This window comes from Azomonas agilis, from assembly GCF_007830255.1.
Classification (GTDB): Bacteria; Pseudomonadota; Gammaproteobacteria; order Pseudomonadales; family Pseudomonadaceae; genus Azomonas; species Azomonas agilis.
The window spans coordinates 1-57,671 of the sequence record NZ_VLKG01000011.1 but is presented as its reverse complement, the minus strand read 5'-3'; the positions used below and the strand labels follow the sequence as shown (position 1 = coordinate 57,671).

The 57,671-nt window shown below is 51.0% G+C and carries 46 protein-coding genes (1 of these 46 running past the window's edge); 28 read left to right on the top strand and 18 right to left on the bottom strand.

From position 1 onward, the window contains the following. A protein-coding gene (gene ssuB, locus LX59_RS13135; RefSeq protein ID WP_144572545.1) for an aliphatic sulfonates ABC transporter ATP-binding protein crosses the window boundary here: on the top strand, positions 1 to 432 show its 3' portion. The gene continues 375 nt to the left of window position 1, outside the view; 432 of the gene's 807 nt are visible here — the last part of the coding sequence; its start codon lies off the left edge, out of view; its stop codon occupies positions 430 to 432. Here ssuB and mdtD read toward each other — a convergent pair. The 5 genes from mdtD to LX59_RS13110 all read right to left on the bottom strand — a co-directional run bounded on the left by mdtD (position 429) and on the right by LX59_RS13110 (position 6,389). Beyond that, entirely contained in the window at positions 429 to 1,850 is a 1,422-nt protein-coding gene (mdtD, locus tag LX59_RS13130; RefSeq protein WP_144572543.1) for a multidrug transporter subunit MdtD, read from the bottom strand. The two genes, ssuB and mdtD, sit on opposite strands and share 4 nt — an antisense overlap. A 146-nt stretch (positions 1,851 to 1,996) precedes the next feature. Beyond that, entirely contained in the window at positions 1,997 to 2,818 is an 822-nt protein-coding gene (pssA, locus tag LX59_RS13125; RefSeq protein WP_144572541.1) for a CDP-diacylglycerol--serine O-phosphatidyltransferase, read from the bottom strand. Positions 2,819 to 2,962: 144 nt separating this feature from the next. Beyond that, positions 2,963 to 3,979 (bottom strand): ketol-acid reductoisomerase, encoded by a 1,017-nt coding sequence (gene ilvC / locus LX59_RS13120; RefSeq protein WP_144572539.1) that lies wholly within the window; start codon positions 3,977 to 3,979, stop codon positions 2,963 to 2,965. A gap of 194 nt (positions 3,980 to 4,173) precedes the next feature. Beyond that, positions 4,174 to 4,665, bottom strand: coding sequence for an acetolactate synthase small subunit (gene ilvN / locus LX59_RS13115; RefSeq protein WP_144572537.1), 492 nt, complete (start codon positions 4,663 to 4,665; stop codon positions 4,174 to 4,176). Between the two features lie 2 nt (positions 4,666 to 4,667). After that, positions 4,668 to 6,389, bottom strand: coding sequence for an acetolactate synthase 3 large subunit (locus LX59_RS13110; RefSeq protein ID WP_144572535.1), 1,722 nt, complete (start codon positions 6,387 to 6,389; stop codon positions 4,668 to 4,670). 380 nt (positions 6,390 to 6,769) lie between these two features. Between LX59_RS13110 and LX59_RS13105 the strand changes: the two genes are divergently transcribed. The 4 genes from LX59_RS13105 to ilvD all read left to right on the top strand — a co-directional run bounded on the left by LX59_RS13105 (position 6,770) and on the right by ilvD (position 12,571). Continuing rightward, positions 6,770 to 7,231 carry a DUF4124 domain-containing protein gene (locus LX59_RS13105; RefSeq protein WP_144572533.1) on the top strand — a complete coding sequence of 154 codons (462 nt, stop codon included), beginning with the start codon at positions 6,770 to 6,772 and terminating at the stop codon, positions 7,229 to 7,231. Between the two features lie 90 nt (positions 7,232 to 7,321). Further along, positions 7,322 to 8,518, top strand: a complete 1,197-nt coding sequence (locus LX59_RS13100) for a class I SAM-dependent rRNA methyltransferase (RefSeq protein WP_144572532.1) — start codon at positions 7,322 to 7,324, stop codon at positions 8,516 to 8,518. Positions 8,519 to 8,572: 54 nt separating this feature from the next. Continuing rightward, positions 8,573 to 10,573 (top strand): hemopexin repeat-containing protein, encoded by a 2,001-nt coding sequence (locus tag LX59_RS13095; protein WP_144572530.1) that lies wholly within the window; start codon positions 8,573 to 8,575, stop codon positions 10,571 to 10,573. A 159-nt stretch (positions 10,574 to 10,732) separates the two neighbouring features. Continuing rightward, positions 10,733 to 12,571, top strand: coding sequence for a dihydroxy-acid dehydratase (ilvD, locus tag LX59_RS13090; RefSeq protein WP_144572528.1), 1,839 nt, complete (start codon positions 10,733 to 10,735; stop codon positions 12,569 to 12,571). 50 nt (positions 12,572 to 12,621) lie between these two features. On the opposite strand, the gene LX59_RS13085 is transcribed toward ilvD, so the two are convergent. Further along, positions 12,622 to 13,158 (bottom strand): dihydrofolate reductase, encoded by a 537-nt coding sequence (locus tag LX59_RS13085; protein WP_144572526.1) that lies wholly within the window; start codon positions 13,156 to 13,158, stop codon positions 12,622 to 12,624. Positions 13,159 to 13,297: 139 nt separating this feature from the next. Between LX59_RS13085 and LX59_RS13080 the strand changes: the two genes are divergently transcribed. Further along, positions 13,298 to 14,704: a DUF2868 domain-containing protein gene (locus tag LX59_RS13080; protein ID WP_144572524.1), complete on the top strand. Its 1,407-nt coding sequence runs from the start codon at positions 13,298 to 13,300 to the stop codon at positions 14,702 to 14,704. Beyond that, positions 14,691 to 16,067 carry a GTPase/DUF3482 domain-containing protein gene (locus LX59_RS13075; RefSeq protein WP_144572522.1) on the top strand — a complete coding sequence of 459 codons (1,377 nt, stop codon included), beginning with the start codon at positions 14,691 to 14,693 and terminating at the stop codon, positions 16,065 to 16,067. Before LX59_RS13080 ends, LX59_RS13075 begins: the two co-directional genes overlap by 14 nt. Positions 16,068 to 16,085: 18 nt before the next feature. On the opposite strand, the gene erpA is transcribed toward LX59_RS13075, so the two are convergent. Continuing rightward, positions 16,086 to 16,436: an iron-sulfur cluster insertion protein ErpA gene (gene erpA / locus LX59_RS13070; RefSeq protein ID WP_144572520.1), complete on the bottom strand. Its 351-nt coding sequence runs from the start codon at positions 16,434 to 16,436 to the stop codon at positions 16,086 to 16,088. 185 nt (positions 16,437 to 16,621) lie between these two features. Between erpA and coaD the strand changes: the two genes are divergently transcribed. Further along, positions 16,622 to 17,101 (top strand): pantetheine-phosphate adenylyltransferase, encoded by a 480-nt coding sequence (coaD, locus tag LX59_RS13065; RefSeq protein WP_144572518.1) that lies wholly within the window; start codon positions 16,622 to 16,624, stop codon positions 17,099 to 17,101. 92 nt (positions 17,102 to 17,193) lie between these two features. Beyond that, complete coding sequence (locus LX59_RS13060; protein WP_144572516.1) at positions 17,194 to 17,448, top strand: YfhL family 4Fe-4S dicluster ferredoxin; 255 nt, start codon at positions 17,194 to 17,196, stop codon at positions 17,446 to 17,448. Between the two features lie 52 nt (positions 17,449 to 17,500). On the opposite strand, the gene LX59_RS13055 is transcribed toward LX59_RS13060, so the two are convergent. The 3 genes from LX59_RS13055 to mutM form a co-directional block, all read right to left on the bottom strand. Beyond that, positions 17,501 to 19,345 (bottom strand): Na/Pi cotransporter family protein, encoded by a 1,845-nt coding sequence (locus LX59_RS13055; protein WP_170234378.1) that lies wholly within the window; start codon positions 19,343 to 19,345, stop codon positions 17,501 to 17,503. Positions 19,346 to 19,374: 29 nt separating this feature from the next. Further along, a complete protein-coding gene (locus tag LX59_RS13050; RefSeq protein ID WP_144572514.1) occupies positions 19,375 to 19,704 on the bottom strand; it encodes a multidrug transporter in 330 nt (109 codons plus the stop codon). 66 nt (positions 19,705 to 19,770) lie between these two features. Continuing rightward, entirely contained in the window at positions 19,771 to 20,583 is an 813-nt protein-coding gene (gene mutM / locus LX59_RS13045) for a bifunctional DNA-formamidopyrimidine glycosylase/DNA-(apurinic or apyrimidinic site) lyase (protein ID WP_144572509.1), read from the bottom strand. Positions 20,584 to 20,685: 102 nt separating this feature from the next. Between mutM and LX59_RS13040 the strand changes: the two genes are divergently transcribed. Beyond that, positions 20,686 to 21,810, top strand: coding sequence for a glycosyltransferase family 4 protein (locus LX59_RS13040; RefSeq protein ID WP_144572500.1), 1,125 nt, complete (start codon positions 20,686 to 20,688; stop codon positions 21,808 to 21,810). Here the strand turns inward: LX59_RS13040 and LX59_RS13035 are convergent. Next, the gene (locus LX59_RS13035) at positions 21,807 to 23,036 is read right to left on the bottom strand and encodes a glycosyltransferase (protein ID WP_144572498.1); all 1,230 of its coding nucleotides are present in this window, start codon (positions 23,034 to 23,036) and stop codon (positions 21,807 to 21,809) included. The two genes, LX59_RS13040 and LX59_RS13035, sit on opposite strands and share 4 nt — an antisense overlap. 253 nt (positions 23,037 to 23,289) lie before the next feature. Here LX59_RS13035 and LX59_RS13030 point away from each other — a divergent pair, with 253 nt between their 5' ends. The 6 genes from LX59_RS13030 (at position 23,290) to LX59_RS13005 (ending at position 32,053) form a co-directional block, all read left to right on the top strand. Next, positions 23,290 to 24,234, top strand: coding sequence for a hypothetical protein (locus tag LX59_RS13030; RefSeq protein ID WP_144572496.1), 945 nt, complete (start codon positions 23,290 to 23,292; stop codon positions 24,232 to 24,234). A gap of 37 nt (positions 24,235 to 24,271) precedes the next feature. After that, positions 24,272 to 25,414 (top strand): DUF4214 domain-containing protein, encoded by a 1,143-nt coding sequence (locus tag LX59_RS13025; RefSeq protein ID WP_144572495.1) that lies wholly within the window; start codon positions 24,272 to 24,274, stop codon positions 25,412 to 25,414. Between the two features lie 122 nt (positions 25,415 to 25,536). Next, positions 25,537 to 27,615 carry a glycosyltransferase family 2 protein gene (locus tag LX59_RS13020; RefSeq protein WP_144572493.1) on the top strand — a complete coding sequence of 693 codons (2,079 nt, stop codon included), beginning with the start codon at positions 25,537 to 25,539 and terminating at the stop codon, positions 27,613 to 27,615. Then, positions 27,597 to 29,990 carry a glycosyltransferase family 2 protein gene (locus LX59_RS13015; RefSeq protein ID WP_246118757.1) on the top strand — a complete coding sequence of 798 codons (2,394 nt, stop codon included), beginning with the start codon at positions 27,597 to 27,599 and terminating at the stop codon, positions 29,988 to 29,990. The genes LX59_RS13020 and LX59_RS13015 overlap by 19 nt, the downstream gene beginning before the upstream one ends. Further along, positions 29,987 to 30,589, top strand: coding sequence for a class I SAM-dependent methyltransferase (locus tag LX59_RS13010; protein ID WP_144572491.1), 603 nt, complete (start codon positions 29,987 to 29,989; stop codon positions 30,587 to 30,589). Before LX59_RS13015 ends, LX59_RS13010 begins: the two co-directional genes overlap by 4 nt. Positions 30,590 to 30,613: 24 nt before the next feature. Then, positions 30,614 to 32,053: a mannose-1-phosphate guanylyltransferase/mannose-6-phosphate isomerase gene (locus LX59_RS13005; RefSeq protein ID WP_144572489.1), complete on the top strand. Its 1,440-nt coding sequence runs from the start codon at positions 30,614 to 30,616 to the stop codon at positions 32,051 to 32,053. 19 nt (positions 32,054 to 32,072) lie between these two features. Here LX59_RS13005 and LX59_RS13000 read toward each other — a convergent pair whose 3' ends face one another. After that, the gene (locus LX59_RS13000; protein ID WP_144572487.1) at positions 32,073 to 33,479 is read right to left on the bottom strand and encodes an adenosylmethionine--8-amino-7-oxononanoate transaminase; all 1,407 of its coding nucleotides are present in this window, start codon (positions 33,477 to 33,479) and stop codon (positions 32,073 to 32,075) included. 213 nt (positions 33,480 to 33,692) lie between these two features. Here LX59_RS13000 and LX59_RS12995 point away from each other — a divergent pair, with 213 nt between their 5' ends. From LX59_RS12995 to tfpB, 4 genes are all read left to right on the top strand, one after another. Continuing rightward, positions 33,693 to 34,898: an efflux RND transporter periplasmic adaptor subunit gene (locus tag LX59_RS12995; protein WP_144572485.1), complete on the top strand. Its 1,206-nt coding sequence runs from the start codon at positions 33,693 to 33,695 to the stop codon at positions 34,896 to 34,898. Between the two features lie 9 nt (positions 34,899 to 34,907). Then, a complete protein-coding gene (locus LX59_RS12990; protein ID WP_144572483.1) occupies positions 34,908 to 38,033 on the top strand; it encodes an efflux RND transporter permease subunit in 3,126 nt (1,041 codons plus the stop codon). Continuing rightward, entirely contained in the window at positions 38,030 to 39,562 is a 1,533-nt protein-coding gene (locus LX59_RS12985; RefSeq protein WP_144572481.1) for an efflux transporter outer membrane subunit, read from the top strand. The genes LX59_RS12990 and LX59_RS12985 overlap by 4 nt, the downstream gene beginning before the upstream one ends. A 109-nt stretch (positions 39,563 to 39,671) precedes the next feature. Then, on the top strand, positions 39,672 to 41,456 hold the full coding sequence (gene tfpB, locus LX59_RS12980) for a type IV pilus assembly ATPase TfpB (RefSeq protein WP_144572479.1): 1,785 nt from the start codon (positions 39,672 to 39,674) through the stop codon (positions 41,454 to 41,456). A 7-nt stretch (positions 41,457 to 41,463) separates the two neighbouring features. Here tfpB and LX59_RS12975 read toward each other — a convergent pair whose 3' ends face one another. From LX59_RS12975 to glyQ, 5 genes are read right to left on the bottom strand one after another with little or no spacing between them, the layout of a single operon-like run. Then, positions 41,464 to 42,831 (bottom strand): diguanylate cyclase, encoded by a 1,368-nt coding sequence (locus tag LX59_RS12975; protein ID WP_144572477.1) that lies wholly within the window; start codon positions 42,829 to 42,831, stop codon positions 41,464 to 41,466. A 58-nt stretch (positions 42,832 to 42,889) separates the two neighbouring features. Continuing rightward, the gene (locus tag LX59_RS12970; RefSeq protein WP_144572475.1) at positions 42,890 to 43,648 is read right to left on the bottom strand and encodes a lysophospholipid acyltransferase family protein; all 759 of its coding nucleotides are present in this window, start codon (positions 43,646 to 43,648) and stop codon (positions 42,890 to 42,892) included. Next, complete coding sequence (gene gmhB / locus LX59_RS12965; RefSeq protein ID WP_144572473.1) at positions 43,645 to 44,190, bottom strand: D-glycero-beta-D-manno-heptose 1,7-bisphosphate 7-phosphatase; 546 nt, start codon at positions 44,188 to 44,190, stop codon at positions 43,645 to 43,647. The genes LX59_RS12970 and gmhB overlap by 4 nt, the downstream gene beginning before the upstream one ends. A 7-nt stretch (positions 44,191 to 44,197) precedes the next feature. After that, entirely contained in the window at positions 44,198 to 46,255 is a 2,058-nt protein-coding gene (gene glyS, locus LX59_RS12960) for a glycine--tRNA ligase subunit beta (protein ID WP_144572471.1), read from the bottom strand. Then, positions 46,252 to 47,199 carry a glycine--tRNA ligase subunit alpha gene (gene glyQ, locus LX59_RS12955; protein WP_144572469.1) on the bottom strand — a complete coding sequence of 316 codons (948 nt, stop codon included), beginning with the start codon at positions 47,197 to 47,199 and terminating at the stop codon, positions 46,252 to 46,254. The genes glyS and glyQ overlap by 4 nt, the downstream gene beginning before the upstream one ends. A gap of 176 nt (positions 47,200 to 47,375) precedes the next feature. Between glyQ and LX59_RS12950 the strand changes: the two genes are divergently transcribed. The 8 genes from LX59_RS12950 to tyrS all read left to right on the top strand — a co-directional run bounded on the left by LX59_RS12950 (position 47,376) and on the right by tyrS (position 57,325). Beyond that, positions 47,376 to 48,338: a PstS family phosphate ABC transporter substrate-binding protein gene (locus LX59_RS12950; RefSeq protein WP_144572467.1), complete on the top strand. Its 963-nt coding sequence runs from the start codon at positions 47,376 to 47,378 to the stop codon at positions 48,336 to 48,338. 194 nt (positions 48,339 to 48,532) lie between these two features. Beyond that, entirely contained in the window at positions 48,533 to 50,821 is a 2,289-nt protein-coding gene (locus LX59_RS12945; RefSeq protein ID WP_144572466.1) for an ABC transporter permease subunit, read from the top strand. A 10-nt stretch (positions 50,822 to 50,831) separates the two neighbouring features. After that, positions 50,832 to 52,508 (top strand): phosphate ABC transporter permease PstA, encoded by a 1,677-nt coding sequence (gene pstA, locus LX59_RS12940; protein WP_144572464.1) that lies wholly within the window; start codon positions 50,832 to 50,834, stop codon positions 52,506 to 52,508. Between the two features lie 92 nt (positions 52,509 to 52,600). Next, positions 52,601 to 53,440 (top strand): phosphate ABC transporter ATP-binding protein PstB, encoded by an 840-nt coding sequence (pstB, locus tag LX59_RS12935; RefSeq protein ID WP_144572462.1) that lies wholly within the window; start codon positions 52,601 to 52,603, stop codon positions 53,438 to 53,440. A gap of 52 nt (positions 53,441 to 53,492) precedes the next feature. Next, complete coding sequence (gene phoU, locus LX59_RS12930; protein ID WP_144572460.1) at positions 53,493 to 54,248, top strand: phosphate signaling complex protein PhoU; 756 nt, start codon at positions 53,493 to 53,495, stop codon at positions 54,246 to 54,248. A gap of 101 nt (positions 54,249 to 54,349) precedes the next feature. Next, positions 54,350 to 55,150 carry a response regulator gene (locus LX59_RS12925; protein ID WP_144572458.1) on the top strand — a complete coding sequence of 267 codons (801 nt, stop codon included), beginning with the start codon at positions 54,350 to 54,352 and terminating at the stop codon, positions 55,148 to 55,150. A 12-nt stretch (positions 55,151 to 55,162) separates the two neighbouring features. After that, entirely contained in the window at positions 55,163 to 56,059 is an 897-nt protein-coding gene (locus tag LX59_RS12920) for a peptidoglycan DD-metalloendopeptidase family protein (RefSeq protein ID WP_144572456.1), read from the top strand. A 66-nt stretch (positions 56,060 to 56,125) separates the two neighbouring features. Further along, entirely contained in the window at positions 56,126 to 57,325 is a 1,200-nt protein-coding gene (gene tyrS / locus LX59_RS12915) for a tyrosine--tRNA ligase (RefSeq protein WP_144572454.1), read from the top strand. A gap of 164 nt (positions 57,326 to 57,489) precedes the next feature. Here tyrS and LX59_RS15750 read toward each other — a convergent pair. Beyond that, positions 57,490 to 57,671, bottom strand: a 182-nt coding sequence (locus tag LX59_RS15750) for a hypothetical protein (RefSeq protein ID WP_211354858.1), incomplete at its 5' end; no start/stop codon positions are given.

Here is a 57,671-nt window from a genome sequence, read left to right as displayed (position 1 = left end):
GCACAGGAGTGGCCAGCGGCGCTGTCCGGCGGTCAAAAGCAGCGCGTAGCTTTAGCGCGGGCGCTAATCCATGAGCCGCGTTTGTTGCTGCTGGATGAACCCCTCGGTGCCTTGGATGCCCTCACCCGCATCGAAATGCAGCAACTGATTGAAAACCTGTGGCAGAAGCACGGCTTTACCGTGTTGTTAGTGACCCATGACGTCAGCGAAGCAGTGGCGGTGGCGGATCGGGTGATTCTGATTGAGGATGGCCAAGTGGGCTTGGATTTGGCCGTGGACTTACCTCGCCCTCGGCATCGAGGATCGGCTCAGTTGGCGGCTTTGGAGGCTAAGGTCTTGGATCGGGTGCTGGGCTTGCAGCCTGAGCCCGCACCGGAGCCAAAGTGGGAAGAAGTTTTGGCTCCGGTTCGTGAACGGCGCACAGCAACCTAATCTTCGGCGAGTTTGTCCTCGTGGGGCGCTGTGCCTGCGGTATCGGTGTTATCCAACTGTAGAAACAGCGCCGTAGCCAATACCGCCAAGCTGCCCACGCAGAGAAAGGTTAGGTGGAAGGCACGCAAAATGGCTTCTTGATCAGCATCAGGCAACATGAAGCCGCTGAGCAAAGCGGCGGCGCTGGCTACCCCAAGGCTCATGGACAATTGCACTACTACCGATAGCAGGCTGTTGCCGCTGCTGGCTTGGTCGTCCGGTAGACCGATCAGGGTCACGGTATTCATGGCGGTGAATTGCAGGGAGTTGACTGTACCGATCAAAAACAGATGGATAGCCAGTTGCAGGGTAGACGTGTGGTTATCAATCAAGGACAAACTAGCTAACAATCCTCCCAACAACAGGGTATTGCCCGTGAGCGTCCAGCGGTAACCAAAGCGGTCAATCAAGGGTTTAGCCAAAGGTTTGATGATCATAGCGCCAATGGCTAAGGGCACCATCGCTAAACCCGCCTGAGCCGGTGAATAGCCCAAGGCCACCTGAAGCAGTAAAGGCACTAAAAAAGGTAAAGCACCGCTGCCAAGGCGTGCAAATAGGTTGCCCAAAATACCTACCGCAAAACTGCGCATATGAAACAGACTAGGACTGAATAGAGGCTGTTCGATGTGTCCTGCGCGTAACCAGTAGGCAGCCAAACAGGCTAGGCCCGCGAATAACAGCAGCATCACCCGCGCATGGGGCATGTTCAGATCACCTAAGCCTTCTAAAGCAAAGGTAATCAATACCATCGCTGCGCCAAACAGAATAAAGCCCAGTGTATCAAAAGCCTGACGTGGGCCTTTAATTACCGGCATAAAGTGTAGCGCGGCAACGCAGCCCAAGATGCCCACCGGCAAGTTGATTAAAAAAATCCAGTGCCACGAGGCATATTCCACCAACCACCCACCCATGAGAGGCCCAAGCAAAGGCCCAATCAATCCCGGCAAGGTCATTAGGGTCATTTTGTTGACGAACTCATGGCGCGGATAAGCCCGTAACACAGCCAGCCGCCCGACGGGTAACATCAAAGCCCCACCCATGCCTTGCACCACTCGTGAAATAACCAGTTGGTTCAGACTGGTGGATATGGAGCACAGCAAAGACCCTAGGGTGAACAGCAAAATGGCCCCAAAGAAAATCCGCCGCGTGCCGTAACGATCAGCCAGCCAACCCGAGGCGGGAATTAGTAAGGCCACCGTTAGTAGGTAAGAAATAACCACGGCCTGCATGCGCAAGGGATCTTCAGCCAGATCGCGGGCCATGCTAGGCAATGCAGTATTAAGGATGGTGCCATCTAGGGTTTGCATAAAAAATGCGATGGCCACTAACCACGGCAAAATACGAGCAGTACGAGGGTCCAGAACAACGGGCCGTTGCATGAGGGTTCCTGGGGCGGAGAAAAAGGTGCGGGAGGCTAAGCCAATATAGGGTACTGAAAGCGTGGGCAGCGTCCAGTACCCATAGGTACAGTGTTCCTCAGCCTAAGCTCAGTGGGAGCACTGAACCTAAAACCTCGAATACGCGGTTAGAGCTCGCGTTGGCGGCGGCGCAGCAGCAGATAAACGGGGCCAGAAGCGGTGTAAATCAGCAGGGCCAGCAACAGAACACGGGGGGTATCGATGAACAATATGGAGATAATCAACACCACGATCAGTAGGGTGACAAAGGGAACGCGTCCTTTTAAGTCCAAATCTTTAAAACTGTAATAGCGGATGTTACTGACCATCAGTAAACCAACAGCGGCGACCAATAAGGCAAATAAGATGATGGAAAACACAGGCAAGGTATTACCTCGAATACCAAAATCCTCCATCACCCATACAGAAGCAGCTACCACACCGGCGGCGGCTGGACTGGCTAAGCCCACAAACCAGCGCTTATCCACCTTGCCGATCTGAGTATTAAAGCGTGCCAAACGTAAGGCAGCGCAGGCGGCGTAGATAAAGGCGATGGTCAGTCCGGTTTTATCCAGCAGTGATAAGCCCCATTGATAAGCCAAAATGGCGGGCGCGAGTCCAAAGGCCACCATGTCAGACAGCGAATCGTATTCCGCACCAAAGGCACTTTGGGTGTTGGTCAAACGAGCAACGCGGCCATCTAGGCTATCCAAAATCATGGCCACAAACACGATGGTGGAGGCCGCGATAAAGTTGCCGTTAATAGCGCTGATAATGCAGTAAAAACCGGCGAATAGATTGGCAGTGGTGAATAAATTGGGTAGTAAATAGATGCCCCGATGACGCACTTTCCGCCCTTCAGAGTCATGGGATTCCTCGACATGCTCATCAATGGGCAACAGATTGTCGACTCCGACCGGCTTGTTCGGGTCTTCCGGAAGCGTGCTCATGCTCAGTACCTTGATGCTGAAAAGGAAAAGATTTTGCCCATATTAACGGACAGGTGGGGGCTCTGTGTTGCGGCATGTCGTTGTATAAACGAAAAACGCGGCCTGAGCCGCGTCTTCCAGACTAGCTGCTGATGCCTAAGGCAATCAGTTTTTGCTCTTGTCCACGATTTTGTTGGAAGCAATCCAAGGCATCATGGCGCGCAGACGCTCACCCACTTGCTCGATGGGGTGAGCCGCGTTGTTACGGCGGTAAGCGGTCATGGAAGCGTAGTTAGACGCGCCTTCGGTGATGAACATCTTGGCGTATTCGCCGTCTTGGATGCGCTTCAGAGCGTTGCGCATGGCTTGACGGGATTCAGCGTTGATGACTTCAGGGCCAGTCACGTACTCGCCATACTCCGCGTTGTTGGAGATGGAGTAGTTCATGTTGGCAATGCCGCCTTCGTACATCAGGTCGACGATCAGTTTCAGCTCATGCAGGCACTCGAAGTAGGCCATTTCAGGCGCATAACCGGCTTCAACCAGGGTTTCGAAACCGGCTTTCACCAGCTCAACGCAACCGCCGCACAGAACGGCTTGTTCGCCGAACAGGTCAGTTTCAGTTTCGTCTTTGAAGGTGGTTTCGATGATGCCGGTACGGCCACCGCCCACGCCACAGGCGTAGGACAGCGCGACGTTTTTGGCATTGCCAGAAGCGTCTTGATAGATGGCTACCAGATCGGGAATACCGCCGCCTTTGACGAACTCAGAGCGCACCGTGTGGCCCGGAGCTTTAGGCGCAATCATGATGACATCTAAGTCAGCACGAGGCACGACTTGGTTGTAGTGGATGGCAAAGCCGTGAGCGAAGGCCAGAGTAGCACCGTTTTTCAGGTTGGGTTCTAACTCTTCTTTGTACAGACGGCCTTGGAATTCGTCGGGAGTCAGCACCATAACTAAATCGGCAGCAGCCACAGCGTCTTTGACGCTTTTGACAGTCAGACCATGAGCTTCAGCCTTAGCAACGGAAGCAGAGCCTGCACGCAGACCCACGGTAACATCAACACCGGAATCTTTCAGGTTGCAGGCGTGGGCATGACCTTGGGAACCGTAACCAATGATGGCAACCTTCTTACCTTGGATGATGGAAAGGTCACAGTCTTTGTCGTAATAAACTTTCATGAATCTACCTTTGTGGTGTCTGACCCAGTGGACCGCATCGGGCGTTCACCCGCTTAAGACTAAGTGCGCGGCAGGCTGTGTCGGTGGGTTCTGCTGTGCATAAAGCAGTTGGCTAAAGAGGCCAGAAAGTTGCTCAGTCTAGCGATGCTTGACCGGCCCCCACAAGAGGGGAGCCGTTTAAGCTGCTTAGAGGGTTAAATACTGAGCACTTTATCGCCGCGCGAAATGCCGGTAATACCGCTGCGCACCACCTCTAATACTGAGGTAGGGCCTATAGCTTGAATAAAGCTGTCCAGCTTATCGGCGGTACCTACGAGCTGGATCACATACACATTGCTGGTTACATCCACGATTTGGCCGCGGAAGATGTCTGTGGTGCGTTTGATCTCAGCCCGCTGCGCGCCGGTGGCTTTTACCTTGATCAGCAGAATTTCGCGTTCAATGTGCGAACTTTCCGACAGATCCACCAGCTTAACCACTTCCACCAGTTTGTTCAGGTTTTTGGTGATCTGCTCGATCATCTCATCTTGCCCGACGGTGGTAAGGGTCAGACGCGATAAGGTCGGATCTTCGGTCGGGGCGACGGTCAGACTTTCGATGTTGTAGTTACGCTGGGAGAACAGGCCCACGACACGGGACAGGGCTCCGGGTTCGTTTTCCAGCAGCAAAGAAATGATGTGTCTCATGCTCAGGTACGCTCCGTCTTGCTCAGCCACATATCACGCATGGCACCATCTCGAATCTGCATGGGGTAAACGTGTTCGCTCGGATCTACGGCAATGTCGAGGAATACCAAACGATCTTTCAGGGCGAAGGCTTCTTCCATCACCGGCTTCAGGTCTTTGAGTTCGCGCACGCGCAGACCCACATGACCGTAGGCTTCGGCCAATTTCACGAAGTCGGGTAAGGATTCCATGTAGGAATGGGAGTAGCGGCTGTTGTAGACCATGTCCTGCCACTGACGCACCATGCCTAAAGCCCCGTTGTTGAGGCTGATGATTTTGACCGGCAGATCGTATTGCAGGCAGGTGGACATTTCTTGAATGTTCATCTGGATACTGCCTTCGCCGGTGACGCAGGCTACGGTGGCATCGGGGAAGTTCAGCTTCACGCCCATAGCAGCGGGGAAGCCAAAGCCCATGGTGCCCAGACCACCGGAGTTCAGCCAGCGGTTAGGCTTGTCGAACTTGTAATACTGAGCGGCAAACATCTGGTGCTGGCCCACGTCCGAAGCAATGTAGGCATCGCCTTTAGTGACTTCGTACAGGGTTTCGATCACAGTTTGCGGCTTGATGATGGAACCATCGCCCCGATCATAGGGGAACAGGATGCGATCACCGCGCCATTCGTCGATCTGCTTCCACCAAGCGCTGAGGGCCTCATTGGGTTTAGCGCCTAGCTCTTTGAGAATGCTCAGCATCTCAGTTAAAACGCTGTCCACTGGGCCCACGATGGGCACATCCGCTTTGATGGTTTTGGAAATTGAGGCCGGATCAATGTCAATGTGGATGACTTTAGCGTTGGGACAGAATTTGGCCGGGCCATTGACCACCCGATCATCAAAACGCGCGCCCACGGCCAAAATCACATCAGCGTGGTGCATGGTCAGGTTGGCGGTGTAGCTGCCGTGCATGCCGGGCATGCCCAAGAACTGACGATCACTGCCCGGATAAGCGCCCAAGCCCATCAGGGTGTTGGTTACGGGTAAATTCAGGGTTTTAGCCAGTTCGGTTAGCTGTGCAGAAGCACCGCCTAAAATAACCCCACCGCCGGAATACACAATCGGGCGTTTAGCGGCCAGCAGCATTTCAGCCGCTTTACGAATTTGACCAGCATGGCCGCGAGTAGCAGGGCTGTAAGAGCGCAGTTTGACCTTTTTCGGGTAGACGTATTCGTACTTCTCCCCAAGGTTAGTCATGTCCTTAGGAATATCCACTACTACCGGGCCGGGGCGACCAGATTGGGCCAGATAGAAAGCTTTTTTCAGAATTTCAGGGATTTCGGTCGGGGTTTTGACCATGAAGCTGTGCTTCACAATGGGACGTGAAACCCCGATCATGTCCGTTTCTTGGAAGGCATCGGTGCCCACCATGGTGCTCGGCACTTGGCCGGAGATGATCACCATGGGAATAGAGTCCATATAGGCGGTAGCAATGCCCGTCACCGCATTGGTCGCACCGGGGCCGGAAGTCACCAGCACTACGCCGGGTTTACCGGTAGCGCGGGCATAGCCGTCCGCCATGTGGGTCGCAGCCTGCTCGTGGCGCACCAGAATGTGGGTGATGGCCTTTTCTTTGAACAGAGCATCGTAAATATTCAGCAGGGCACCGCCAGGATACCCGTAAATGTATTTAACGCCTTCGTCGCGTAAGAAGCGAACGACCATTTCAGCGCCGGATAGAAGTTCCACGTTATTCACCTCAGAAACGCCAGTTGGCTGTAGTGCACAACAACAGCACGGATAGGTTGAACTGCTAGGCAGAGCATGAGCGACGGTGGTCGCCGACTACGTCAGCTACTGACTGAGCGAGTATCGGGACTACCCCAAGTGGTTGCGGGACATCCCACCCAAAGCGCGAGGTAACGCGTTGCGGGTAGACTAAGCGGCGTGGGTGACGCCTGATGCCTTGCCGGATCAAATTCACCAAGCACAGCTATTGGCCAGCAAGTTATAAATTGTTCGACTTCTGTCAAATCAAGTCAAGTCTGTGCTGGGAATCTGGCAGGATTCAGTGTCCTAGAGGGGTGTGTTTTACACTGCAAAACCGTTGGGATGAAAAGGAGGTGGCGATGTTCCATTTTTTTCGCGTGCTGGGCACGGTGCTGGCCATATGGGGCTTAGGTCAGGTGGGGGCCCAAGCTACTCAGGTCTACACTTGGGTGGATGCCAAGGGCGTTACCCATTTTGCGGCACAACCCCCAGCAGGACAGGCGGCCAACTTAGTAGATTCTGCCATAGCGCCCATGCTTTCTGGAGACACGCCTGTATCTGCTACTCCAAAGCCTGAGGCTCCCGTTGTCAAAGATCCTAAGCAACAAGGGATTGATCGACAGGTACAACAGCAGGTCGCCGAGCAAGAAGCAAAGCGCGAGGAGGTTTGTACCAAGTTGAGGACGCGGTTAGCGCAGTTAAACAACAATCCACGAATTAAGCTGGAAGACCCAACCGGGCAGGTCAAACGCTTACCTGAAGAAGAGCGCCAAAAGATGATTAAGGATACGGAGCAGAGAATTTCCGAACACTGTTTGTAAGTGTTAAGGAGAGGGATTTGGTCAGTGGAAATCGCAAAGTACCACGGATCTTTGACTTATAATCCCGCACCATTTATCGGGAGTCTCTTCATGTCTTTGCCCAGTTTGCGTCTTAAAGCCAATGCCGATCGCCGTTTGCGCGCCGGTCACTTGTGGGTGTACAGCAATGAAGTGGATACCGAAAACACGCCCTTAACTGCATTCCAAGCGGGCGATCAAGCGGTGCTGGAAAACAGCAGCGGCAAGTCCTTGGGCGTGGTGGCTCTGAGTCCGAATAATTTGATCTGTGCGCGTTTACTGTCACGAGATGTGCAGCATCCTTTGACTAAATCGCTGCTGGTACACCGATTAAACGTCGCTTTATCTTTGCGGGAAACCCTGTTTAACACCGATTGCTACCGCTTAGTGTTCGGCGAAGCCGATTTATTGCCCGGTCTGGTGATTGACCGTTTTAGCGATATTTTGGTGGTGCAATTGGCTTCGGCGGCGATGGAGCGTCATAAAACAGAACTGATCGAAGCCTTAGTCCAAGTGGTGCAGCCCAAAGGTATTTTGCTAAAGAACGACTCCTCTGCCCGTGAGGCCGAAGCGCTGCCCTCTTATGTGGAAACCGCCTTCGGTGTTGTGCCGGACTGGGTGGCGTTAGAGGAAAACGGCATTAAATTTGAGGCCCCTATCATCGCGGGCCAAAAGACCGGCTGGTTTTACGATCACCGCTTAAACCGTGCCCGTCTGCAACCCTATGTACAGGGTAAACGGGTACTGGATTTATTCAGCTACATCGGTGGCTGGGGGATTCAAGCGGCGGTATTTGGTGCCTCCGATGTAGTTTGTGTGGACGCATCAACCTTAGCTTTGGACGGTGTGGAGCGTAATGCCGCCTTAAATCAGGTGGACGAAAAAGTAACCTGCCTCGAAGGAGACGTGTTCGAGGCACTAAAAGCGCTGAAAAATGCCGAAGAACGCTTTGATATCGTCATCGCCGATCCGCCTGCCTTTATTAAACGCAAAAAGGATCTAAGGAACGGTGAAGCGGCCTATCGTCGTTTGAACGAACAAGCCATGCGTTTGCTGACCCGCGATGGCATCTTGGTCAGTGCCTCTTGCTCTATGCACTTACCCGAAGACGACCTACAAGGCATTTTGCTCAGCAGTGCGCGTCATCTGGATCGCAATATCCAGATTTTAGAGCGCGGTGGCCAAGGCCCGGATCATCCCGTGCATCCCGCCATTGCGGAAACCCGCTACATTAAAAGTTTGACCTGTCGCATTTTGCCCTCCAGTTAAGCCGATGACTGGGCACAAGGCAGGCTGTCTTCTATTCAATTGAGGAACCTTGCCTTGGCTCGCTTATTGGTTTTGCTTGTATTGCTGTGCTTGAGTTCTATGACTCAAGCCGGTGCAAACAAAGTGCTGCTGTTTGGAATTGATGGGCTTAAAGTCGATGCCCTAAACGCCCTAGCGCCGCCCAACTTAATGGCCTTAGCTCGGCAAGGCATTTATTCCACTCAGAGTTTGGCTCCCGATATTTCCCTCAGCGGGCCAGGCTGGGCTACGCTGCTCACAGGCGTGGAGCGCGACAAACATGGGGTAGTGGATAATGAGTTCGGGGGGCGAAATTTTGTGTACGCGCCCCATCTGCTGACCCTGATTAAGCGCCAAAATCCTCAGTTAATGACGGCCTATGCCTACAACTGGGGGCCTTTATATAAAAAATTTCAGCCGGAAGCGGATTTAAGCTACAGCGGCCCCCCTGAAGATGATGCTGGCCTGATGAATCAGGCGGCTCAGTGGTTGCAGCAGCGTGACGATTTAGACGTGCTGTCCACCTACTTCTATAACCTGGATGAAGCCGGTCATCGTTTTGGCTTTAACGCCACTATTCCCCAATACCGCGATCAACTCTTAAAAGCCGATGCTGCTCTAGGCCAGCTATTAGCCGCCATTAACGCTCGCCCCAACCGTGCTAAGGAGCGCTGGTTGATTATGGTAGTTACCGATCATGGTGGCTCAGGTACACAACACGGCGAAAATCGACCCGAGCATCGGCGCGTTCCCCTGATTATGGCGGGTGATGGCATTGCTGCGCAGTCCAAGGCCTTCATTCCCTTGGCTTTGCGGCAAGTGGATATTGTGCCCACGATTTTGGCCCATTTGGGGCTACAAACTCAGGGTTTGGATTTGGACGGTAAACCTTATCAGCCCCAAGCCTATGCTTTCCAGACCGGGGTTAATCTGTTAGCCAATCCTGATGCTGAATACGGTTCAGCCTACACTGATCCTAATTACGATCCCGACATTCCCGGGTGGCACAAAGGTGGACGGCAGACGGTGATGTCTGCGGGTGTTCGTTCTGCTTTGCCTGCTCGTGGTAGGAACATTTTTGTCGGTTTGGGAACCGGCTCCCTGACTCAGGTGATTCCCCTACCGCCCGAAGCCGCAGGCCGTAACTTTCAGTTGCAGGCTCAGTTGGGGGCTTCGGCGTACAGCAAACATGATGTGCAACTTCATGTGCGGTTTCGAGGCCCATTCCCCCGTGCGGCAGTGCAAGGTGTGGATGGAGCCTGTTATTTTTTACGCGGTGATCGGGTGGAGCGTTTTGACTACCAAACGGATCGAGTCAGCAGCGGTTATCCGCGCCTGATTGCTGAACAATGGCCGGATTTGGCGCGGTTTCAAGGGGGCGCACGGGATATCGAAGCGGCCTTTAATGCCGGTAATGGCAAAGCGTATTTTTTTAAGGGCAGTCAGTTTCTGCGTTACGACTTGGAGTCTAATAAGGCGGACTCCGGTTATCCGCAATCCATCGCCGCCGCTTGGCCGGGATTGGAGCGGTTTCGACGCGGGGCACGGGATTTGGACGCAGCCTTAGCGGTTAGTGAGCAGGAAATTTATTTCTTTCAGGGCAGCCAATTCATCCGTTATGACTTGAAGGCGGGTCGAGCGGCGGCGGATTATCCCTTGGAGATTTCGGATTTAACCTGGCCCGGATTGGCTGTCTGGCCCTTAGGGATTGATGCTGCCGTGCGTCGGGATTCGGAGACGGCCTATCTGTTCAACGGCCACGAATACATACGCTTCAGTCTGAAACGCCATGAAGCGGATAATCGCGTGCCTCGGGCCGTCAATAATTCAAGCTGGACAGGGATTCAGAACTTTAACCAGAGTTTTGGGGGGAGTGCGCCCTTGTCCTCCTCTGAGCGCAATGGCCAATGGCATATGCGTCGGGTACAAGGCCAAGTGCCTGTGGGAGCCGTAGCCGCTGAGGTAGAGCTGCGCTTTCTCCATGAGGGCAGTGGCGGTTTTCCCTTTGCCGATGCCTTGGAGTTTCGCGTGGACTGAGCCTGATCCCAAGCGGCTTGGCGTAGGCAGGAGTGGGCGCGTAAAATTTAACCGGTGTGCCAAAATCTTCTCAAGCCCAACAAGAACAGAGGGGCGAACTTACTTCAATCAAGTCGGAACCCTCTGCTCACGACTCCCGATTAGCCGCAGGAATTTCCCATGCCCGATTACCGCTCAAAAACCTCCACCTTTGGCCGCAATATGGCGGGAGCCCGCTCCCTGTGGCGCGCCACGGGCATGAAGGATGAAGACTTCAAAAAGCCCATCATCGCCGTAGCCAATTCCTTCACCCAGTTTGTGCCCGGCCATGTGCATCTGAAGGATCTGGGCCAACTGGTCGCCCGTGAGATCGAAAAAGCCGGCGGTGTAGCCAAGGAGTTCAATACCATCGCGGTGGACGACGGCATCGCCATGGGCCATGACGGTATGCTGTATTCCTTGCCCTCGCGCGAGATCATCGCCGATTCGGTGGAGTACATGGTCAACGCCCACTGCGCGGACGCTATTGTCTGCATCTCCAACTGCGACAAGATCACCCCCGGAATGCTGATGGCCTCTTTGCGCCTGAACATCCCTGTGGTGTTTGTATCCGGCGGGCCGATGGAAGCGGGTAAAACCAAGCTGTCTGAGCACGGTTTGGATCTGGTGGATGCCATGGTGATTGCCGCCGACAGCTCCGCCTCCGACGAAAAAGTGGCCGAATACGAGCGCAGCGCCTGCCCCACCTGTGGTTCCTGCTCCGGTATGTTCACCGCTAACTCGATGAACTGCCTAACCGAAGCCTTGGGCCTGTCCTTGCCCGGTAACGGCACCGTGGTAGCTACCCATGCCGACCGCAAAGAGCTGTTCCTTGAAGCCGGTCGTACCATCGTTGAGCTGTGCCGCCGCTACTACCAAGAGGGCGATGAATCCGTTCTGCCGCGCTCCATTGCTTCGCGCCATGCCTTTGAAAACGCCATGACGCTGGACATCGCCATGGGCGGTTCTACCAACACCATTTTGCACCTCTTGGCCGCGGCTCAAGAAGCGGAGGTCGACTTCGATCTGCGCGATATTGATGCGCTGTCCCGTAAAGTGCCACAACTGTGCAAGGTCGCGCCCAACACGCCCAAGTACCACATTGAAGACGTACACCGTGCCGGCGGCATCATCGGCATTCTGGCTGAACTGAGCCGCGCCGGTCTGCTGCATACCGATGTGGCCACCGTGCATAGCCCCAGCTTGGCTCAAGCCTTGGCTCAGTGGGATGTCATCACTAACAGCGATGCCGCCGTACATACCTTCTTCAAAGCCGGCCCTGCTGGAATCCCGACTCAAGAGGCCTTCAGCCAAAGCGAGCGTTGGGGCACTCTGGATTTGGATCGCGCTGAAGGCTGTATCCGCAATCTGGAACATGCCTTCTCCAAGGAGGGCGGCTTGGCCGTGCTGTACGGCAACATCGCTCTCGATGGCTGCGTGGTGAAAACGGCCGGAGTAGATGAGTCCATTTTGGTGTTTGAAGGCAGCGCCAAAGTCTTCGAAAGCCAAGACGCGGCTGTAAAAGGCATTTTGGCCGACGAAGTTAAAGCCGGTGATGTGGTGATCATTCGCTACGAAGGCCCTAAAGGCGGCCCCGGTATGCAGGAAATGCTTTACCCCACCAGCTACCTGAAATCCAAAGGCTTAGGTAAAGCCTGCGCCCTGCTCACCGATGGCCGTTTTTCCGGTGGTACTTCGGGGCTGTCCATCGGACATGCTTCGCCGGAAGCCGCCGCCGGTGGTGCTATTGGTTTGGTACAGGATGGCGACAAAATCCTGATCGACATCCCCAAGCGCAGCATCAACCTGCTGGTCAGCGATGAGGCATTAGCCGCCCGTCGGAGCGCTCAGGATGCCAAAGGCTGGAAACCGGCCCAACCCCGTGCACGTAAAGTAACTACGGCGCTCAAAGCCTATGCCTTGCTGGCCACCAGCGCGGATAAGGGCGCAGTGCGCAATAAAGCCTTGCTGGAAGGCTAGTGATCGCAGCGGATTAGCTCAAAAGAGTTAATCCGCTGCATGGAATTGGCTTATGCCTGACGTTCCCACACCTCAAAGGTATAAGCCGGTGCTTCGGCCTGTGCTGGATGCGCTTCTGAAGCGATTTGATGCCATGCTGGGGACTGCCAGTCAGGAAAGTGCGCATCCCCTTCAGGATTTAGGTTCACGCGGGTTAGGTATAGGCGTTGAATCCAAGGCAGCGCTTGGGCAAAGACTTCGCTGCCGCCGATGACCATAACTTCGGACACCTGCTGTTGTTGTGCCCAAATTTGGCCGCGCTCTAAGGCTGCAGACAGATCAGGAAACACTTCAGCGCCCTCGGCCTGCCACTGTGGTTGACGACTGACCACCAGATTTAAACGACCGGGTAAGGGCCGTTTTAGAGACTCCCAAGTCTTACGCCCCATAATGATGGGTTTACCTAGGGTGCGCGCCTTAAAATACTGAAGATCTTGCGGAAGATGCCAAGGTAAACGGTTGTCTTGGCCGATGACTCCGTTCTTTGCTACCGCAACAATCATGGCAAGGGAAATGGGCGTAGTCTGAGGGCAGGATGCAGAAGACATAGATAGCGGCATTTTCTTGGATAGCCTTTAACAGTGGTTATCTATTATTGTCCGTCACATGCCATAAAACGTAAAACGACCGGCCCGCCATAGCTCTGTGGTGATTTGTTCAACCCTGTAACTGTTATTGAGAAAGCGTGTGACCTCTCACTCCTTACCCTCGCTAAACAAACTGGATCGCCTTTGGGTGACAGAAGCCATTCGTCTGCGCGAAGAATACGCAGGCCCTCTTGAGGATGCCGAGGCGAACCGTCAAGCGCGACAGGCTAAAGACTTGCCCAGTATGATCCAACACCGTGCCCTGTGGTTGGCACGACGAGATGCCTTATTAGACAGCCTAAACAACTGGCGACAGAGCATTCGATTGACTGGAATTTTTTTGGCTCTTTTGGCGCTCTTTACTGGCATAGGGCTAGGCATTGCTGCCTTAGGCGACAGCCATCAGCCGGTGAACGTATTTTGGGCTTTGGGCAGTTTGCTCGGATTGAATCTGCTGGCTTTGATGATTTGGTTATTGGGTTTGGCCCTAAACCGTCGTTTTAAAAAAAGTACCGGCGGACTACTGGGGCGCTTTTGGCTCTGGTTAGCCGCCCGTTTAGCACGAGACGATCGCGCTACTTTATTGATGCGGGCTTTGTTGTCTTTGCTGCGCCAAAATAATCTGACCCGTTGGCTGTTAGGAACCGCTACTCATAGCTTATGGCTGATCGCACTGGGCAGTGCGTTGTTGACGTTGTTGATTCTGCTGGCGACGCGTCGTTATGGCTTTATCTGGGAAACCACCATCCTCAGTGAGGATACCTTTGTCTTTCTAACCCAAGCTTTGGGAGCCTTACCTTCCCTGTTTGGGTTCCAAGTACCGAGTTTGGAGCAAATTCGCCTCAGTGGTGTGGTAAATAGCGATTTAGAGTTTAGCCGTCAGGTATGGGCCAGTTGGCTGACAGGGATGCTGATTGTGTACGGGGTGCTGCCCCGTCTACTGCTTGGGATTTTCTGTTACAGCCGTTGGCGCTGTGGACGGCGGCGCATTCAACTGAATTTATCCCTGCCCGCCTATCGCTTGTTAGCCGATCGCTTACAACCGACCAGCGAACGCTTGGGCGTAAATGACCCAGCCCCCGCCCAGCTTCCAACGCCGGGAACGGGCAATCGTCCCATCAGTGGCGCTGGGGCCATTTTAGTGGGGATTGAGCTGGATGACCGCTTACCTTGGCCACCTGAGTCCTTGCCAGAGACTATTGCCGATGCCGGAGTTTTGGACGACCGTGCTCAGCGCCGTCAGCTACTGGAAACCATGACTCAAACGCCGCCCGCTCGATTAGTAGTAGCCTGTGATCCGCGTCGTTCCCCAGATCGAGGCACCCTAAATTTAATTACCGAGCTTTCCCACTGTGCGGCCCAAACCCGTCTGTGGCTATTGCCTGCACCGGCGGGGGAAGTTTTAGATCGGGAGCGTGTCAACGATTGGAATGAGGCACTGGAGCGTTTAGGGATTCCCTACGCCAGTAACAGTCCGCTGAATTGGCTGGAGCATGGGCATGATTAAGTTGGCTGTTGTCGGGCATACCAATGTGGGGAAAACCTCACTCTTGCGTACTTTAACCCGTGATATCGGCTTTGGCGAAGTATCTCACCGACCCAGTACCACCCGCCATGTGGAGGGTGCGCGGTTATCGGTGGATGGTAAAGCCTTATTGGAGCTTTATGATACACCCGGCCTAGAAGATGCTATTGCGCTGCTGGACTATCTGGAAAGCCTAGAGCAGCCAAGAGAACGTATTGACGGCCCTACCCGTATTGATCGTTTTTTAGCCACTCGCGAGGCCCGGCATCGTTTTGAGCAAGAGGCCAAGGTATTGCGCCAGTTGCTGGCCTGCGACGCGGGTTTATACATCATTGATGCCCGCGAGCCGGTATTAGCTAAATATCGGGATGAGTTGGCAGTGCTGGCCGATTGTGGTAAGCCCCTGTTACCCGTATTGAATTTTGTCAGCTACCCCGTTACCCGCGAAACCGACTGGCGAGATGCCTTAGCCCGTCTAGGATTACACGCTTTAGTACGCTTTGACACCGTTGCCCCGCCTCAAGACGGTGAACGCCGTCTGTACGAAAGCTTGGCCCTGCTGTTAGAGCGTGCCCGCTCTGATCTGGAGCGCTTGATCGCAGACCACGAAGCCCAAGCTCAGGCCCGTATGCAGGCCGGAGCGCGCCTTATCGCTGAACTCTTGATTGATGTGGCCGCTTGTCGGCGCAGCGTAGAGCTGCGTGAAGATGTGGAGCAAGTAGCCATTGAGCAACTGCACGATGAAGTACGCAAACGGGAACAGCGTTGTGTCGAGGCACTATTACGTCTATACGCCTTCCGTCCCCAAGATGCCGCCGCCGCTGAATTACCCTTGCTGGATGGACGTTGGAATGAGGATTTATTCAATCCGGAAACCATCAAGCAGCTAGGCATCCGTTTGGGAGGGGGGATAGCCGCCGGAGCAGCCGCCGGAGCCAGTGTGGATTTACTGGTAGGGGGTGTGACTCTGGGGACGGCAGCTTTATTGGGTGCTCTGGCGGGTGGTGGAGCACAAACCGCTCGTCACTATGGCAATCGCCTGTTGGGCCGGATTAAAGGGCAACGCGAACTCACTTTAGATGACTCAGTTCTGCGCCTTTTGGCTGTGCGCCAGCGTTTATTACTCGGAGCTCTGGCCAGTCGAGGACATGCGGCCCAAACTTCCATCCAACTGGAAAGCCCTGAAGATCAACTCTGGCGGGAGGGACGTTTACCCAAAGCATTGACTAAGGCCCGTGCCCGCCCAGAATGGTCTTCGCTCAACTCAGCTACCCGTCTTGATCAAACGGAACGCTTAGAGTGTGTTGATGCCCTAGCGCAGAATTTGGGACAAATCGGTAACTGAGCTGCCCGCGTTCAATACTTAGATTGAGAAGGACTGACCACAACCGCAGGTGGTAGCCGCATTAGGGTTGCGAATGACAAAACGTGACCCTTCCAAACCCTCTTGGTAATCCACCTCGGCGCCATTCAGGTATTGAAAACTCATAGGATCAACGATAAAGGTGGCACCATCGCGCTCTACAAGGGTGTCATCTTCAGTGCTATCTTCGTCGAAGGAGAAACCGTACTGAAAACCGGAGCAACCGCCGCCAGTGATGAAAATACGCAGTTTCAAACGAGGGTTGCCTTCTTCAGCCACCAGCGTCTTAACTTTATTGACCGCGTTTTGAGTGACTTGAATCGGACTGGGGGTGAACATTTCAACGCTCATAAAGCTCTCCTGAACAAAAGGCAGGTAACGACTTTTCCTATTACAGCATATTTAGCGCAAGCCTCTGATCCTTTTACGGGGGCTCATATTCCCTAGACAAAGGATTTAACTTAGCTTCATGTCTTTGCGCTATCGGTCTTGAGTCGTTACCATCCGCACTTTCATGCACATGCCAAGGCGGCCAGATGAACCGAATCTTGTATCCGGGAACCTTTGATCCTATCACTAAGGGGCATGGTGACTTGATTGAACGGGCCGCTCGCTTGTTCGATCAGGTGGTTGTAGCCGTAGCCGCCAGCCCGAAAAAGAACCCTTTATTCTCATTAGAACAACGAGTTGAATTGGTACGCGAGGTCAGCCAGCACTTACCCAATGTGGAAGTTATGGGCTTTAGTAATTTGTTGGCCGTTTTTGCACGGGAACAAAAAGCCAATGCCTTGCTGCGCGGTTTAAGGGCCGTTTCAGATTTTGAGTATGAGTTTCAGCTAGCCAACATGAACCGGCAGCTCGCTCCTGAAGTGGAAAGTTTATTTTTAACTCCTTCAGAAAGATATTCTTACATTTCCTCAACCTTGGTGCGTGAGATCGCTACCTTGGGAGGGGATGTCAGTAAGTTTGTGCATCCTGTGGTGGAGCAAGCCCTTAAGGAGCGCTTTAAGCCCTAAGTCGGGCTCAGAGTGCATCCCAAGCAGCAATACGGCACAATTTGGCCACTTGTTAGCTGTGTCGTGGCTTGCCACGTCTGGAGAGTGCCGCAATGGCTTTAAAAATTACTGATGACTGCATTAACTGTGATGTCTGTGAGCCTGAATGCCCCAACGAAGCTATTAGTCAGGGTGAGGAAATTTACGTCATAGACCCTAGCCTGTGTACCGAATGCGTTGGGCATTACCATGAGCCGCAATGCCAGCAAGTGTGTCCCGTAGACTGCATCATCTTGGATGACAGCCGCCCGGAAACTCAGGAGCAACTGCTGCAAAAGTACCAAGGATTGGTAGGACATAAAGCCTAAAGCGATGCTCATAGACTGGAGATGCCCCCTGTCCTTGGGGGCTTTACCGCAGTTAAGAGGTTTTGTTGGGTAAGTCATCCCGTCCTAGCACTGAATGGTCGCCATCCACATCAAAAGGGCGCTGTTTGCTGAGTAGTAAAACCTGATATAGACCCTGAGTAATGTGGGACACATAACCTAGGTCATTCAGTAGAGAGCTGGCGTGCAAACTGTCCAATTGTCGTGCTCGAACTTCCACAAATAAGTGTTGGCGGAATTGCTGATCGTATTGCTCCGCCTGCTCCTTCAGGTGCTGAAGCTGTTGGTTCCAATGCGGATCACTGGTGTCTAATAGGCTGACTTCGCGTATATAGCGTAAGGATTGCAGCAGTTGGCGACGTAATGCTAAGTAATGTACTTGGGTGCGCGATCCTTCATCCCGTAAAAAACGCCCTAAATTCTTTTGCAAGTGTTTAGCATCTTTAACCGCCTCCACCAGTTGCAGCGCCACCCTTTGACTGTCTCGCCAAAATTGGCGCTGGTTGGCGTTCATCGGAGTGTCTAGGTGGCTCATAAAATCCAGAATATCGGCATACACCCCTTTGATATAACAGCGGTAGAGATGCTCGGCATCCAACTCTCTGGGGTCGGGTCGGCGTTGTAGCAAATGCTCATCTAGGCTGCTGGCCTGAAGCTGAGATACAGGTTGGTACAGGGCATGGCAGATGACTTCCAAACTCAAGCGTTCTAGGTGACGCAGCTCTTGCATTACAGCGCAGGCCGCTGTTTCAGGAGAGGCCAATGCAGCTTCGTTGAGGTAGCGAGCGCGCACAGGCTGATCGGTGGAGCAGTCTGCCGATAAACTGGCAATCAGCACCGAAGGCTCTTGCTTATCCGGTAACCAGCGGACTAACTGTCGAGCCAGTTGCTGTTGCAAGGGCCAGAATAGGAGTACTCCAAACAGGTTAAATAAGGTTTGGAACAGAGCCAATTGAATCAATCGGTTTTCTTGCGCCCCGATCAGACCGGCTAAACCTGTGATCCAAGGGCCACAAAAAGGCAGCAGGAAAAACACAATACAGGAGGTGGTTAAGTTGAATACCGCATGGGCTAAGGCCAGCCGTTGGCCACTGCGGTTACCATTTAAAATGCCGACAATGGCGGTACTCAGGCTGCTGCCTATATTGGCTCCCACGGCAATGGCAAAACCCTGCCATAACTCGATTTGGCCGGTAGCTAAGGCCGTCAGCGTCAGCATTAAGGAAGCGTGGCTGGATTGCAGAATCAGGGTAGCTAGGGTTCCTATTCCCACGAATACCGCTTGCCCCAAGAGCCCAGAAAAGGCTCCTACAGGCGTGCTCAAGCCTTGATCTAGGCTGCTGAATCCAGTTTTGATTTGGTCGATGCCAAGAAAAATAAAGGCTATACCCAACAGAATACGCCCTGCCGCTTTAAGCTGTGGGCTGAAAAAGCTGCTTAAAACCCCAGTCACCAACAAGGGTAAAGCCAAGGGGGAGAGGCTAAAATTCTGTCCTGCGGCGGCCAATAACCAAATGCCGGTTGTGGCCCCTAGATTTGCGCCAAAAATAATGGCAATCCCCGCTGCTAGTTGAATCAATCCAGTGCTGATAAAGGCAATGGTGAGTAGGGAAACCAGCGTGGAAGATTGCAATAATGTCGTACCAACAGCGCCAAATACTAAGCTTTTAAAGGGCGTATCTGTACTTTTACTCAGCAGTGCTTCCAAACGGCTACCGGCTAACTGGTGTAAGCCTTCCTCTAAGCACTGCATTCCGAAGAGAAACAGGGCTAATCCTGCACACAACTGAAGCCAACTGGGACTAAGCCAGAACGACCAACCCAAAACTCCAATACCTAGGGTAATCAACAAACCTTTAATGAGTGGTACAAAATTCACAATAATTCTTATCAGCAGAAAGGGGGAGTTTAATCGCGCTCTTGAACCTTGTACCCCGCTTTAGTACAGCCTAAGCAGCGCACAAAAGCCTCACGGCCCGGATCAAATACTAAGGATTCGGCGGTTTCGTTAACACTGCCGCTGGCTAAGGAGAAGGGTAAAGACACCACAAAAGCTACTGAGCCGATCAGCGTAGCCCCGATTAATAAAGGACGGGCGATCAGTAAATCGCCCAACATGGAGTAGCCAGCGGGCGTATCGCTTTGATACACAGGATCACCGCTGATGTTTTCTGCCAACGCCGAAGTACTTATTAAGGCTACAAGGAGCGCCGAGCTAAGAACGCGTGACAGAATCATGATCAAACTCCTACATAGCTAAACACAAAGGCTCCTGAATATCCGCACTATATCAGGCTAGATTCATTAATGCTGACACTCTGGGCAGTAGACGCTTGTACGCTGTCCTAGACGAACTTGAGTTAATAGGCCGTGGCAACGAGGACAGGTTTGGCCTGAGCGTCCATAAACCTGTAACTGCTGTTGAAAGTAACCAGGTCGCCCGTCACCCCCGATAAAGTCCCGTAATGTTGTACCACCTTGCTCAATGGCTTGAGCGAGCACTTGTCGGATATGCCCCACCAAATCCTGACATTCTCGTTCCGATAAGCTGTGAGCGGGCCGACGAGGATCTATACCGCTGAGAAACAGAGCTTCGGTGGCGTAGATATTGCCCACGCCCACCACCACGCTGTTATCCATGATAAAGGGTTTGACCGCTTGTCGGCGTTTTCGAGCTTTTTGATATAAATATTCGGCATTGAATTCAGCTTCTAAGGGCTCCGGCCCCAAATGCGCCAGCAAAGGATGTTGACGGGTATCTTCAGTCCACAACCAACACCCAAAGCGGCGTGGATCGGTATAGCGCAGTCGAATATCCTGCTCAAAGTGCAGCTCTAGGTGATCGTGTTTACCCGCAGGCTCAGTGTCCTGTACCAAGGACAAGCTGCCAGACATACCAAGGTGAATGATGATGCTGCCAGAGTCCAAATGCAGAAATAGATACTTAGCACGGCGCGTCACCTCCTTTACTCGTTGCCCTTGAACTCGCTGCGCCAAATCGAAGGGGACGGGCCAGCGTAATTGAGAGTTTCGCACGATCAGCTCAGTGATCAATCGCCCTTGAATATGAGGTGCAATGCCCCGTCGTGTGGTTTCTACCTCAGGAAGTTCAGGCATATCAGTAAGGCTCCAGACGGGGCAGGTGTATAAAAGGTTTTAGCATTCAAAGGGATATGCGAAGCTGAATGAAGACAGGGATAAAGGATATAGGGCTACAGTATGCGCGTGGTGCACTTTTTTAAAACCTACCTGCCCGATACCACAGGCGGTATTGAGCAGGTCATCTTTCAATTATGCCAAGGAAGCCGTGCTTTAGGTGTGATGGCAGAGGTAGTTACCCTAAGTCCAAATCCTCATCCTTCGGGTATTCAGGTTGCCGACCATGATGTTTGGCGGGCTAAACAGGATTTTTATCTCGCCTCAACGGGATTTTCTCGACAAGTATTTCAGCTATTCCGGGAGCGAGTAGCCCAAGCGGATTTAGTACATTTTCACTTCCCTTGGCCAATGATGGATTTGGTGCACTTTGCGACCCGTCATGGCCGACCCTCAGTTGTGACCTATCATTCCGATATTGTGCGCCAGTCGGGATTACTGCGCTTGTATCGACCCCTGATGCAACATTTTTTAGCCGATATGCAAGGTATTGTGGTGTCATCGCCCCAGTATTTGGAAACCAGTCCCGTATTGTCCGCTTATCGAGATAAGGTCAGCGTTATCCCCTTTGGTTTAGATCGAGCGGCTTACCCTGACCCTTCTGAGGAGCGATTGGCCTATTGGCGAGCTAATGTAGGGCCAAAATTTTTTCTATTTGTGGGCGTTCTGCGTTATTACAAAGGCTTGCATGTACTGTTGGAGGCCCTACAAGGGCTACCTTACCCTGTCTTTATTGTGGGCAGTGGGCCAGAAGAACAAGCGCTTAAAGCGCAAGCACAGCGCTTACATCTGACCCAAGTGCATTTTTTAGGGCGTTTAGATGATGAGGACAAAGGCTGTTTGTTACAGTTGTGCTACGCCTTTGTCTTTCCCTCTCCTCTGCGCTCAGAAGCCTTTGGAATATCCTTGTTAGAGGCGGCGCTCTATGGAAAGCCCATGATTTCCTGCGAAATTGGCACGGGGACAAGCTTTATCAACCAAAATAACGAGACGGGGCTTGTTATTAATCCGGAAGATGTATCGGCACTGCGCCAAGCCCTAACCTATCTTTGGGATCATCCTGTAGAGGCACAACGCATGGGGCAAAATGCGGCTCAGCGTTTTGAGCAGCAGTTCACGGCCTCGCGTATGTGCCAAGATACCGTTAATTTGTATCAGAATATTTTAAATAAAGGGGCATGCAGTTAGTTTTTTGAAACCACGCGCTCCAATAATTGTTGATAAGCCGGTAGGCAAACTTTGTTTAAATCAAAACGCTCAATGATGCTTTGGCGTGCCTGCATTCGTATGGTTTGAAACTGCTCGGGGTTAGCCAATACTTCGCACACTCGTTCAGCTAAACCCGATACATCAAAAAAGTCGACCAATAGGCCAGTTCTACCTTCTTCAATAATATCCAGCACTGGTGGAGTGCTGGAGCCTACTACCACAGCCCCTGCACTCATGGCCTCCAACATCGACCAAGACAGAACAAAGGGGTAAGTCAAGTACACATGGCAGCGGGTAATTTGCATCAAGTATAAAAAAGCCTCATACGAAACCTTGCCTAAAAAAAAGATTCTCTTAGGATCTAAACGATCACTCACTTCGGTAAGATAGCGCTGATGGTATGAGCCTTCTGTGGGACGGCGACCGTAGCTGACATCATGACCCCCAACAATAAACACCTTGAGGTTAGGGCGACGAGCCATGATTTCTGGCAAAGCGCGCATGAATATGTGATAGCCACGAACAGGCTCTAAATTGCGGGCTACAAAGGTCAAAACTTCATCACCAGGACGAATACTTACTTGGCGATCAGGAAGTGTTATTTTCGCGGAAGGATTAGGGCAACATATTTGAGTGTTAATTCCTTCGTGAATAATGCAGGTTTTTGCCTGTGCCCAGACAGGAAGTGTGGAGGCCTGCCAAGCGGTGGGACTAACTCCTTGATCCATAGCCTCCATAGCTAATAGCAAATTGGCATTTTTACTTAACAAGCGGGCTTGATCATCAAATGTAGTATCGGGGAACTCTGGATCGAAATTAAGGTCTTGTCCTTGAGCTTGATAGAAATACTCCATATGACAAATTAGTTTAGCTTTAGGGAAAATAGTTTTGAGTAATAGTGCCTCTCCCCAACCAGGATGAGCAAAAATGATATCAGGCTCAAAGCCGGATTTTTTAAGCTCTTTAGCGGCATTGGCACAGGCTTCAGCACGAATAATTTTTGTTTCAAATTCTTGAGCTAAAGGATGTATTCCCGGAGTATTTCCTCGACTGGGTTTATATTCTTGTGTAGTACAAAGAGTTTGCTCGCCAGAATGTAGAGAAACTTGTTTTATGCCTCTAACCTGATGGCCTAATGCTTGATAGAAGGGAGCCAAATGTTTGAATTGCCCTGGAAAATTTTGATGTACGAATAGTATGTTCATGTCATACTCAAAAGATTAAAAATTCCATTAGACTATACTAGAGTTCCATTCAGTTTAGGGGGGAGAGGCTCAACGAAGGCTGGACAAGCGTAAGCTCAAACGCTAAATTCCTTCAAGTTGGGATGATGTTTGAGGTTATAGCTATCAAATAGTAAAAGATAGCTTTGCACGGACGCACGATTTACGTTCATCTTGCGATCCGTATTGTCGGGTTCAGTTGTATGCTGAACCAAGCTAGCTGAATCGCTGAGACATGAATGAAATGAATGCACCATCCTTAAAAGTTTCATCACAACTTACTTTGCTTGACGTTGGGATGTACATCCTGCGCCTGACTGCAGAAAGTACATCTGAAAAAAAAATTACAGGTTGCTTGAGCTTACACCCAGCTCCTGCTGGAAAAGGAGTGATAGATTTTTTCCCAGGTGAAGGTGTAACGCGTAATACTTTGGCTAAAGCGAGCGATGTTGTTATTGTCCGCGTGAAGGGTGGACCTGCCAGCCTCTTGATTACGGAATATCAGCTAGATGCGGCAGCTCATGGTCGTTTGCGTTTACAAATTGAGCAAGTTGCGAATAAACAGGGTGTAGTTCGCAAGTCTTTGCCTACCGCTGCTAAAGCGGTGGAAACCCCATCAGCACCAGACGCACCAACCGATGCGGCAGGGGCTATTTCAAGTGCTTTGCTGTCTACTCTTTCAAAGACGGCATCTCCTGCGAAAAGCCAAGCTGTGCAGTCCCTGAAACTCTTAGGGCATATTTCGACACGCGGTGATGTCGTTGTTGAAGATGCTTGGTTGGGGGCTCCTGATAGCAAATTACGCATAGAGGGCTTTGCTATTGCATGGGCGAAACAACCTGAAGAGGTAAGCATTGCCTATCTGTGCCGTACCAGTAAAACCAGTGACCCTTCCATTGGTTTGGATGGACAGTTTGTTGGCTCTCGGCAACAGGCTAAACCACTGACTTCTATTGCTTTTGTACTGAGTGGTTCAAAAGCAGACGATTATGAATTATCAGGGCAAGTGGTTTTTGCGGGACAGGCTCCACAAACAATTATCCCTGATCAGGAACTGTCCGGCCCTACCGGAACAGAACCCTTAGTGGCGATTTATCTGAGTGTTAACTCCAAGGCTGCCCAGGTTTCTCCTCCTGCTTCCCCTTGGGATACCTCCAATGCTGCGGTATTCCGCACATGAAATTAATTAGTAAGTTTACTCATTAGGAGAAGCTCCGATGGCTTTGAATTACGATCAACCCATTCCAACTTCAGATGTAGTTGCTGCGCTTGCGGCAAATGGCTACATCTCTACCGCTACTTTAGCTGCAATAGAAGATTTGCTGAATACTGATACAAGCAGCAGCCTCAGTGTTGCTGTGATTACAGTAGGCGAAGATGGTGCGCTGGAAATTACCCTGCCTGAGGGTAGCTCTAGTGCTCAGGCTGCGTTCTTTAACACCCTTACCGGACAGACCCTGGACTTCAATTCAGCTTCGACTGGAGGTGGTGTCTTTGCTGACACGCCAGTTTATGTATTTACAGGTAATGGCAATGTTAATGCCGTGTTCAACACTGTTGATCGCGTGATCATCGGTGGTGAAGGTAATGACAGCTTGGTTGTATTGGGCGACCACAACACTACTGTTGATGGTGGTGCAGGCAACGATACCATCGTAACTTCAGGTGGTAATGATTCTGTTAGCGGTGGTGCCGGTGATGACGTTGTCTCTACGGGGTCTGGAAATGACACCATCCTGACTTCCAGCGGAAATGACACCATTGACGCGGGTGCTAACTTCGACGTCATTCAATTGGGTCTGGTCAGCAACTACGTCCTGACAGATGGTGAGCTGCTGGTTGAGCGGGACGGAGCTTGGGTTGCTACTCGTACTGATGGCACCGAATCTATCGTACGTAACGCTGAACAATTCATCTTCACCGGTGAGCCTGGCCAAGAGGATACTGTTATCTCCTTCGCTGAAACTCACGAAGATGCTGTTGCTCTGTACCTGTACGAAGCTCTGCTGGATCGCGCAGCGGATTCTGAAGGTGCCGACTTCTGGTTGGATCAGTTAGACCACGATAATGTTTCTCTGACTGATATCGCTAATGGCTTCTTAGCTTCTAGTGAGTTCAGCACTCTGAACGGTTCTAACATCAACAATGATGACTTTGTTGATTTGTTGTATGAGAACCTGTTGGGTCGTGAAGCTCGCCTAGATAGCGAAGGTAAAGCCTTCTGGTTTGATCAGTTAGAGGCTGGCGCTGATCGTGCTGAGTTGGTGGTTAACTTCGTTGAGTTGGCTATGGCTAACCCAGTGGATGAAACGGGTATTGCCCAAATCATCATCTTGGGTGATGACGAGCAAGCTTCCTGATTCTGGGTTGCTTAGCTGATGTAATGCATTAGTTACATCTTTGCATTCGGAAATACCCCAGCTTAGGCTGGGGTATTTCTTAATAATCTTTTTATAAAGACTATTAAGAAATACTTTTATCTTTGACTTGCGAACTAATTAAGTTGATTTTTCTATACTTCGGAAAAAATATTAACCCAGTCATTAGTGGAAGTTTTTTTCAGGTAAATACATCTAGGTCTTTAGATACACTAATTCGCAGCGGTGTTTCTTCTATAAGCGAAAAAAACTATATAGATGCTCTAGTCTATTTAAGTTCAGCCATTCAGGGTAATCCAAAAAAAGTCGAGCTTTACATTTTACTCTGGAAGTCTTTACAGGAAATAGGCTCAAGTGCGATACAGGAAGCTTACCTACAGTGGTTAACAACTACTTTTCCAAAGGAAAAACTGGCTCGAAGAGAATATTGGAGCTATTGCAGTGCTCATTATTCTAAATCTGATCTAAATGCATTAGTCAGATCGCATATTGCTCACGTTGATGATCCTTTAGAATTGCGTCAGCTACTTGCTTTTTTGTCTGATGACTCAGGGCCTCAACAATCTCACCCAATAGGTGTAGTGCGTTACGATTTAAAAAATAAAACTTTAACGGGTTGGGCTTTAGATTTGCGTGCTCCCAATCGCGTTTTAAATATTAAGTTAAAAACGGCCACTATGACGGCCACATTTCCAGCTTCATTACCTTGCCCTCTACTTATAAATGCAGGTTTTTTGATTTTCCATGGTGGGATTTCAATTCAGATTCCTGAGCCCTTAGAGGAACTGTATGTATATTTCGAGGATGCTCAAAATGAAGAGCTGATAGGAAGTCCTGTTGCGGCTTTACCTGTACTGGTACCTCCTATGCCTGAAGAGGTTAATTCATTTGAGCATCCAGTAGATGTTTTAGTTCCGGTTTATAAATCTAAAGAAGCAACTCTAGAGTGTTTAGAAAGTTTATTTAAAGCTAAATCAAAAAATAAAACGCTGCATCAAATTATTGTGCTAAATGACTGTAGTCCAGATAATAGTTTGACTGAGGCTATTGATAATTTAGCCGGAAAGCATGATTTTGTACATATAAAGCGGCCAGCTAATTTAGGGTTTATTCGCAATATAAATCGCGGCATGACCCTGCATCCCGAGCGAGATGTTGTTTGGCTGAACTCAGACACTCGGGTTTATAGCAATTGGTTAGATCGTTTGCGCTCGGTGGCCTATTCTGCGCAAGATGTTGCCTCAGTAACGCCCTTTACCAACAACGGTGAGTTAATGAGCTTTCCAAAGCCGCTTGTCGCTCATCCTATGCCTACGCCAAAGCAGCATGCGGAGTTGGATTACTTAGCCCGTAAAGCAAATCAGCCTCCTGTTGAATTGGTTATGGGGTGTGGGTTTTGCTTTTATATTAAACGCTCAGCGTTAAATGATGTGGGCTATTTGGATGAGGTTGGGCTGAGTCGAGGGTATGGCGAGGAAACAGACTGGTGTTTACGTGCCCAAACTAAGGGCTGGCGACATATGGGAGCAACTCATGTTTTTGTAGCCCATTCTGGAGGCCATTCTTTTGGTTCAGAAAAGGCACTCTGGGCTTATCAGAATAATGTGGTGATACGTCAGCGTTATCCTTTAGCTGAGCGTCAGTTTGAGGCTTTTGTAGCGGCAGACCCTCTGGCCGAGGCACGTAATCACTTATTAAATTTGTTAGAGCAATCTAAACCTAAAGCTTCTACACCGAATAAAAAATCGATATTAAAGCGAGAATATCCAGAACTTCCGGGGCGCTACTGGTTAATAGCGGATCAGTTGAGCCAAAAGCTTGGAGCCTATTGGTTAAACTTAGCTCGCTACTTAGCACGAAATAATCCAGATATACGATTATTGGTTGAGCCAGGAAGCCCTTGGGAAGTACAGTTGTTAAACTGCTCTAATGTATTTCTTATACCACAGGTAGCCAGTTTATCCGATAAAGATTTTGTGAGCCTATGTGGAGTAAGTTTGGCGTTAAGTTTGGATAAGGCGAAATCTTCGGATATCAACTCTTGGTTTGCAGCACAGCAAGCTGAGAAGTATCAGTTACCTTTGTTTGCCCCAAATTCTTTGCTATTGCATTCTTTGGGGGGATTTCCTATTACTGACTTACAGGCTTATCTTCCAGAGCAACTATGTCCGACATTAATATAATGCATGAGTTAACCCTTGAGTCTAATGCTTCGGTAGGTGCTATTATCGGGCTACAGGGTGATATCTTGCAGGGTTGGGCCATGTTGCCTAATGATCCTGAATTACGTTTAGCCGTAGAAATTTATCTGGACGGTGTTTTTGTCGCGCTAGTACGGGCTGATGTAGAACAACCCCTAGATGTGCCCGGGGATGGTTTCCACGGCTTTGTGGTGCAACTACACCCGAAATGGCTTCAAAATACGCAATGCATTTCAGCTCGAATTGCCAACCAAGGCCCTTGGCTTGCAGGTAGTCTGAAGTTACCTGTGGTTGAAGCGGTGCAAGCAGATCCATTAGCCACCCAAGTTTGGTACTCCGGTGGTCTTAGTTTGAAAGGTTGGGCTTTTGATCCTAATCGCCCCGCTCAAACTTTGAAGGTTCGAGTGCATGAACAGGGGCAGGTTTTAGCCACAACGCTGGCTAATCGCTTAAACCCGACACTGGTATACCGCTCATCAGCTAATCATGGTTTTGAATTAAACTTGCCTTGGGAGCTGGCCGATGGTCAGTTGCATATACTTCATGTGGAGTTAGAAGACGGCTCTTCTGTGATGGGAAGTCCGGTGCATTTTTGTACCCATCCTGAAGGAATTAGCGCGTTATTACAGCAGATTGAGCATAAAAGCTGTAAACAGACCGCCGAATGGCTACCGCTATTAGAACGCTTGAGCTTGATCCAAGAGGCACGACTACCTTGCAGTGCCGGTTTTGCACACTACCCTCAATGGTTTAGTGCTTTTCAGCAGGTAAAATCCCGGCAGTTTTCTGTAACACAGCGAATTTTGGTCGTGGTGACCGGGGACTTGGAAGCACAGAAAGAATTACAGACAAGAACCAGTATTCAGCAGCAGGGCTTGTCTTCAGAGCAGATTCAGGTCGTTGTGCTTAAGGATTCAGAGTTACCAAGAGCCTTGTGGGCCGCGTTGTCTGGGGTCGATTTAGTGGTTCCTGTCCAGTGCGGTGATCGGCTAGCGGTCGGGGCGTTAGCTTGCTTATCAGAATCAATAAGCGCATCAGATGCGGGTTGGGGTTACTGGGATTGTGACCAAGATGGCCCACAAGGGGAGCGGAGCAATCCTTGGTTTAAGCCCGTTTGGGATGAAACCCTTTTTTATGGGCTGGATGTGTTTTCATCGGGTTTATTCTTCAAGGCCGAGGTATTACAACAAGCCATAGCCTATTTGCGCGATTCGCAGGCCAGCATACAACCCTGTTGGTATGCTCTATTGGCTGGTGTGGTGGCCATTAATCAGCGTCCGGTGCTGCATATTCCGCAAGTTTTGTATCACCGACACTTCAGTGCCCTTAGGTATCCTGAAAAAGCTCAAGCCAATCCCGAGCGTCAAGCTACCTTAGAGTGGTTGTTGGCCCAACGCCATCCAGGTGCTCGTTTAGTTCCTCTGCCTAAGTATCCGGCTCTGAATCGAGTGCTTTGGCCTTTGCCGGATGATGTACCTTTAATTAGCCTGATTATTCCTACTCGTGATCAATTAGCGCTCTTGAGAAACTGCATTGAAGGATTATTAACGGGTACGGACTACCCTGCTTTAGAGATTATCGTTGTAGATAACGACTCCCATCAAGCCGAGACTCTGGAATACCTAGAGCAAATCGCTGAGCGCGGCGTTAGGGTACTGCGTTATCCCCATGCTTTTAATTATTCGGCGATCAATAACTGGGCGGCTGAGCAGGCTAAAGGCAGCATTCTGGGTTTGATTAATAATGATATTCAGGTGTTAGACCCCGGTTGGTTGAAGGAAATGCTTTCCCAGCTACTGCGTCCCGGTGTAGGGGCTGTGGGGGCTAAGCTGATCTGGCCCAATGGCATGGTGCAACACGCTGGTGTGGTGGTGGGCATAAATAGTTTAGCCGCCCATATTGGTAATTATTGGGATCAGCAGGATGCCGGGTATCTTGGACTAAATCAGGTAGCCCGTGAGCTGTCTGCGGTGACGGCTGCCTGTTTGTTAGTGCGTAAGGCGGATTATCAGCGTTTAGGCGGATTGGATGTTCAGGCGTTTCCTGTAGCTTTTAATGATGTGGATTTTTGTCTGCGCTTAGCTCAACAGGGATTACGCTGCATTTGGACACCCTTTGCCTGCTTGATTCATGCAGAATCGGCCAGTCGTGGTAAGGAGGATGCTCCAAGTAAAATAGCCCGTGCCTATCGAGAGCAAAGCAACTTTATGACCCGTTGGTTTTCTAATTCTGAACTGGATGAGTATTACCATCCCTGTTTGAGTGCAGATTATTTAACTGGGCCTTACGGTGGTTTGGCTCTCCCACCACGCAGTACTAAAGTTCGCTGCATAACCCCTGTGAAAACAACGGCATGAAAATTACGCACACTGACCTAGCTCATTTTGTTCCCTGCCTAAAGCAACCGGGTACTAAGAAATTGTTGCATGTAGGTTGTGGTATGGCAGGCCCAGAACGTTTACCCGAATGTTTTCGCGCAGAAGACTGGCAAGAGGTGCGTTTAGATATTGATGAGCGTGTTAAGCCTGATATTGTGGCCAGCCTAACCGATCTTAGCCCTGTAGCAGATGCCAGTGTTGATGCCATTTGGTCTTCGCATAACTTAGAGCACCTAGAGGGGTGTGAAGTACCCAAGGCGCTTCAGGAGCTGTACCGTGTACTGAAACCCGGCGGCTTTGCATTAATTACCTTGCCGGATTTAAAAGCCATTGCGCAGTTGATTGTAGAGGGTAAATTAGATTCAGTTATTTATACCTCTCCAGCAGGGCCCATCAAGGCGATGGATATGCTATTTGGGCATCAACAAGCTATTGCTCAAGGCAACCAGTACATGGCACACCGTTCTGGTTTTACGCGAGATTATTTAGGTAAGAAGTTACTTCAAGCAGGATTTACGGAGGTTCGTATTGTCTCTGGTAAATCCTATGATCTGTGGGCTATTGCCTGTCGCCATTAACCGGTAATCACTGCTGAGGCCTTTATGCATCGAAGATTTCATCCCGTTATCCTATCGGGGGGGAGTGGTACTAGGTTGTGGCCTCTATCCCGTGCAGCCATGCCAAAGCAGTTGTTGGCACTGACGGAGCAAGCCAGCCTACTACAGGCTACGATCCGGCGTGTGGATAGTATCGCAGGGGCTCAATCCTCAATCCTGATTTGCAATAACGAGCACCGCTTCCTCATTAGAGAGCAACTGCAAGAAATTCAGCATACGCCCGCCAGCATTATTCTTGAGCCCATAGGTCGCAACACAGCACCAGCCATTGCTTTAGCAGCACTTAAGCTGATGGAAACTGATCCTGAAGCGGTGATGCTGGTATTACCTGCCGATCATGTCATTGATGACCAAGCTGCTTTTAAGGCTGCGGTATACCAGGCCATTCCAGCCGCTGAAGCGGGTTATTTGGTGACCTTTGGCATTGTGCCTACGCACCCTGAGACTGGCTATGGTTACATTCGTATGGGCGAGGCTTTATCTGACTTATCCTCGGAGAATCCTAGCTGCCAAGTGCTGTCCTTTGTAGAAAAACCGGATCAGCAAACGGCTCAGCGTTTTTTGGCTGAGGGCAATTACGTCTGGAACAGTGGCATGTTCGTTCTGACAGCCCGCCGCTATTTGGATGAATTGCAAACCCATCGTCCGGATATTTTTGAGGCTGTTGCTCAGGCTTGGAAGGCACGGACGGATGACCTTGGATTTTGTCGTCCCGATCAAGAAGCTTTTGTGGGTTGCCCCTCGGACTCAATTGATTACGCGGTCATGCAGTCTACCCAACAGGCGGCGGTGATTCCCGCCAGCTTTGGTTGGAGTGACGTGGGCTCTTGGGCCAGCTTGTGGCAAATTGCGGATAAAGACGCTGAAGGCAACTGTATTCAAGGCGATGTGTTTGTGTCTGACACACAAAACTCCTATGTACGGGCTGAGCATCGTCATGTGGCGGTCATTGGTTTAGAGGACGTGGTGGTAGTAGAAACCGCTGATGCTGTATTGGTGATGCACCGCGATAAAGCTCAGGAGGTTAAGCGGGCGATTCAGTTTTTTGAGCAAAGCCAACGTCGTGAGCATTTAGAGCATGTGCGGGTTTACCGTCCTTGGGGTTGGTATGAGGGCATGGACAAAGGTGAGCGTTTTCAAGTGAAGCGCATCATGGTCAAGCCCGGTGAGCGCCTATCCTTGCAAATGCACCATCATCGGGCGGAGCATTGGGTGGTGGTCAGTGGTACCGCTAAGGTCACGGTCGAAGGCAAAGAGCTGCTGCTGACGGAAAACCAATCCACCTACATTCCCTTGGGCCATGTGCATTGCTTGGAGAATCCGGGGCGCATTGAGCTGCATTTGGTTGAGGTACAGTCCGGTGCCTATTTGGGAGAGGATGATATTGTGCGGCTTCAGGACGAGTATGGCCGTACTTCCTCCTGAAGCCTTGGGCTTTGTTGCGCTAACCGGGATCACGAAACTGGTCAGGCGCACAGGCTGAAACAGCTACCTGCACTTTTTGTTGGGTGGCACGATCAATACCCTCAGTAGCGACTTCGGCTAAAAAATCTATTTGCTCAGGGGTAATGATGTACGGCGGTAAAAAATACACCACATTTCCTAAAGGCCGCAGCAAAGCCCCACGCTCTAAGGCGTGTTGATAGACAGCCAAACCGCGCCGCTGTTGCCAAGGATAGGGGGTTTTGCTGGCTTTATCCTGCACCAGCTCAATGGCCAGTACCATGCCAGTTTGGCGCACCTCAGCCACATGAGGATGATCACTGAGGTGGGCTGTGGCTTTGCGCATATGGGTTGCTAAGCCTTGATTGCGTTCAATCACTCGATCTTCCGCAAAAATATCGAGGGTAGCCAAAGCAGCGGCACAGGCCAGAGGATTGCCGGTGTAGGTGTGAGAATGCAAGAAGGCACGCAGAGTACTGTAGTCATCGTAAAAAGCCTGATAGACCTGATCCGTGGTTAAAACGGCGGCCATGGGTAAATAGCCGCCCGTTAAAGCTTTAGACAGCACCATAAAATCGGGACTGATTTGGGCTTGCTCACAGGCAAACAAGGTTCCGGTACGTCCAAAACCCACGGCAATTTCATCGGCGATCAGATGTACTCCATAGCGATCACAGGCTTCGCGCAATAGCTTGAGGTAGATTGGATGGTACATGCGCATACCACCCGCGCCTTGAATCAAAGGTTCAACGATTACGGCAGCAATTTCGTGGTGGTGATCGGCTAGGCATTGCTCCATAGGTACAAACAGAGCTTGAGAATGTTCTTCCCAACTGACTCCTTCCGGGCGAAGGTAACAATCGGGGCTGGGCACTTTAAAACAATCCAGCAGCAGTGGTTTGTAGGTATCAGTGAATAGGGGAACATCCCCCACCGACATGGCGGCGATGGTTTCGCCGTGATAACTGTTAGTGAGTGTCACAAAGCGTTTTTTTTCAGACTGCCCCAGATTACGCCAGTAGTGATAGCTCATTTTAAGCGCTACTTCGATGCCAGATGAGCCATTATCGGCATAAAATACCCGCGAGAGCCCCTCTGGAGTGATCTGGACCAAGCGCTCGGATAACTCAATCACAGGAGCGTGGCTGAACCCTGCTAACATGACATGCTCTAACTGCTCTAGCTGTTGGCGGATGCGGGCATTAATGCGTGGATTGGCGTGTCCGAATACATTCACCCACCACGAGCTCACGGCATCTAGGTAGCGCTTGCCCTCGAAGTCTTCCAGCCAAATACCTTCTGCGCGGCGGATGGGAATGAGTGGGAGCTGTTCGTGGTCTTTCATCTGGGTACAGGGATGCCAGAGTACAGCGAGATCACGTTGCATCCAGCGATGATTTTCACTCATCAATTGCTCCAATAATTAACTTTGTAGGATTCGATTCGTCTGCTAAGGCCTTGGTCTGCACACTACATGGCTTACTCGTTGTACAGAGACTACTTGCAATATTTCGATAAGGCTGCTTATTTACAGACATATTTGAATGTAATTATATTCGGAAACCTTTATTACCTGTGTCAGGGCGTTTCTGCGGCAATTAGCCTGCCCAAGAGGTTTTGCATGATATCCATTCCATCCCTTGGCCGCGCATTGGCCTTGTTGGCCTTGCCTTTTGCTGTGACGGCTTGTAAAGAAGAAGCCACCCCCGCTGCTGCGGCCCCTCCTCCTGCACCACTGGTAGGAATTGTCACCCTAAAAACGGAATCCTTAGCCTTAACCACCGATTTACCAGGACGTACCCAATCTTTTCGGGTTGCAGAGGTTCGGCCACAGGTTGATGGCATTGTTCAAAAACGTTTGTTTACTGAAGGGGTTGAGGTGACTGCGGGTCAGCAGTTGTATCAAATTGATCCTTCCATGTACCAAGCTGCCTTAAAAAATGCACAGGCTACTTTAAAAAATGCGCAGGCCGGCTTAGCTTCTAGCCGTGCTTTATCCAATCGCTACGCTGACTTGGTTGAAGACCGAGCCGTGAGTCGCCAAGCGTATGAGGATGCACGCTCAGCCATGTTGCAGTCTTCTGCCACCGTAGAGCAGGCTTCTGCTGCCGTCGAGCAAGCCCAGATCAATCTGCGCTATACCCGAGTGATGGCCCCAATTTCTGGGCGTATTGGTAGAACTTTGGTGACTGAGGGTGCTTTGGTCGGCAACGGGCAAACCCAGCCAATGACGGTTATTTACCAGCTCGATCCTATCTATGTGGATGTGACTCAGCCCGTGCGTGAGTTGTTGCGTCTGCGCCGTGATTTGGATGAAGGGCGCTTAGAAAAGGTTGGAGAGAACACCGCCAAAGTCAGTTTGACCTTGGAGGACGGCAGCCAATACCCCTTAGAGGGCAAATTAGAGTTGGCTGAAGTATCCGTTGACCAAAGTACCGGCTCGGTTACTCTGCGAGCCATTTTTCCTAATCCTAAGCGCCTGTTGCTGCCCGGTATGTTTGTGCATGCTCAGCTGACCGAAGGAGTTAGAACTGCAGCGATTTTGGCACCTCAGCAAGGTATTACCCGTGACTCAACCGGCCAGCCCTCTGCCATGGTGGTCAACGCTGAAAATCGGGTTGAGGTACGGCGTGTGAAAACAAGCCGCACTGTTGGCAATCGTTGGTTGATTACTGAAGGCTTGCATGAGGGTGATCGTTTGATTACTGAGGGTTTACAGTTCATCAAACCGGGTATTGAAGTACGGGTAGCTCCTGCTACCAATGTTGATATGCAGAGCAGTGTTGATACACAGGGCGGAGCTGACCGGCCTGCTCAGTCCGGTTGAGGATAGGATATGTCGCGGTTTTTTATTGATCGTCCTATTTTTGCTTGGGTGTTGGCCCTGTTGGTGATGTTGATTGGAGCGCTGTCCATCTTGCGCTTGCCCATTAACCAATATCCCAGTATTGCAGCACCTGCGGTTGCTATTTCTGTGAGTTATCCCGGAGCTTCAGCACAAACGGTACAGGACACCGTGGTACAGGTGATTGAGCAACAACTGAACGGCTTGGATGGTTTGCGCTACATCTCCTCGCAAAGCTATTCCGATGGCAACATGACCATCACCGTTACCTTCGATCAGGGGACTAACCCAGATATTGCTCAGGTACAGGTACAGAACAAGCTGCAATTGGCCACTCCCATGCTGCCTCAAGAAGTACAACAGCAAGGGATTCGAGTGACTAAGTCCGCCACCAGCTTTTTGATGGTACTCGGTTTAGTGTCCACCGATGGCCGTTTGGATCGCGGTGATTTGGCGGACTACATTGTGTCCAACATCCAAGACTCCATTTCTCGGACGCGGGGGGTGGGTGACTTTCAGGTGTTTGGTACTCAATACGCCATGCGCATCTGGTTAGATCCGGCGCGTCTGAATAACTATCAACTGACTCCTGTAGATGTGCGTAATGCCATTAATGCGCAAAACGTGCAGATTTCTTCAGGACAATTGGGGGGCTTACCGGCGGTTCCCGGCCAACAATTGACTGCAACCATCATCGGTAAAACCCGCTTAAAAACACCGGAAGAGTTTCGGAAGATTCTGCTTAGAGTGAATCAAGACGGTTCACAGGTACGCTTAGGTGATGTGGCTACCGTTGAGCTCAGCTCACAGGATGCCAACCTATCCTCCTTGTATAACGGTATGCCCGCCAGTGGTATTGGGGTTAAGTTGGCGACCGGAGCCAATGCCCTAGAGACAGCTAAAGGGGTACGGGCAACTATGGCTAAATTGGAGCCCTTTTTGCCCGAAGGGGTTGAGGTGGTTTACCCCTACGATACATCGCCGGTGATTTCCGCCTCCATCATGACGGTGGTACAAACCCTGTTTGAAGCCATTGGACTGGTATTTTTGGTGATGTACCTGTTCCTACAGAGCTTCCGCGCTACCTTGATTCCCACCTTAGCCGTGCCGGTGGTGTTGCTAGGTACTTTTGCGGTACTGGCGGCCTGTGGTTTCACCATTAATACCCTGACCATGTTTGCGATGGTGCTGGCTATTGGTCTGTTGGTGGACGATGCCATTGTAGTGGTGGAAAACGTCGAGCGGCTGATGGCTGAGGAGGGATTATCTCCCGTAGAAGCCACCCGTAAGTCGATGGATCAGATTCAAGGCGCTTTGGTGGGGATCGGCTTGGTACTGTCGGCGGTATTCTTGCCGATGGCCTTCTTTACCGGTTCAGCGGGTATTATCTATCGCCAGTTCTCCATTACCATCGCCGCTGCCATGACCTTGTCGGTATTGGTGGCGCTGATTTTTACTCCTACGCTGTGTGCCAGTTTGCTCAAGCCTTCTGACCATGATCACCATGAAAAACGAGGGTTTTTCGGCTGGTTTAACCGTACTTTTGATCGGGGAGTGCATCGGTACGGACAGGGAGTGCGCGGGATTTTGCATCATAAACTGCCCTTTATGCTGGTTTATCTAGGCATAGTAGGCGCTGTGGGTTATCTGTTTACTCAAGTACCGACAGCCTTCTTGCCGAACGAAGATCAGGGTGTGATGTTCGTTCAAGTGCAGACACCACCGGGCTCCACAGCTGAGCGTACCCAGCAAACGGTGGATGCCATGCGTGACTACCTCCTGAAAGAGGAGTCTGACATCGTAGCTTCAGCTTTTACCGTGACCGGCTTTAACTTTGCGGGGCGTGGACAAAACTCCGGTTTGGCCTTCGTGAACCTTAAACCTTGGGCTGAACGTCAAGCACCGGGGCAAGATGTATTTGCCCTGATTGCTCGTGCTCAGCAACGTTTTGCAGGATTTAGGGATGCCATGGTGTTTGCCTTTGCGCCTCCTGCGGTGATGGAGTTGGGTAACGCTTCGGGCTTTAACCTGTTTTTGGAAGATCGCACCGGCTTAGGTCACGAAGTACTGATGCAAGCGCGTAATCAGTTTTTAGGATTAGCAGCGCAAAGCCCTGTACTAACGGCTGTTCGTCCCAATGGTTTGAACGATGAGCCTCAATACCGTTTGCTGATTGATGATGAGAAAGCACGGGCCTTGGGGGTCTCTTTAACAGAAATCAACAACATTCTGTCATCAGGTTGGGGTTCTAGTTACGTCAACGACTTTATTGATCGCGGTCGGGTGAAGAAGGTATTTATGCAGGGAACGGCTGAAGCCCGTATGTCCCCCGAAAACTTCAACGATTGGTTTGTGCGTAACGAACAGGGTCGCATGGTGCCCTTCAGTGCCTTTGCCACCGGCGAGTGGGTTTACGGGTCGCCCAAGTTAGAGCGCTATAACGGCATTTCGGCCATTGAAATCTTGGGTCGTCCTGCCGATGGCTACAGTTCTGGGGATGCGATGAAGGCGGTGGCCGACATCATTGCCAAACTACCGCCCGGCATTGGCTATTCTTGGACTGCGGTTTCCTATGAAGAGCAAATGTCGGGCAACTTAGCTCCGGCCTTGTATGCCTTGTCGCTATTGGTCGTATTTTTGTGCTTGGCTGCCCTGTACGAAAGTTGGTCGATTCCCTTTGCCGTCATGTTAGTGGTTCCTCTGGGGGTATTGGGTGCGGTAGTAGCCACTTTGTGGCGTGACCTATCCAACGATATCTTCTTCCAAGTGGGACTGTTAACCACAGTGGGCTTGACCGCTAAAAACGCTATTTTGATTGTAGAGTTTGCTAAAGATCTGCATGAGCAGGGTAAATCAGCCTTTGAGGCCGCAGTGGAAGCTTGTCGTATGCGTTTACGCCCCATTGTGATGACTTCTCTAGCCTTTAGTTTGGGGGTGCTGCCTCTGGCCATCGCTAAAGGAGCCGGTGCGGGCAGTGCTCATGCCATTGGTACCGGAGTTTTGGGCGGTATGATTAGTGCTACAACACTGGTTCTGTTCTGGGTACCTCTGTTCTTTGTAGTGATCACGGCACTATCTAAAAAGCCTGAACAGCCTTCAGGGAGGGCGGCAGAGTGAAAAAGTCCTTATTGGGGCTGGCTATACTGATGGCCCTAAGCGGCTGCTCCATGATTCCAGACTACTTGCGGCCTTATTTGCCCGTAGAGGATCAGTACGAAGCACCGGCAAAATCGACACCAGATCAGAGCCAACCGCTGGATATTGGTTGGCGTAGCTTCTTCCGCGATCCTGCGTTGCGCCAAGTGATTTCGCTGGCTTTGGAAAATAATAAGGATTTAAAGGTTGCAGCCTTGAATGTGCAGTCGTACCGACAGCAGCACATCATCCAGAGGGCTGAACGATTTCCACAGGCTAACATCAACAGCGTAGCCAGCCGCCGTCGTTTACCCGCCATGAGTTCAGGTGGTAGCAGCGGCAGTGGAGCGGGAAGTGGAGGTAGTAGTGATGGTGGCAGCAGTGGGGGTGGTAGCAGCAGTGGCAGCACCGATGGCGGTTACATAGGCAGTGGTAATAGCAGCAACAGTGGTTCCATCTCCAGTTGGTACAGCGTGACTCTGGGGCTTTCTTGGGAGGCCGATTTATTTGGCCGACTGGCCAGCCTGCAAGAAGAGGCACTACAAAACTACTTTGCTTCCGAGTCAGCACGGCGTAGCACTCAGGTGACTCTAGTTGCTAGCGTGGCTAATGTCTGGTTGAGCTGGCGCGCTAATTTGACTCAACTGCAACTGGCCAAAGATACCCTAAAAACCCATGAGCAGACCTTGGCACTGACCGAAGCGCGTCTGAATGCGGGTGTTTCTTCGGCTATGGAGGTGAGCCAAGCCCGTAGCTCGGTGGAAAGTACCCGCGCCGCTATGGAGCGTTATGCGCGTGAAGTTGACTTAGATCGCAATGAGCTGACGCTACTGGTGGGCAAAAAAATTCCGGCCAACTTAACCCCTGATATCAAAGTTGAGAAGGAACTATTGACCAGCTTTGCTACGGGGCTGCCTTCTGATTTGCTACTCCAGCGTCCAGATATTATGGAGGCTGAGTCTCAGCTTAAGGCGGCGAATGCCAATATTGGTGCAGCGCGCGCGGCTTTTTTCCCTACTATTGCTTTAACCACTTCAGCCGGTACTGCAAGTTCGCAAAGCTCAGACTTATTTGATGCAGGCTCCGGTTATTGGGAGTTTATCCCACGTATCAGTGTGCCGATTTTCACGGCTGGGCGGTTAAAAGCAAGTCTTAAGTATGCCGAGCTCTCCAAAGATGTGCGTATTACTCAGTATGAAAAGAGCATTCAAACAGCCTTCCGGGAAGTGAATGATGGTTTGAGCGCGCGCACCACCTATGTGCGCCAAGTAAAGGCCCGAGAGGACTTAGTGCAGGCTAACCAAGATTATTACAATCTGGCGGAGCTGCGTTATTGGGCCGGTGTAGATAATTATTTGACGCTTTTGGATGCCCAGCGCGAGCTGTTCACGGTACAACAGGCTTTGATTGATGATCGGCTTAATCAGCAGGTGAGTGAGGTCAATCTGTTTAAAGCCTTAGGCGGTGGCTGGCAGCAAGATGCTTTTGGTCGTGATACACCAGAGCTTTAGAAGTTCTCAATAAAGATAGACTCTGAGTTAGGGATAGCCCTAACCCTAAGTCAGGGTTAATCTTGACGCGGGACCGTGGATTTAGAGGCTGGAGCAGCCGTTACTCACTATGTCGGATTTTCAGACACTCAGGCCCGATCGCTTGCTGGAGTTGGGCGATATTCTGCACGAGTTAGGTTCCCAGCGCCGCATCAGTTCCGATGATGTTCAGCGGTGTTGGGTGGCGGCACGGCATTCTACCGGGCCGGATTCAGTACATCCTTTAGCACTTATTGCTCAGCAGCAGTGCGCTGACCCTTCACGTCCCGGTAAGTTTTTGGATTTAGAAAGCCTAACCCATTGGTTCGCCTCGTGGGTGGGTTTGCCTTATTGGCGTATTGATCCTTTGCGGGTTGACGTAGCGGCCGTGACTCCACTGATGTCTTACGCCTTTGCCCAGCGCCACCAGATTTTGGCGGTTGCGGTGACGGCGGATATAGTCACCATAGCAACTGCCCAGCCTTTTATTCGTAGTTGGGAAACTAACTTAGAGCACGTACTTAAACGCCAAATCCATCGGGTGATTGCTAACCCTACGGAAATTCAGCGATTAACCACCGAGTTTTATCGCATTGCCCGCTCCGTCACGGGGGCTACTCAATCGGAGCAAAAACAAGGATCGCTGAATAATTTTGAGCAACTGCTCAAGCTCGGAGCGCAAGATCAAGAGCCTGATGCCAACGATGCCCACATCGTAAACATTGTGGATTGGTTGTTTCAGTACGCCTATCAGCAACGCGCCAGCGATATTCACATTGAGCCCCGTCGTGAACAGGGGCGGATTCGTTTTCGTATTGACGGCGTATTGCACGATGTTTATCAGCTTCCGGTGCAGGTCAGTGTGGCTGTAGTCAGCCGCCTAAAAATCTTAGGGCGCATGAACGTCGCCGAAAAGCGCAAACCCCAAGATGGCCGCATAAAAACCGCGACTCCTGAAGGCGGTGAGGTGGAATTGCGTTTGTCTACCTTACCTACGGCCTTTGGTGAAAAGATGGTGTTGCGCATCTTCGACCCAGAAGTTTTACTGAAAGGCTTTGAGCAACTAGGCTTTTCTGAAGCAGATTTGCAGCGCTGGCGCAGTATGACAGGCCAAGCCCACGGCATTATTTTAGTTACTGGCCCAACCGGATCGGGTAAAACCACTACGCTGTATACCACCCTAAAGCAGTTAGCCACCTCGGAGGTTAATGTCTGCACCATTGAAGATCCCATTGAAATGGTGGAGTCTTCTTTTAACCAAATGCAGGTACAGCCCCAGATTGATCTTACCTTTGCCAGTGGTGTACGGGCTTTGATGCGTCAAGATCCCGATATCATCATGATCGGTGAGATTCGCGATTTAGAAACGGCAGAAATGGCCATTCAAGCGGCACTGACAGGGCATTTGGTGTTATCCACCTTGCATACCAATGATGCTCCCAGTGCGATTACCCGTTTGCTGGAGCTGGGCGTTCCCTATTATCTGCTGCGGGCTACTTTGCTGGGTGTTATGGCTCAGCGTTTGGTGCGTACCCTCTGTCCCCATTGCAAAACGCCGATTGTGGTAGATGCCGATGCTTGGAGGTTGTTAACTCAACCTTGGAATTTAGCCCCTCCAGAGCAAGTCTACCAGCCTGTGGGCTGTTTAGAGTGCCGGGAAACTGGGTATCGCGGTCGGGCAGGCGTGTATGAAATCATGCTGCTGAACGATTCTGTTAAACCCTGTATTCAGGCCGAAACCGACTTAACCCAACTGCGCCAACAGGCTGTTAAAGAGGGTATGCACAGCCTGAGGTTATCGGGGGCTTTAAAGGTTGCCTTAGGGGATACCAGCATTGAAGAAGTGCTGCGTGTTACGCCGCAAACTGAGCATTAATGGCCGGTTATGGGCTTAAAATGCAGCAATTTCGCCCCGAGTTTTTCGCCTGATACAGTGCTTTATCTGCTCGCTGGAGTAGGGTCTGGTAGTCCGGATGTCCGTTGTAAACAGCCACGCCAAGGCTAACGGTGAGCGCTATTTCCTTATCTGGAGGAAGGTGAAATGCCTCATTAGCGATGATGTTGCGGAGCTTTTCCGCAACCTGCATGGCCTTTTCTGGGGTAATGTCCACCAAAATGACCAAAAACTCCTCGCCCCCAAGGCGGAAGGTATAGTCACCGCCTCGGATATTACTGGAGAGAATACCGGCGATATGCTGCAACACTAGATCGCCAGCATCGTGGCCATAAGTGTCATTGATGGATTTAAAGTGGTCTACGTCAATCATCAATAGGCCAAAGGAGTTTCCAGATTGGCGGCTATACAGCACCTCTTTACCCAAAACCACGGGCAAAAATTTGCGATTAAGCAGGCGTGTTAGCACATCACGACCGGCTTCTAACTCGCGAGCTTGATCCAATAAGCTATCCAGCAAATATTTAATCGAACGAGCCTGTTCCCGCAGTTGCCGTAATAGATCCCGGGTTTTATCCGGCTGATCTTGGGTTAATTGCGCCAAATTTTGGTCAATGTGCGCAATGTAATCAAGGATGGTCTGATTTTCCGGCGCACCTTGAAACGCATGTGAGGCTTTGTGGCGGAACCATAGACCGAATTCCGAGGTCGCTAAAGGTGGTAGGTTTTTAGGATCGCTACCCAAAGCGAGCTCAAACATCAGGTGGTTTTCCCAATCCAACAAAGCTGCTCTCTGGCGTTCTTTTTCATCACTTAGGTTTTGGGACACTGAAAACAGTCGATAAGCCTCTTCGGCCCTTGAGTTACGGTCATGGGATTGGGAAAAGGCAAAGCACATGACTTCCAGCGCTAAGTCAATCAACTCGGAGCTGAGGCGAATACAGTTATTTCGCGTGGGTAGGCTAAGTTGAGCGTCCTGCTCAATCAGTTCAATCAGTCGCCCTTTGAGTAAGCGTGCTCCGCGCATCACCAAACTGACCGGAATTTCGATCCGTGCATGTACTCGGCCAATGCGCTTTTGTTGTTCGGTAATCGTCTGAATATCGCCCAATGCGGCCGTGGAGAGTACTGTGGTGATCCAGTGCTGCATGGATGTATGCAGATGGTTTTTAACTTGATCGTGGGTTAAAAAGCTGGCCGATATAGGGTCAGCCAGCATTTCTCGATAAAAAAGATCCGCCAGTTCAGGTGCATGCTGAACGGCTAGGTTTTGTAATGCGCTAGCCGTTTCAATAGGGAAGCGTTGGGTCAAGGTTTGCCATTCGCTCATCAGCTGTTTGATGGGAATTTGGTGCATGAGCGAACGGCCCTCAAGAACCTAATAAGAGGAAGTGTATTATCAAAAGCTACAGTTTTTAGAGAGACAGACGACGTTCTGATTCTTGCCGTTCCAGTTGGCTTGTGTGTTCCCGTATCCAGCGTTCGGCACGTTGGTTTAGTTCAGCAACGGCGCGTGGCTCTTGCCCCTCAGCATACATCGGTGGGCCGATAATCACTTGAATAGTGCCGGGGCGTTTGCTCCAGCCCTCTTTAGGCCAGAACATGCCTGCATTGTGGGCAATAGGCAAGACCGGCAGTCCGGTTGCAGCGGCAATCGAAGCCCCACTGCGAGTGAATTTGCCCGGTTGTCCTACGGGGGTGCGAGTACCCTCGGGGAAAATTAAAATCCAAATGCCTTTTTTCAAACGCTCAGGCCCCTGTTCAGCCACTTGTTTGAGTGCTTCTTTAGGATTGGATCGGTTAATCGCAATGGGTTTGAGGAGCCAGATGGCCCAACCAAAAAAAGGAATGGCTAAAATTTCGCGTTTTAATACTTGGGTCAGGGGTTCAAAGCTACCCGTGAGGAAGAAGGTTTCCCAAGTACTCTGATGGTTTGACAGTATGACGCAAGGTTGTTTGGGAACATGCTCCCAGCCGGTTACTTGATACTGGATATTGACTAACCAACGGGTCATCCAAACCGCACAACGGCACCAACTGTAGGCGATATAGAGGTAGCGGTTACGAAACGACATGAACGGCGTAACCACAACGCCTGTAATACACCACACCGCAGCGGTTAATCCCAGCATCAGGTACAGCAACGCAATACGCAGACGATAGAGCACAGTCATGGAGAAACTCTGAGCAAATAATCAGCGACGGCTGATAGGTCATCAAACACTAAGGTTCCCTCAGGAAGCCCACCTTGATGCAGGGTCTGTTCGCCTTTGCCGGTTTTCACCAAATAAGGCGTAGCTCCTAAGGCTATACCTGCTTGTAAATCACGCACACTGTCACCAACCACAGGGACATCCCGCAGATTGGGTACATCAAAATAGGTCGCAATCTGTTGGAATAATCCGGGTTTGGGTTTACGGCAGTCGCATTGATCCTCAGGCCCATGTGGGCAGTAGCAGATCAGCTCAATGTGAGCGCCCTGTTGTTGGAGCAGTGTTTGTAATTGATCGTGCATGGCTTCCAAAGTCGCTGAGCTGAATAGGCCACGGGCTAAACCGGATTGATTGGTGGCTACAGTTACTGTCCAGCCTGCATGGTATAGGCGAGCAATAGCCTCCAGTGCTCCCGGAATAGGTTGCCATTCTGCCAGCGATTTTACATAAGCGTCGGAGTCTTGATTGATGACTCCGTCGCGATCTAGCACGATCAATTTCAAGATGTAATTAGCCCAGTAGTGAAATGTCCGCAACGCCGAGGAATAAACCACGCAACCGAGCCAAGAGTGCGTAGCGATTGGCTCGCACGGCAGGATCTTCGGCATTAATCAGTACCGCGTCGAAGAAGGCATCCACAGGGTCACGCAAATGAGCCAATCGAGCCAGCGCTTCACGGTAACGCCGCTCACGCGCCAAGGGAGCTACGGCTTGATCTGCCTGTTGAATGGCGGAGAACAAGGAGAACTCCGTAGCATTATCAAAGTAGCGCGGCTCAATAGTAGTGGGAAGGGTACCCTGATAGGTATCCAACAAATTGGAGACGCGCTTGTTCGCAGCGGCCAATGCAGTGGCTTCAGGGAGGCGGCGGAATACCTGTACGGCCTGTATCCGCTGATCGAGGTCAAGCACAGATACCGGTTGTACCGCGCGCACTGCGAGGTAAGAAGCCACTTCGACCCCTTCGTCCTCGTAACGAGCCCGCAGGCGATCCAAAATGAATTCCAGCACTTGGGTGGTTAAGGCCATGCCGCCTTTGACCTTTGCACCGTACTGGGTAACCGTTTGGTTAACAGCTTGGCCTAGATCCAGATCCAGTTGTTTTTCGATCAGAATACGCAAAACGCCCAAGGCGGCACGGCGTAAGGCATAGGGATCTTTGCTACCTGTGGGCAACATACCAATGCCAAAAATCCCGACTAGGGTATCCAGTTTGTCGGCAATGGCTAGCGCACAGCCAGTAAGGGTTGACGGAAGCTCAGCTCCCGCCCCACGCGGCATGTATTGCTCGTTGATGGCTTTGGCCACTTCTTCGGGCTCGCCCTCATGCAGTGCGTAGTAATAACCGGCAACGCCCTGCATTTCTGGGAATTCGCCTACCATCTCGGTTGCTAGGTCGCACTTAGATAAGATACCGGCGCGCGTCGCATATTCGGGTTGGCTGCCAATTTGTCGGGCTATGTAGGCAGCTAGTTTGGAAACGCGCTCGGCCTTCTCATACAAAGTCCCTAACTGGGCTTGGAAGATGACTGAGGAAAGGCGCTTATTGAAGGACTCTAAGGGCTGCTTTTGGTCTTGCTTAAAGAAGAACTCCGCATCGGTCAGGCGTGGGCGCACGACTTTTTCATTACCGGCCACGATCTGAGCCGGATCGCGGCTCTCCAAGTTAGCTACAGTAATGAAGCGAGGCAGTAAGCGGCCTTTTTCGTCTAACAAGCAGAAGTACTTTTGGTTGTCCTGCATGGTGGAGATTAGGGCCTCTTGGGGAACGCTAAGGAAACGTTCCTCAAAAGAACACACCAGCGGAACAGGCCACTCAACCAGGGCAGTTACTTCATCCAGCAACGCGGCGGGCATAATGGCCTTGCCCTTTTGGGCACTGGCCAATTGCTCAACTCGTTTTACGATTTGGGCACGTCGCTCGCTAAAATCAGCTACTACGTAGGCACTACGCAGGTCTTCGGCATAGGTGCTGGGGGCACTGATACGCACTTCGTCGGGATGGTGGAAGCGATGGCCGCGTGAGGTGCGTCCAGCTTTTTGGGCCAGAATTTCGCAGTCTACGACTTCATCACCGAGTAGCATGACCAGCCATTGTGCTGGGCGTACAAATTCCTCTTTGCGTGCGCCCCAACGCATCCGGCGTGGGATGGGTAACTCGGCTAGGGCGTTGTTGACGATGTCGGGCAACAGTTGGGCGGCTGCTTGACCTGCCGTAGTACGTGAATAGCGCAGTTTAGGGCCAGAGCGATCAATGGCTGCTAGTTCTACGCCGCATTTGCGGGCAAAACCTAGAGCCGCCGGGGTTGGATTGCCAACCTCGTCAAAAGCTGCCTGTATGGGCGGGCCATCCAGGGTTTGCACCCGATCAGGCTGTTGGGTAGCTAGTGCGGTAACTACGATAGCCAGTCGGCGCGGAGCCGCGTAAGGCACAGCCTTACGGTAGGCCAGCCCTGCTTCCTTTAAGCCTTTTTCTACACCGGCTAAAAAGGCTTCGCTCAGGCTTTTAAGGGCTTTGGGTGGCAGCTCTTCGGTACCTAATTCAACCAGAAAATCTTGAACACTCATTCGGCGGTCTCCAGCTTGGCTAGGACTTCATCACGCAGTTCAGGGGTAGCCATGGGGAAGCCGAGGCGGGCGCGGGCATAGAGGTAACTCTGGGCTACGGATCTGGCTAGGGTACGCACCCGTAGGATGTAGCGTTGACGCTCGGTAACGGAAATGGCTCGCCGCGCATCCAATAGGTTAAAGGTATGGGAAGCCTTAACCACCATTTCATAGGTAGGCAAGGGCAAGTCCAAAGCCAGTAAGCGGTTGGCTTCGCTTTCGTAGAAGTCGAACAGGCCAAACAGTTTTTCTACATTCGCGTGTTCAAAGTTATAAGCGGATTGCTCGACTTCGTTTTGATGGAATACATCACCGTAGGTCACTTTACCGAAGGGGCCATCGGAGTAAACCAAGTCGTACACTGAGTCCACGCCTTGCAGATACATGGCCAGCCGCTCTAAACCGTAGGTGATTTCTCCGGTAACAGGGTAGCACTCAATGCCCCCTACTTGCTGGAAGTAGGTGAATTGGGTGACTTCCATGCCATTTAGCCAGATTTCCCAACCCAATCCCCAAGCGCCGAGGGTGGGGGATTCCCAGTTGTCTTCGACAAAACGAATGTCGTGAACCAGAGGATCAATCCCAATGGCTTTCAAGGAGCCTAAATAGAGAGCTTGAATATTATCTGGGTTGGGTTTGAGCACTACCTGAAATTGGTAGTAGTGCTGTAGGCGGTTGGGGTTTTCCCCGTAGCGGCCATCGGCAGGGCGGCGCGAGGGTTGCACGTAGGCAGCATTCCAAATTTCTGGGCCAATGGCGCGTAGAAAGGTTGCGGTGTGGAAGGTGCCTGCACCCATTTCCATGTCGTAGGGCTGAAGCACCACACAGCCTTGTTCAGCCCAATAGTGTTGCAGGGCAAGAATCAAGTCTTGAAAAGTGCGCACGGCGGGCGTTGTCTGGCTCAAGAGTTCACCTGTGCAGGGCATTTACAGAAAAGAAAGGAGTATATAGGCATTCCCCCTAGAGCAGCAGGGGGAAATACTTGTCATCTAATCGTCATATTTCGTTTATAGAGTGTTCATAGGGCCATTTGATACTGGCTGCGCAAAAACTTAATGACGACCTGCCCAGGAGCAAGGTAATGAAACTGAATCCTTTGATGGCAGCGCTGACCTTGGTCGCCGCTACAGGTATAGGAAGTGCGGTCGCTGCTGTCGATCCTGCTCTGCCAAACTACGAGAAAGTATCGGGTGTCTCTGGCAACCTGTCTAGCGTAGGCTCTGACTCATTGGCTAACTTGATGACCTTATGGGCAGAAGAGTTCAAGCGCGCCTATCCGAACGTCAATATTCAAATTCAAGCGGCTGGTTCTTCTACCGCTCCGCCTGCTCTGACCGAGGGCACTGCTAACCTCGGCCCTATGAGCCGTGCCATGAAAGACAGCGAGCTGCAAGCCTTTGAACACAAACATGGCTATAAGCCAACGGCTGTTCCTGTGGCTATTGATGCCTTGGCAGTGTTTGTCCACAAAGATAACCCGATTAAAAGCCTCGACATCAGCCAAGTAGATGCCATTTTCTCCAACACCCGTCTGTGCGGTGGAGCCAAGGACATTAAAACTTGGGGCGATTTGGGTCTGACCGGCGAGTGGGCGAATAAGCCGATCCAATTGTTTGGCCGTAACTCAGTATCAGGCACCTACGGTTACTTTAAAGAAGAAGCTCTGTGTAAGGGTGACTTTAAAGCCAATGTGAACGAACAACCCGGTTCGGCTTCCGTGGTGCAGTCGGTTTCCAGCACAGTGAATGCTATCGGTTACTCAGGTATCGGTTATAAAACCGCCAGTGTCCGCGCTGTTCCCCTGTCTAAAGGTGGTCAGGCTTTTGAGGCCAGTGAAGAAAACGCCTTGGCCGGTAAATTCCCGCTGGCTCGTTTCTTCTATGTCTACATCAACAAAGCTCCAAATAAGCCTCTGAATCCTCTGGAGGCTCAGTTCGTCAAGCTGGTGCTGTCGAAACAAGGACAAACCGTTGTAGTGAAAGACGGTTACATTCCTCTGCCTAAGAAAGTAGTAGATAAGGCTCTGAAGGATTTAGGCCTGTAAGTGAGTTGTTCTTAAAATCCCTGATGGTTTTTGAACCACCTCGGTATAAAGAAAGTATGTAGAAAGGCTAGGCAGGGATGCTTTGGCCTTTCTCGCATGTGCTGACTCGCCTCTGTAGATATATTTCTGTCATCTTTCTGTCATGTGTTCGTTATAAATTGGCAGGTTCTGTATCCCTGCCCAGGATTGCTGGCATGAACAACCTGGCCCATGACTCTATGAGCACTCAAGCAGCTTCAAAGCGGCAACAAATAGACTTCGACACACCGGTTTTACAGCGCAAGCGGCACATGCGTGCTCTAAAAGATCGTGTGGCGCGTTGGTACTTCACTATTGGCGGCCTGTCGGTATTGGCAGCCATTACTTTGATCTTCTTTTACTTAGGGCAAGTAGTCGCTCCCATGTTTCAGGGAGCGAGTTTAGAAGGGAAGCATTCAATTCCCTCTACTTGGTTGCCTGAGCAGTCTGCAAAACCCCTGTTGCTGACGATTGAAGAGCAAAACCAGTTAGCTATGCGCCTTGATGTGACGGGGCGTGTGCAGTTTGCTGATGTGCATTCCGGTCGTTTAATCAGCTCTGAGCAATTACCCATACCGGAAGGACGGCGGATTGTATCTTTTGCTGAGGATGCACCGGGTACTTATCAGTTGGTATTGGGGCTGGATAACGGTCAGGTTTTGGTGGTGAAACACAGCTACCGAGTGGTGTATCCCAACAATGAAAAAACCGTTATTCCTCAGCTAAGTTATCCCTTTGGGCAAGAGCCCATCACCCTAGATCCGCAGGGTCGTGCTCTAAGCCAAGTAGGAGTAAGCCAGTTTCGCTCCAACCTGCTGTTGACGGGTGTGACGGATAAAGAGCTGCATGTACTGCGCCTTAGCCGCACAGAAAGCCTGTTGACAGGCGAAGTCAGTTTAGATGAAGAGCGCTTAGCGCTACCACAACTGGCTGATCCGGTGACTGCTTTGCGCATCGACCCGCGTCATCTGTGGTTGTACGCCATCACCAAAAATCATGCGGATGTGTTTGACCTGCGCCAGCAACAGCTAAATGGCCGTTATAACCTCACCACTGAGGGTGCAGAGGTTACTAGCGTCTCTAGTTTGCTGGGTGGCATCTCCTTGATGGTGGGTGATAGCAAGGGGCAGATTGGCCAGTGGTTTATGGTGCGTGATGAACAGGGCAATAGTACGTTGCGCTTGATTCGTCAGTTTTCGCTCGGTAACAAACCTATCGTGCAGATTTTGCCTGAGGAGCGCCGTAAAGGCTTCTTAGCATTAGATAGTACTGGTCAAGTAGGGGTTTTCCACAGTACTGCCCATCGAACTCTTTTGGTTGAGCCCATTGCTGAAGGATCGGTATTTGCGGCTCTATCTCCACGTGCCAACCTGTTATTGGTGGAGCAAGGCGCTAAATGGCAGTCCATAGAGATTGATAACCCACATCCCGAGGTTTCTTGGTCGGCGTTGTGGGGTAAGGTTTGGTACGAAAGTTACGATGAGCCAGACTACATTTGGCAATCCACCTCAGCCAACAGTGACTTTGAACCTAAACTCAGCTTGGCACCACTGGCCTTTGGTACCTTGAAAGCAGCGTTTTACGCCATGTTACTGGCTGCGCCCTTGGCCATTTGCGCTGCAATCTATACCGCATACTTTATGGCTCCGGCCATGCGCCGTAAGGTCAAGCCCATCATTGAATTGATGGAGGCACTACCCACGGTAATTTTGGGCTTCTTTGCCGGTCTGTTCTTAGCCCCCTATGTGGAAAACCATTTGCCCGGAATCTTCAGTCTGTTGCTGCTGATGCCCGTTGGTATTGTGTTGGCGGCTTGGGCTTGGAGCCGGATGCCCGAATCCATCCGCCTGCGGGTTCCCGATGGCTGGGAAAGCGCGCTGTTAATTCCAGTAATTTTGTTGGTGGGAGCCTTTTCTTTATCCCTCAGCGGACATATGGAGAACTGGTTCTTTGGCGGTGATATGCGCCTGTGGTTAACCAACGATATGGGAATTGCTTTCGACCAGCGCAATGCCTTGGTGGTCGGTTTGGCCATGGGGTTTGCGGTCATTCCCAACATCTACTCCATCGCTGAGGATGCTATTTTCAGCGTGCCTAAGAGCCTAACGCTGGGTTCTTTAGCCTTGGGTGCTACGCCTTGGCAGACCCTAACCCGCGTGGTGATCCTAACCGCCAGTCCCGGCATCTTCTCTGCCTTAATGATCGGAATGGGGCGTGCGGTCGGGGAAACCATGATCGTGCTGATGGCTACCGGTAACACCCCGATTATGGACATCAACATCTTTGAAGGCTTGCGTACCTTAGCGGCCAACGTGGCTGTGGAAATGCCTGAGTCGGAAGTGGGGGGAACCCATTATCGGATTCTATTCTTGGCGGCTTTGGTACTGCTGACCTTCACCTTTGTGATGAACACACTGGCTGAAGTCATCCGCCAACGCCTACGCGGCAAGTACGCATCGCTCTGAGGTTCGCGTCATGTCTGTTAAACCGCAAAGCTTTAAAACTTGGTTCAAAAGCGGTGCCCCTTGGGTATGGATGAATGCGGGAGCCGTTTCTATCGCAGTCATCATGACCCTTGGCTTGCTGATGGTTATTGCTGTACGAGGATTAGGTCATTTTTGGCCTGCTGACGTTATTGAGGCCAGCTACCAAGTCCCCGGACAAGAACCCCGTCTGATTGCGGGAGAGTTAGTACAGTCGGAGGAAATTCCGCGTACTCGTTTGGCTTCAGCGGGCTTGCCTGTAGCCAATGAAGGCGCGGAATTTATGACCCGCCAGTTGTATAAGGTGGGTAATCGCGATCTGTTTGGCTCTGATTTTACTTGGGTTGTTTCTGAGTGGATGAAAGATGTTCACCATCCAGAAAACATGGTGGTTTTAGAGCGCCGTGAGTGGGGTAACTTTTACGGCTATCTGTTAGCTGTTAAGGAGGAAGGGCAGGTTGTAGCCACTGGAGATAAGGCGTGGGCGGAGTTTTTAAGCCGTATGCAACGAGCCAATCTGTTGGTTGAAGAGATTGCCGCTCTGGAAAAAAAGGACATTGGTCGTATTAACCACGGCCTAGAGCAGTTGCGTTTAAAAAACCGCTCTTTGGAGCTGGATGGTCGTCTGGATGATGCCGCCAAAGCCAAATTAGCTGCTGAGCGTGAGCAGTGGAATGCCGAATACTCTGTATTAGAGACGCGGTTGATGGAGTTACGCCACGAAGTAGAGCGCGATACGGTTCGTATGCGCTCATCTGATGGGCGAGAGCAAGACATTCATCTGTCTAAAATCGTGCGCGCTTTCCAACCCAATGCTCTGTCGCTGACAGGTAAGCTGTCCCACTACGCTGAAAAACTCTGGGAGTTTGTCAGCGATGAACCCCGCGAAGCCAATACCGAAGGCGGTGTATTCCCAGCCATTTTCGGCACTGTGCTCATGACCCTGATTATGGCGGTGATCGTAACACCTTTTGGTGTCATCGCTGCTGTGTATCTGCGTGAATACGCCAAGCAAGGCTTGCTGACTCAGATTATTCGCGTGGCGGTGAATAACTTAGCGGGTGTTCCAGCCATTGTGTACGGGGTGTTTGGTCTGGGCTTTTTCGTGTATGTGCTGGGCGGGTCGATTGACCAACTGTTTTTCCCAGAGGCTTTGCCCGCTCCCACCTTTGGTACACCGGGCTTGATGTGGGCTTCTATCACCTTGGCCATCCTTACCCTGCCAGTGGTGATTGTAGCCACGGAAGAAGGTTTAGCCCGTATTCCACGCATGATCCGTGAAGGCTCCCTCGCTTTAGGTGCGACTAAATCGGAAACCCTGTGGCGGGTTGTGATCCCTATGGCCAGCCCCGCCATGATGACCGGGCTGATTTTAGCCGTAGCACGGGCAGCCGGTGAGGTGGCTCCCTTGATGCTGGTTGGGGTGGTGAAGTTAGCCCCGGCGCTACCCTTGGATGGCAACTACCCCTATCTGCATCTGGATCAAAAAATCATGCACTTGGGCTTTCATATCTACGATGTGGGTTTCCAAAGCCCTAACGTTGAGGCTGCACGGCCTTTGGTATACGCCACGGCGCTGCTGCTGGTTATGGTGATTGCGTCGCTGAACTTCTCAGCCGTTTATATCCGTAACCATCTGCGGGAAAAATATAAGGCACTTGACTCCTAACCTCGATAAGAACAGCGCTTAACGCCCAAGGCCGGAGACGGGTAAGCCGCTCGCATATCCCAGATTCGGCCTTATATGACGGAGACACCCTAATGCAATCGAAAGCGCAGCCTGCGGCCCACGGTATTGATATCTCAGCTCTGGGGCGCGACCGTAGAAGCTTGAATTTAAGTGAAGAGCCTGTCGCCATACAGGTAGACAATCTGAATTTGTTTTATGGTCAAAAACAGGCATTGTTTGGCGTAAACATGCCCATTCCTAAACAGCGTGTGACGGCTTTTATCGGCCCCTCTGGCTGTGGTAAATCCACTTTACTGCGTTGCTTTAACCGCATGAACGACTTAGTGGACTCCTGCCATATCGAAGGAGCTATTAATTTGGATGGCCGTAACATCTATCGTAAAGGCGAAGATGTGGCCGAGTTGCGTCGCCGGGTGGGTATGGTGTTTCAAAAGCCGAACCCCTTCCCTAAAAGCATCTATGAGAACGTGATTTACGGCTTACGCATTCAAGGGATCAGCCAGCGGCGCGTGTTGGATGAAACTGTAGAGTGGGCGCTTAAGGGAGCTGCTCTGTGGGACGAAGTTAAAGATCGTCTGCACGAATCTGCTCTGGGGTTATCCGGTGGACAACAGCAGCGTTTGGTGATTGCACGCACCATCGCCGTGCAGCCTGAAGTCTTGCTGCTGGATGAGCCTAGCTCAGCGCTTGACCCCATTTCCTCACTGAAAGTTGAGGAGCTGATCTACGAACTCAAATCTCAATACACCATTGTGATCGTAACCCACAACATGCAGCAGGCGGCACGGGTCAGCGACTACACCGCCTTTATGTATATGGGCAAACTGATCGAGTACGGAGATACCGATACCCTATTTACCAATCCGGCTAAAAAGCAAACGGAAGACTACATCACCGGCCGTTACGGCTAGTCGTGATGTAGCTAACTAAAAGGAAAAATGCCCGATAAGGTTCGGAGGATCTATGATGAATAAAGACAGCCATACGCAACATATATCCCAGCAGTTCAATACCGAATTAGAAGAACTGCGTAGCCATTTGTTGGCTATGGGAGGACTGGTTGAGAAACAAGTCAGTGACTCCATCAGAGCTTTGATGGAGGCCGATTCAGGGTTAGCCCAGCAAGTACGCGAACTGGATGACCAAATCAACCTGATGGAACACAACATTGACGAAGACTGCATTCGTATTTTGGCGCGTCGGCAACCGGCGGCTTCCGATTTACGCTTGGTCATCAGCATCTCCAAATCCGTAATTGACTTGGAGCGCATCGGCGATGAGGCAACTAAAATCGCCAAGCGCGCCATTCTGCTGACCGAAGAAGGCGAAGCTCCACGCGGCTATGTGGAAATTCGCCATATTGGTGAGCAAGTACGCAAAATGGTGCAGGAGGCTTTAGATGCTTTTGCCCGTTTTGATGCGGACTTAGCCATGTCGGTGGCGCAATATGATAAAACAGTGGATCGGGAATACAAAACCGCTTTGCGTGAGTTAGTAACCTACATGATGGAAGACCCGCGCGCTATTTCACGGGTGTTGAACATTATTTGGGTGCTGCGCTCCTTGGAGCGTATTGGCGATCATGCCCGCAATATTGCGCATCTAGTAGTTTATTTGGTGCGTGGTCAGGATGTTCGGCACATGGGTTTGTATCAGTTGCAAGAAGAAGCCAAAGCCGCAGAGCAGCCCATGCCAGAAGATCCACCACCAGCGCCCTAAGCCTTCAATATAGTCTTGAGACAAGAGGTGTAAATCTTTGCCTCTTTGTCGCCGCTGATCCTTTGCGGATATGATTTAGAAAAATCCAGAAGGGATCTTTGATGTCTGTAGCGCTGAAAATATTGGTTGTGGATGATGCCGCCTTCATCCGTGATCTGGTTAAAAAAGGATTACGCACTTACTTCCCCGATATACAGCTTGAAGAGGCTGCGGATGGTCGTAAAGCCCAGCACCTTATGCAAAATATGGCGTTTGATCTGGTGTTGTGCGACTGGGAAATGCCTGAGATGTCGGGGTTGGAATTGCTTGGTTGGTGTCGAGTCACCGCAGGCTTGGATCAGATCCCCTTTATCATGGTAACTAGCCGTGGTGATAAAGATCACGTGGTACAAGCGATACAAGCCGGTGTGACGGATTACATCGGCAAACCCTTTTCTGCCGAGCAATTGATTAATAAGGTACGCAAAGCCTTGGCGCGTGCGGGGAAACTTCAAGACCCCAAGCTGATGAAAGACAAGGATAAGCCGTCAACACCTACAGCACCTAAAATGCGTTTTGCAAGTGCAGGAGTGGCTAAACCCAGCCTAAATAACCAAGGCCATTTGCGTTTAGCCAGCGGTAAGTTGTCGTGCATTATTAAGTCACTGAGCCTTAAAGAAGCGGTATTAATCGTCAAACGCACCGAATATCCACCTCAGATTATGGAAAGTGCGGTGTTGGATCTGGAGCAAGGCGAGCATTTAGAAACCGCCCGCTTAAATGGCTACCTACAGGCTATTTCAGGCTTAGAACCTAGACCGGATACAGAATGGTTACAACTGAATTTCTATTTTGTCGATGCAGATCCACAAAAGATGGATTACCTTTCTCGCCTCATTACTGCAAATACTCTGGCGCATTGAAACGGAGTTCCCATGCTGGGGCGCATCTTAGTGTTGACGGGCCTGTTTGCTGTTACGACCCTTGGCCATGCCGTAACCGTTTATAAATATGTAGATGCTAATGGAGTGGTTACCTACACAGATAAAGCGGTTTCCGGGGCTAAAGTGTTCGTCATTCAAGATGGTATGGTCGAGCGGTTTGAGCAGCAGGTTAAGCTAGAAACCCTCAAACAAAAAGGTCAGCATCTGCTGCAAATTCGTAATGATCTGTATGCACCCATAGACGTTGAGTTGTGGTTTGAGCGCACAAAAAACGTACAAACCAATCACCCCGCTAAAACGATTCGTCGCGTAGTGCCTGCACGCACCACCCTGACTCTTGCGACTCTGCGTCCCTTAGATTCTAGCGAACGTATGCAATACACCCCTAAGTGGCGGCATGGTGTGGGTGATCCCGGTGCTGTACCTGAGGGTTATCGTTATGCGCTTCCTTGGCAAGGTGGCCCGTTTCGGATTTCTCAGGGCGCTAATGGCCGCTACAGCCACTTCACGCCTAAGGGACGGTATGCCGTCGATATCGCTATGCCTGAGGGTACGCCCATCGTGGCCGCTCGGGCAGGGCGGGTGATTAAAGTTGAAAATAGCCAAACCGGACGCGGCTCCCATCCTTCGGGGAACTTTGTGCGTGTATTGCATGATGACGGCACCATGAGCGTGTATTTACACCTGATGCGCGGCTCAATACAGGTTCAAGAAGGGCAAAGAGTACGGCTTGGGCAAGCTCTGGCGCGCTCAGGAAACACAGGCAGAAGCTCAGGCCCTCATCTGCATTTTGTGGTACAGCGCAACGTAGGTCTGGAGATTGAATCTATTCCCTTTGAGTTTTCCCAGCCTGTAGGTCAGTTACCTAATTTCGCTCAGGGTAATTAGCTCAGATTGTGTTTTAGACAGGCGATCTTGTAAGGTGATACGCCTTGTTTGCGTGGATTAAATGTTATGAAGTCGGTAGAAGAGCAGTTAGCACTCATCAAGCGAGGTGCTGAAGAAGTATTGGTTGAGTCAGAGCTGATCACCAAGCTTAAACAGGGGCGGCCTTTGCGGATTAAGGCAGGCTTTGACCCCACTGCTCCCGACCTGCATCTAGGGCACACCGTACTCATTAATAAGCTGCGCCAGTTTCAGGACTTAGGCCATCACATCCTATTCTTGATTGGTGATTTCACCGGCATGATTGGCGATCCCACGGGTAAAAGCAGTACTCGTCCGCCCTTGACCCGTGATCAAGTGTTGGCCAACGCTGAAACCTATAAAACGCAAGTATTCAAAATCCTAGATCCTGAAAAGACTGAGGTGGTATTCAACTCGACGTGGATGAATGCCCTAAGCCCGGTGGAGTTTATCCGTCTGGCTTCTCAGGCTACGGTGGCGCGCATGTTAGAGCGTGATGACTTTAGCAAGCGCTATACCGGGAATCAGCCCATCGCCATTCATGAGTTTCTCTATCCCTTGGTTCAAGGATACGACTCCGTTGCCCTAAAAGCCGATGTCGAGCTGGGGGGAACGGATCAGAAATTTAACTTACTGATGGGCCGCGAGTTGCAACGGGCTTACGGTCAAGAGTCTCAGTGCATTGTGACCATGCCACTGCTTGAGGGCTTAGATGGCGTTAAGAAGATGTCCAAATCTTTGGGTAACTATGTCGGTATCCAAGAAGCACCGGGCACCATGTACAACAAACTAGTCTCCATGCCCGATACACTGATCTGGCGTTACTTCGAGCTTTTAAGCTTCCGCTCCATGGACGAGATCAACCAGTTTAAGAAAGACGTAGAGACTGGAGCCAACCCGCGTGACATTAAAATCAAGCTGGCTGAAGAAATCGTGGAGCGCTTCCATGGCGAAGAAGCCGCCCGTAATGCCCATCGCTCCAGTGGTAATCGTCTCAAAGAAGGTGAGCTACCCGATGATCTGCAAGAAATAGAACTCAGTGCCAGCGAAGCCATGCCGATTGCTGCGGTATTGAATAAAGCAGGTTTGGTTAAAAATGCGGCAGGAGCTCGTGATCTATTAGCCGCAGGCAGTGTACGTATTGATGGTGCGGTTGTGGATCGCAACTTCCTGTTTGCCCTCAATGCAGAACACGTTTGCCAGGCTGGTAAAAAGAGTTTTGCCCGTATCAAACTAAAATCTGAATAATTTTTAAAAAAGGTATTGACGGCTGTTTCAAAGTCTCTATAATGCGCCCCACTTCTACTGCAGAACGCAGCGAAAAGACGAAGTAAATCAAAGAGTTACCGGTTAAGCTGTTTCGGTAGCTGGTTTTTAAGTCCGATCCTGCTAAGTCGTAGAACTGCTTAAGTTTAGATTGTAGTTGCTACTCTGGTCATTTCAGTCAGTTTAGCGTAACCTGAACTTAACGCTGTTGTGGTACCCGCCCCAAGCGCGGTTTGAATCGAAGAAAAAAGATTCGAAAAAAGCTTGACAGGATGTGAGGCTGCTGTAGAATGCGCGGCCTCGGTTGAGACGAAAGGCTCAGCCAAAC

Bases quoted from the DNA above. Each gene is read 5' to 3' on its own strand.
- mdtD (WP_144572543.1), bottom strand. From the start codon at position 1,850: ATGCAACGGCCCGTTGTTCTGGACCCTCGTACTGCTCGTATTTTGCCG.
- pssA (WP_144572541.1), bottom strand. From the start codon at position 2,818: ATGAGCACGCTTCCGGAAGACCCGAACAAGCCGGTCGGAGTCGACAAT.
- ilvC (WP_144572539.1), bottom strand. From the start codon at position 3,979: ATGAAAGTTTATTACGACAAAGACTGTGACCTTTCCATCATCCAAGGT.
- ilvN (WP_144572537.1), bottom strand. From the start codon at position 4,665: ATGAGACACATCATTTCTTTGCTGCTGGAAAACGAACCCGGAGCCCTG.
- LX59_RS13105 (WP_144572533.1), top strand. From the start codon at position 6,770: ATGTTCCATTTTTTTCGCGTGCTGGGCACGGTGCTGGCCATATGGGGC.
- LX59_RS13100 (WP_144572532.1), top strand. From the start codon at position 7,322: ATGTCTTTGCCCAGTTTGCGTCTTAAAGCCAATGCCGATCGCCGTTTG.
- ilvD (WP_144572528.1), top strand. From the start codon at position 10,733: ATGCCCGATTACCGCTCAAAAACCTCCACCTTTGGCCGCAATATGGCG.
- LX59_RS13085 (WP_144572526.1), bottom strand. From the start codon at position 13,158: ATGTCTTCTGCATCCTGCCCTCAGACTACGCCCATTTCCCTTGCCATG.
- LX59_RS13075 (WP_144572522.1), top strand. From the start codon at position 14,691: ATGGGCATGATTAAGTTGGCTGTTGTCGGGCATACCAATGTGGGGAAA.
- erpA (WP_144572520.1), bottom strand. From the start codon at position 16,436: ATGAGCGTTGAAATGTTCACCCCCAGTCCGATTCAAGTCACTCAAAAC.
- coaD (WP_144572518.1), top strand. From the start codon at position 16,622: ATGAACCGAATCTTGTATCCGGGAACCTTTGATCCTATCACTAAGGGG.
- LX59_RS13060 (WP_144572516.1), top strand. From the start codon at position 17,194: ATGGCTTTAAAAATTACTGATGACTGCATTAACTGTGATGTCTGTGAG.
- LX59_RS13050 (WP_144572514.1), bottom strand. From the start codon at position 19,704: ATGATTCTGTCACGCGTTCTTAGCTCGGCGCTCCTTGTAGCCTTAATA.
- mutM (WP_144572509.1), bottom strand. From the start codon at position 20,583: ATGCCTGAACTTCCTGAGGTAGAAACCACACGACGGGGCATTGCACCT.
- LX59_RS13040 (WP_144572500.1), top strand. From the start codon at position 20,686: ATGCGCGTGGTGCACTTTTTTAAAACCTACCTGCCCGATACCACAGGC.
- LX59_RS13035 (WP_144572498.1), bottom strand. From the start codon at position 23,036: ATGAACATACTATTCGTACATCAAAATTTTCCAGGGCAATTCAAACAT.
- LX59_RS13030 (WP_144572496.1), top strand. From the start codon at position 23,290: ATGAATGAAATGAATGCACCATCCTTAAAAGTTTCATCACAACTTACT.
- LX59_RS13025 (WP_144572495.1), top strand. From the start codon at position 24,272: ATGGCTTTGAATTACGATCAACCCATTCCAACTTCAGATGTAGTTGCT.
- LX59_RS13015 (WP_246118757.1), top strand. From the start codon at position 27,597: ATGTCCGACATTAATATAATGCATGAGTTAACCCTTGAGTCTAATGCT.
- LX59_RS13010 (WP_144572491.1), top strand. From the start codon at position 29,987: ATGAAAATTACGCACACTGACCTAGCTCATTTTGTTCCCTGCCTAAAG.
- LX59_RS13005 (WP_144572489.1), top strand. From the start codon at position 30,614: ATGCATCGAAGATTTCATCCCGTTATCCTATCGGGGGGGAGTGGTACT.
- LX59_RS13000 (WP_144572487.1), bottom strand. From the start codon at position 33,479: ATGAGTGAAAATCATCGCTGGATGCAACGTGATCTCGCTGTACTCTGG.
- LX59_RS12995 (WP_144572485.1), top strand. From the start codon at position 33,693: ATGATATCCATTCCATCCCTTGGCCGCGCATTGGCCTTGTTGGCCTTG.
- LX59_RS12990 (WP_144572483.1), top strand. From the start codon at position 34,908: ATGTCGCGGTTTTTTATTGATCGTCCTATTTTTGCTTGGGTGTTGGCC.
- tfpB (WP_144572479.1), top strand. From the start codon at position 39,672: ATGTCGGATTTTCAGACACTCAGGCCCGATCGCTTGCTGGAGTTGGGC.
- LX59_RS12975 (WP_144572477.1), bottom strand. From the start codon at position 42,831: ATGCACCAAATTCCCATCAAACAGCTGATGAGCGAATGGCAAACCTTG.
- LX59_RS12970 (WP_144572475.1), bottom strand. From the start codon at position 43,648: ATGACTGTGCTCTATCGTCTGCGTATTGCGTTGCTGTACCTGATGCTG.
- glyS (WP_144572471.1), bottom strand. From the start codon at position 46,255: ATGAGTGTTCAAGATTTTCTGGTTGAATTAGGTACCGAAGAGCTGCCA.
- LX59_RS12950 (WP_144572467.1), top strand. From the start codon at position 47,376: ATGAAACTGAATCCTTTGATGGCAGCGCTGACCTTGGTCGCCGCTACA.
- LX59_RS12945 (WP_144572466.1), top strand. From the start codon at position 48,533: ATGAACAACCTGGCCCATGACTCTATGAGCACTCAAGCAGCTTCAAAG.
- pstA (WP_144572464.1), top strand. From the start codon at position 50,832: ATGTCTGTTAAACCGCAAAGCTTTAAAACTTGGTTCAAAAGCGGTGCC.
- pstB (WP_144572462.1), top strand. From the start codon at position 52,601: ATGCAATCGAAAGCGCAGCCTGCGGCCCACGGTATTGATATCTCAGCT.
- phoU (WP_144572460.1), top strand. From the start codon at position 53,493: ATGATGAATAAAGACAGCCATACGCAACATATATCCCAGCAGTTCAAT.
- LX59_RS12925 (WP_144572458.1), top strand. From the start codon at position 54,350: ATGTCTGTAGCGCTGAAAATATTGGTTGTGGATGATGCCGCCTTCATC.
- LX59_RS12920 (WP_144572456.1), top strand. From the start codon at position 55,163: ATGCTGGGGCGCATCTTAGTGTTGACGGGCCTGTTTGCTGTTACGACC.
- tyrS (WP_144572454.1), top strand. From the start codon at position 56,126: ATGAAGTCGGTAGAAGAGCAGTTAGCACTCATCAAGCGAGGTGCTGAA.